Annotated in this window: 66 protein-coding genes (2 of these 66 only partly in view); 49 read left to right on the top strand and 17 right to left on the bottom strand. The window is 35.8% G+C overall.

Features of this window, described 5'->3' with window-relative positions; genetic code table 11:
* The 8 genes from B5P40_RS11160 to B5P40_RS11125 form a co-directional block, all read left to right on the top strand.
* Positions 1 to 169, top strand: partial view of a ribonuclease H-like YkuK family protein gene (locus tag B5P40_RS11160; protein ID WP_002033829.1) — the end only. Its footprint begins 350 nt before the window's first position; only the last 169 of its 519 coding nucleotides appear in the window; the start codon falls outside the window, past its left edge; the stop codon is at positions 167 to 169.
* A gap of 127 nt (positions 170 to 296) precedes the next feature.
* The gene (gene abbA / locus B5P40_RS11155) at positions 297 to 488 is read left to right on the top strand and encodes an antirepressor AbbA (RefSeq protein ID WP_033708000.1); all 192 of its coding nucleotides are present in this window, start codon (positions 297 to 299) and stop codon (positions 486 to 488) included.
* Positions 489 to 651: 163 nt separating this feature from the next.
* Entirely contained in the window at positions 652 to 1,095 is a 444-nt protein-coding gene (gene cbpB, locus B5P40_RS11150) for a cyclic-di-AMP-binding protein CbpB (RefSeq protein ID WP_002066926.1), read from the top strand.
* Between the two features lie 177 nt (positions 1,096 to 1,272).
* On the top strand, positions 1,273 to 2,157 hold the full coding sequence (locus B5P40_RS11145; protein ID WP_003191095.1) for a transcriptional regulator CcpC: 885 nt from the start codon (positions 1,273 to 1,275) through the stop codon (positions 2,155 to 2,157).
* A gap of 71 nt (positions 2,158 to 2,228) precedes the next feature.
* Positions 2,229 to 2,951, top strand: a complete 723-nt coding sequence (gene dapD / locus B5P40_RS11140) for a 2,3,4,5-tetrahydropyridine-2,6-dicarboxylate N-acetyltransferase (protein WP_002128886.1) — start codon at positions 2,229 to 2,231, stop codon at positions 2,949 to 2,951.
* Between the two features lie 61 nt (positions 2,952 to 3,012).
* A complete protein-coding gene (locus B5P40_RS11135; protein WP_002033831.1) occupies positions 3,013 to 4,143 on the top strand; it encodes an N-acetyldiaminopimelate deacetylase in 1,131 nt (376 codons plus the stop codon).
* A gap of 274 nt (positions 4,144 to 4,417) precedes the next feature.
* Positions 4,418 to 5,284 (top strand): hypothetical protein, encoded by an 867-nt coding sequence (locus B5P40_RS11130; protein ID WP_002014843.1) that lies wholly within the window; start codon positions 4,418 to 4,420, stop codon positions 5,282 to 5,284.
* A gap of 83 nt (positions 5,285 to 5,367) precedes the next feature.
* Entirely contained in the window at positions 5,368 to 6,033 is a 666-nt protein-coding gene (locus B5P40_RS11125; RefSeq protein WP_000504033.1) for a potassium channel family protein, read from the top strand.
* A gap of 38 nt (positions 6,034 to 6,071) precedes the next feature.
* On the opposite strand, the gene rnjA is transcribed toward B5P40_RS11125, so the two are convergent.
* Both rnjA and B5P40_RS11115 read right to left on the bottom strand, forming a co-directional pair.
* Positions 6,072 to 7,739, bottom strand: coding sequence for a ribonuclease J1 (gene rnjA, locus B5P40_RS11120; protein WP_002014844.1), 1,668 nt, complete (start codon positions 7,737 to 7,739; stop codon positions 6,072 to 6,074).
* 4 nt (positions 7,740 to 7,743) lie between these two features.
* Positions 7,744 to 7,956, bottom strand: coding sequence for a DNA-dependent RNA polymerase subunit epsilon (locus B5P40_RS11115; RefSeq protein ID WP_000576436.1), 213 nt, complete (start codon positions 7,954 to 7,956; stop codon positions 7,744 to 7,746).
* A gap of 547 nt (positions 7,957 to 8,503) precedes the next feature.
* Here B5P40_RS11115 and B5P40_RS11105 point away from each other — a divergent pair.
* Positions 8,504 to 9,277, top strand: a complete 774-nt coding sequence (locus B5P40_RS11105; RefSeq protein WP_002033835.1) for a Cof-type HAD-IIB family hydrolase — start codon at positions 8,504 to 8,506, stop codon at positions 9,275 to 9,277.
* A 62-nt stretch (positions 9,278 to 9,339) separates the two neighbouring features.
* Here B5P40_RS11105 and def read toward each other — a convergent pair whose 3' ends face one another.
* On the bottom strand, positions 9,340 to 9,894 hold the full coding sequence (gene def, locus B5P40_RS11100) for a peptide deformylase (protein ID WP_002014846.1): 555 nt from the start codon (positions 9,892 to 9,894) through the stop codon (positions 9,340 to 9,342).
* A gap of 167 nt (positions 9,895 to 10,061) precedes the next feature.
* Positions 10,062 to 10,211, bottom strand: coding sequence for a YjcZ family sporulation protein (locus tag B5P40_RS11095; RefSeq protein WP_002014847.1), 150 nt, complete (start codon positions 10,209 to 10,211; stop codon positions 10,062 to 10,064).
* Positions 10,212 to 10,724: 513 nt separating this feature from the next.
* Between B5P40_RS11095 and pdhA the strand changes: the two genes are divergently transcribed.
* The 5 genes from pdhA to B5P40_RS11070 all read left to right on the top strand — a co-directional run bounded on the left by pdhA (position 10,725) and on the right by B5P40_RS11070 (position 16,065).
* Positions 10,725 to 11,840 carry a pyruvate dehydrogenase E1 component subunit alpha gene (gene pdhA / locus B5P40_RS11090; protein ID WP_000536893.1) on the top strand — a complete coding sequence of 372 codons (1,116 nt, stop codon included), beginning with the start codon at positions 10,725 to 10,727 and terminating at the stop codon, positions 11,838 to 11,840.
* Between the two features lie 3 nt (positions 11,841 to 11,843).
* Positions 11,844 to 12,821: a pyruvate dehydrogenase complex E1 component subunit beta gene (pdhB, locus tag B5P40_RS11085; protein ID WP_002033837.1), complete on the top strand. Its 978-nt coding sequence runs from the start codon at positions 11,844 to 11,846 to the stop codon at positions 12,819 to 12,821.
* A gap of 93 nt (positions 12,822 to 12,914) precedes the next feature.
* Entirely contained in the window at positions 12,915 to 14,207 is a 1,293-nt protein-coding gene (gene pdhC / locus B5P40_RS11080; protein ID WP_002033838.1) for a pyruvate dehydrogenase complex dihydrolipoyllysine-residue acetyltransferase, read from the top strand.
* A 5-nt stretch (positions 14,208 to 14,212) separates the two neighbouring features.
* Positions 14,213 to 15,625: a dihydrolipoyl dehydrogenase gene (gene lpdA, locus B5P40_RS11075; RefSeq protein WP_002014851.1), complete on the top strand. Its 1,413-nt coding sequence runs from the start codon at positions 14,213 to 14,215 to the stop codon at positions 15,623 to 15,625.
* Between the two features lie 212 nt (positions 15,626 to 15,837).
* Positions 15,838 to 16,065 carry a hypothetical protein gene (locus B5P40_RS11070; protein WP_002088334.1) on the top strand — a complete coding sequence of 76 codons (228 nt, stop codon included), beginning with the start codon at positions 15,838 to 15,840 and terminating at the stop codon, positions 16,063 to 16,065.
* Between the two features lies 1 nt (position 16,066).
* Here the strand turns inward: B5P40_RS11070 and B5P40_RS11065 are convergent, their stop codons facing one another.
* Entirely contained in the window at positions 16,067 to 16,459 is a 393-nt protein-coding gene (locus tag B5P40_RS11065) for a DUF1885 family protein (RefSeq protein WP_002014853.1), read from the bottom strand.
* A 134-nt stretch (positions 16,460 to 16,593) separates the two neighbouring features.
* On the opposite strand from B5P40_RS11065, the gene B5P40_RS11060 reads away from it, so the two are divergent.
* From B5P40_RS11060 to B5P40_RS11045, 4 genes are all read left to right on the top strand, one after another.
* Positions 16,594 to 16,890 carry a DUF3055 domain-containing protein gene (locus B5P40_RS11060; RefSeq protein ID WP_113709246.1) on the top strand — a complete coding sequence of 99 codons (297 nt, stop codon included), beginning with the start codon at positions 16,594 to 16,596 and terminating at the stop codon, positions 16,888 to 16,890.
* Positions 16,891 to 17,085: 195 nt separating this feature from the next.
* Positions 17,086 to 17,214 carry a GapA-binding peptide SR1P gene (locus B5P40_RS11055; RefSeq protein WP_000536778.1) on the top strand — a complete coding sequence of 43 codons (129 nt, stop codon included), beginning with the start codon at positions 17,086 to 17,088 and terminating at the stop codon, positions 17,212 to 17,214.
* A gap of 59 nt (positions 17,215 to 17,273) precedes the next feature.
* A complete protein-coding gene (locus B5P40_RS11050; RefSeq protein WP_002146000.1) occupies positions 17,274 to 17,402 on the top strand; it encodes a GapA-binding peptide SR1P in 129 nt (42 codons plus the stop codon).
* A 44-nt stretch (positions 17,403 to 17,446) separates the two neighbouring features.
* A complete protein-coding gene (locus B5P40_RS11045; protein ID WP_002142969.1) occupies positions 17,447 to 17,575 on the top strand; it encodes a GapA-binding peptide SR1P in 129 nt (42 codons plus the stop codon).
* Between the two features lie 37 nt (positions 17,576 to 17,612).
* Here B5P40_RS11045 and B5P40_RS11040 read toward each other — a convergent pair whose 3' ends face one another.
* Both B5P40_RS11040 and speA read right to left on the bottom strand, forming a co-directional pair.
* A complete protein-coding gene (locus B5P40_RS11040; RefSeq protein WP_002066931.1) occupies positions 17,613 to 18,443 on the bottom strand; it encodes a protein-glutamine gamma-glutamyltransferase in 831 nt (276 codons plus the stop codon).
* 619 nt (positions 18,444 to 19,062) lie between these two features.
* Entirely contained in the window at positions 19,063 to 20,535 is a 1,473-nt protein-coding gene (speA, locus tag B5P40_RS11030) for an arginine decarboxylase (RefSeq protein WP_002142966.1), read from the bottom strand.
* Between the two features lie 383 nt (positions 20,536 to 20,918).
* Between speA and B5P40_RS11025 the strand changes: the two genes are divergently transcribed.
* Positions 20,919 to 21,188: a UPF0223 family protein gene (locus B5P40_RS11025; protein ID WP_002014862.1), complete on the top strand. Its 270-nt coding sequence runs from the start codon at positions 20,919 to 20,921 to the stop codon at positions 21,186 to 21,188.
* Positions 21,189 to 21,268: 80 nt separating this feature from the next.
* Here B5P40_RS11025 and B5P40_RS11020 read toward each other — a convergent pair whose 3' ends face one another.
* Positions 21,269 to 21,895, bottom strand: coding sequence for a YktB family protein (locus tag B5P40_RS11020; protein WP_002014864.1), 627 nt, complete (start codon positions 21,893 to 21,895; stop codon positions 21,269 to 21,271).
* A 205-nt stretch (positions 21,896 to 22,100) separates the two neighbouring features.
* Between B5P40_RS11020 and B5P40_RS11015 the strand changes: the two genes are divergently transcribed.
* Positions 22,101 to 22,289 (top strand): hypothetical protein, encoded by a 189-nt coding sequence (locus tag B5P40_RS11015; protein WP_002121995.1) that lies wholly within the window; start codon positions 22,101 to 22,103, stop codon positions 22,287 to 22,289.
* Between the two features lie 88 nt (positions 22,290 to 22,377).
* Positions 22,378 to 23,169 carry an inositol monophosphatase family protein gene (locus B5P40_RS11010; protein ID WP_002033721.1) on the top strand — a complete coding sequence of 264 codons (792 nt, stop codon included), beginning with the start codon at positions 22,378 to 22,380 and terminating at the stop codon, positions 23,167 to 23,169.
* Positions 23,170 to 23,213: 44 nt separating this feature from the next.
* Here the strand turns inward: B5P40_RS11010 and B5P40_RS11005 are convergent, their stop codons facing one another.
* A complete protein-coding gene (locus tag B5P40_RS11005; protein WP_000400127.1) occupies positions 23,214 to 23,393 on the bottom strand; it encodes a DUF5325 family protein in 180 nt (59 codons plus the stop codon).
* A gap of 140 nt (positions 23,394 to 23,533) precedes the next feature.
* Here B5P40_RS11005 and typA point away from each other — a divergent pair, with 140 nt between their 5' ends.
* From typA to B5P40_RS10990, 3 genes are all read left to right on the top strand, one after another.
* The gene (gene typA, locus B5P40_RS11000) at positions 23,534 to 25,378 is read left to right on the top strand and encodes a translational GTPase TypA (protein ID WP_002014867.1); all 1,845 of its coding nucleotides are present in this window, start codon (positions 23,534 to 23,536) and stop codon (positions 25,376 to 25,378) included.
* 157 nt (positions 25,379 to 25,535) lie between these two features.
* Positions 25,536 to 25,838 carry a YlaH-like family protein gene (locus B5P40_RS10995; protein ID WP_000893662.1) on the top strand — a complete coding sequence of 101 codons (303 nt, stop codon included), beginning with the start codon at positions 25,536 to 25,538 and terminating at the stop codon, positions 25,836 to 25,838.
* 14 nt (positions 25,839 to 25,852) lie between these two features.
* The gene (locus B5P40_RS10990; protein ID WP_002033723.1) at positions 25,853 to 26,128 is read left to right on the top strand and encodes a hypothetical protein; all 276 of its coding nucleotides are present in this window, start codon (positions 25,853 to 25,855) and stop codon (positions 26,126 to 26,128) included.
* A gap of 35 nt (positions 26,129 to 26,163) precedes the next feature.
* Here B5P40_RS10990 and B5P40_RS10985 read toward each other — a convergent pair whose 3' ends face one another.
* Positions 26,164 to 26,364 (bottom strand): YlaI family protein, encoded by a 201-nt coding sequence (locus B5P40_RS10985; protein WP_002094429.1) that lies wholly within the window; start codon positions 26,362 to 26,364, stop codon positions 26,164 to 26,166.
* A gap of 145 nt (positions 26,365 to 26,509) precedes the next feature.
* On the opposite strand from B5P40_RS10985, the gene B5P40_RS10980 reads away from it, so the two are divergent.
* Together B5P40_RS10980 and B5P40_RS10975 are read left to right on the top strand one after the other, a co-directional pair.
* A complete protein-coding gene (locus B5P40_RS10980; protein ID WP_002014791.1) occupies positions 26,510 to 26,965 on the top strand; it encodes a PNPOx family protein in 456 nt (151 codons plus the stop codon).
* A 246-nt stretch (positions 26,966 to 27,211) separates the two neighbouring features.
* Positions 27,212 to 28,540, top strand: coding sequence for a PhoH family protein (locus tag B5P40_RS10975; RefSeq protein WP_002088317.1), 1,329 nt, complete (start codon positions 27,212 to 27,214; stop codon positions 28,538 to 28,540).
* A gap of 49 nt (positions 28,541 to 28,589) precedes the next feature.
* Here B5P40_RS10975 and B5P40_RS10970 read toward each other — a convergent pair whose 3' ends face one another.
* Positions 28,590 to 29,087 (bottom strand): molybdopterin-binding protein, encoded by a 498-nt coding sequence (locus B5P40_RS10970; RefSeq protein ID WP_113709245.1) that lies wholly within the window; start codon positions 29,085 to 29,087, stop codon positions 28,590 to 28,592.
* A gap of 150 nt (positions 29,088 to 29,237) precedes the next feature.
* Between B5P40_RS10970 and B5P40_RS10965 the strand changes: the two genes are divergently transcribed.
* The 3 genes from B5P40_RS10965 (at position 29,238) to pyc (ending at position 34,612) form a co-directional block, all read left to right on the top strand.
* A complete protein-coding gene (locus B5P40_RS10965) occupies positions 29,238 to 29,525 on the top strand; it encodes an Fpa/YlaN family protein (RefSeq protein WP_002190534.1) in 288 nt (95 codons plus the stop codon).
* Positions 29,526 to 29,650: 125 nt separating this feature from the next.
* On the top strand, positions 29,651 to 30,832 hold the full coding sequence (locus tag B5P40_RS10960) for an FtsW/RodA/SpoVE family cell cycle protein (protein WP_002165141.1): 1,182 nt from the start codon (positions 29,651 to 29,653) through the stop codon (positions 30,830 to 30,832).
* A 333-nt stretch (positions 30,833 to 31,165) separates the two neighbouring features.
* Positions 31,166 to 34,612 (top strand): pyruvate carboxylase, encoded by a 3,447-nt coding sequence (pyc, locus tag B5P40_RS10950; RefSeq protein WP_012261618.1) that lies wholly within the window; start codon positions 31,166 to 31,168, stop codon positions 34,610 to 34,612.
* Between the two features lie 86 nt (positions 34,613 to 34,698).
* Here the strand turns inward: pyc and ctaA are convergent, their stop codons facing one another.
* Complete coding sequence (gene ctaA / locus B5P40_RS10945; RefSeq protein WP_002190532.1) at positions 34,699 to 35,634, bottom strand: heme A synthase; 936 nt, start codon at positions 35,632 to 35,634, stop codon at positions 34,699 to 34,701.
* Positions 35,635 to 36,131: 497 nt separating this feature from the next.
* Between ctaA and cyoE the strand changes: the two genes are divergently transcribed.
* The 6 genes from cyoE to ctaG all read left to right on the top strand — a co-directional run bounded on the left by cyoE (position 36,132) and on the right by ctaG (position 42,040).
* A complete protein-coding gene (gene cyoE / locus B5P40_RS10940) occupies positions 36,132 to 37,055 on the top strand; it encodes a heme o synthase (RefSeq protein WP_002033731.1) in 924 nt (307 codons plus the stop codon).
* 93 nt (positions 37,056 to 37,148) lie between these two features.
* On the top strand, positions 37,149 to 38,198 hold the full coding sequence (gene coxB, locus B5P40_RS10935; protein WP_002088304.1) for a cytochrome c oxidase subunit II: 1,050 nt from the start codon (positions 37,149 to 37,151) through the stop codon (positions 38,196 to 38,198).
* A gap of 60 nt (positions 38,199 to 38,258) precedes the next feature.
* Complete coding sequence (gene ctaD, locus B5P40_RS10930; RefSeq protein ID WP_002014777.1) at positions 38,259 to 40,094, top strand: cytochrome c oxidase subunit I; 1,836 nt, start codon at positions 38,259 to 38,261, stop codon at positions 40,092 to 40,094.
* A complete protein-coding gene (gene ctaE / locus B5P40_RS10925; RefSeq protein WP_113709244.1) occupies positions 40,094 to 40,717 on the top strand; it encodes a cytochrome c oxidase subunit III in 624 nt (207 codons plus the stop codon). The genes ctaD and ctaE overlap by 1 nt, the downstream gene beginning before the upstream one ends.
* Positions 40,718 to 40,720: 3 nt before the next feature.
* Positions 40,721 to 41,053, top strand: a complete 333-nt coding sequence (gene ctaF / locus B5P40_RS10920) for a cytochrome c oxidase subunit IVB (protein WP_002014776.1) — start codon at positions 40,721 to 40,723, stop codon at positions 41,051 to 41,053.
* 81 nt (positions 41,054 to 41,134) lie between these two features.
* Complete coding sequence (gene ctaG, locus B5P40_RS10915) at positions 41,135 to 42,040, top strand: cytochrome c oxidase assembly factor CtaG (protein WP_033708188.1); 906 nt, start codon at positions 41,135 to 41,137, stop codon at positions 42,038 to 42,040.
* 36 nt (positions 42,041 to 42,076) lie between these two features.
* Here the strand turns inward: ctaG and B5P40_RS10910 are convergent, their stop codons facing one another.
* Entirely contained in the window at positions 42,077 to 42,442 is a 366-nt protein-coding gene (locus B5P40_RS10910) for a YugN family protein (protein ID WP_002014773.1), read from the bottom strand.
* A gap of 207 nt (positions 42,443 to 42,649) precedes the next feature.
* Between B5P40_RS10910 and B5P40_RS10905 the strand changes: the two genes are divergently transcribed.
* The 6 genes from B5P40_RS10905 to B5P40_RS10880 all read left to right on the top strand — a co-directional run bounded on the left by B5P40_RS10905 (position 42,650) and on the right by B5P40_RS10880 (position 46,165).
* Positions 42,650 to 43,684 (top strand): CAP domain-containing protein, encoded by a 1,035-nt coding sequence (locus tag B5P40_RS10905; RefSeq protein ID WP_002088298.1) that lies wholly within the window; start codon positions 42,650 to 42,652, stop codon positions 43,682 to 43,684.
* 173 nt (positions 43,685 to 43,857) lie between these two features.
* A complete protein-coding gene (gene ylbD, locus B5P40_RS10900; RefSeq protein ID WP_002014771.1) occupies positions 43,858 to 44,295 on the top strand; it encodes a YlbD family protein in 438 nt (145 codons plus the stop codon).
* Between the two features lie 11 nt (positions 44,296 to 44,306).
* A complete protein-coding gene (locus tag B5P40_RS10895; protein ID WP_002014770.1) occupies positions 44,307 to 44,552 on the top strand; it encodes a YlbE-like family protein in 246 nt (81 codons plus the stop codon).
* A 77-nt stretch (positions 44,553 to 44,629) separates the two neighbouring features.
* The gene (locus B5P40_RS10890) at positions 44,630 to 45,202 is read left to right on the top strand and encodes a histidine phosphatase family protein (protein ID WP_002014767.1); all 573 of its coding nucleotides are present in this window, start codon (positions 44,630 to 44,632) and stop codon (positions 45,200 to 45,202) included.
* Between the two features lie 116 nt (positions 45,203 to 45,318).
* Positions 45,319 to 45,771: a YlbF/YmcA family competence regulator gene (locus B5P40_RS10885; RefSeq protein ID WP_002014765.1), complete on the top strand. Its 453-nt coding sequence runs from the start codon at positions 45,319 to 45,321 to the stop codon at positions 45,769 to 45,771.
* Positions 45,772 to 45,898: 127 nt separating this feature from the next.
* Positions 45,899 to 46,165 (top strand): YlbG family protein, encoded by a 267-nt coding sequence (locus B5P40_RS10880; protein ID WP_002088292.1) that lies wholly within the window; start codon positions 45,899 to 45,901, stop codon positions 46,163 to 46,165.
* 54 nt (positions 46,166 to 46,219) lie between these two features.
* On the opposite strand, the gene B5P40_RS10875 is transcribed toward B5P40_RS10880, so the two are convergent.
* Positions 46,220 to 46,609, bottom strand: a complete 390-nt coding sequence (locus B5P40_RS10875) for a DUF7147 family protein (RefSeq protein WP_002014762.1) — start codon at positions 46,607 to 46,609, stop codon at positions 46,220 to 46,222.
* 529 nt (positions 46,610 to 47,138) lie between these two features.
* Here B5P40_RS10875 and rsmD point away from each other — a divergent pair.
* Positions 47,139 to 47,705, top strand: a complete 567-nt coding sequence (gene rsmD / locus B5P40_RS10870; RefSeq protein WP_001266992.1) for a 16S rRNA (guanine(966)-N(2))-methyltransferase RsmD — start codon at positions 47,139 to 47,141, stop codon at positions 47,703 to 47,705.
* A complete protein-coding gene (gene coaD / locus B5P40_RS10865; RefSeq protein WP_002142952.1) occupies positions 47,702 to 48,193 on the top strand; it encodes a pantetheine-phosphate adenylyltransferase in 492 nt (163 codons plus the stop codon). Before rsmD ends, coaD begins: the two co-directional genes overlap by 4 nt.
* On the opposite strand, the gene ylbJ is transcribed toward coaD, so the two are convergent.
* Positions 48,185 to 49,414, bottom strand: a complete 1,230-nt coding sequence (gene ylbJ, locus B5P40_RS10860; RefSeq protein WP_002033736.1) for a sporulation integral membrane protein YlbJ — start codon at positions 49,412 to 49,414, stop codon at positions 48,185 to 48,187. The genes coaD and ylbJ overlap by 9 nt on opposite strands.
* Positions 49,415 to 49,526: 112 nt before the next feature.
* Here ylbJ and B5P40_RS10855 point away from each other — a divergent pair, with 112 nt between their 5' ends.
* Both B5P40_RS10855 and B5P40_RS10850 read left to right on the top strand, forming a co-directional pair.
* Complete coding sequence (locus tag B5P40_RS10855; RefSeq protein WP_002138096.1) at positions 49,527 to 50,318, top strand: patatin-like phospholipase family protein; 792 nt, start codon at positions 49,527 to 49,529, stop codon at positions 50,316 to 50,318.
* A complete protein-coding gene (locus B5P40_RS10850; protein WP_002088283.1) occupies positions 50,311 to 51,336 on the top strand; it encodes a SepM family pheromone-processing serine protease in 1,026 nt (341 codons plus the stop codon). Before B5P40_RS10855 ends, B5P40_RS10850 begins: the two co-directional genes overlap by 8 nt.
* A gap of 26 nt (positions 51,337 to 51,362) precedes the next feature.
* Here the strand turns inward: B5P40_RS10850 and B5P40_RS10845 are convergent, their stop codons facing one another.
* Entirely contained in the window at positions 51,363 to 52,604 is a 1,242-nt protein-coding gene (locus tag B5P40_RS10845) for a nucleotidyltransferase (protein ID WP_164081469.1), read from the bottom strand.
* A gap of 153 nt (positions 52,605 to 52,757) precedes the next feature.
* Between B5P40_RS10845 and B5P40_RS10840 the strand changes: the two genes are divergently transcribed.
* From B5P40_RS10840 to B5P40_RS10830, 3 genes are all read left to right on the top strand, one after another.
* Positions 52,758 to 53,258, top strand: coding sequence for a YceD family protein (locus B5P40_RS10840; RefSeq protein ID WP_002014753.1), 501 nt, complete (start codon positions 52,758 to 52,760; stop codon positions 53,256 to 53,258).
* A 61-nt stretch (positions 53,259 to 53,319) separates the two neighbouring features.
* Positions 53,320 to 53,493, top strand: a complete 174-nt coding sequence (gene rpmF / locus B5P40_RS10835) for a 50S ribosomal protein L32 (protein ID WP_001984764.1) — start codon at positions 53,320 to 53,322, stop codon at positions 53,491 to 53,493.
* 130 nt (positions 53,494 to 53,623) lie between these two features.
* Entirely contained in the window at positions 53,624 to 54,130 is a 507-nt protein-coding gene (locus B5P40_RS10830) for an RsfA family transcriptional regulator (protein WP_002066865.1), read from the top strand.
* 33 nt (positions 54,131 to 54,163) lie between these two features.
* Here the strand turns inward: B5P40_RS10830 and B5P40_RS10825 are convergent, their stop codons facing one another.
* Positions 54,164 to 54,637, bottom strand: coding sequence for an N-acetyltransferase (locus B5P40_RS10825; protein ID WP_002014751.1), 474 nt, complete (start codon positions 54,635 to 54,637; stop codon positions 54,164 to 54,166).
* A gap of 295 nt (positions 54,638 to 54,932) precedes the next feature.
* On the opposite strand from B5P40_RS10825, the gene panE reads away from it, so the two are divergent.
* Positions 54,933 to 55,782, top strand: the 5' portion of a protein-coding gene (panE, locus tag B5P40_RS10820; protein WP_002165143.1) for a 2-dehydropantoate 2-reductase. 38 nt of this gene lie beyond the right edge of the window; only the first 850 of its 888 coding nucleotides appear in the window; it begins with the start codon at positions 54,933 to 54,935; the stop codon falls past the right edge of the window.

The following is a 55,782-nucleotide window of genomic DNA, read 5'->3' as shown; positions in this document are numbered from 1 at the left end:
AGATGGAGCAGGATTCATAATGGAGATTCATTTAGATATCGGGAATGATGGTTTAACAAAAGAATTTATTTTAGATATGACGATGAAAATTCAAGCAATGGGATTAACAGCAAAAATTAAACCAGATGCTTATGCGGCATTTAGTTACGCAAACAGATATACAAAATAATGTGAAATGATGTCTATATATTCGCAGTCGTTAAGTATTTCTAACAAAAACTGAATATTACATCTGTTAAATAGACTGAAAAATTTATATAATGAGAGTGATGATGCGAGTGCAAGGAGAGGAGCATATGGAAAAGGAATTTGTTTTAACAAGAGAAGAAGAAAATTTATTGTTGGATATTCTGTTTCAGCAAAATTACGCGAGCGAAATTTTAGCGGTGGAGCTTACAGACATTGAGAATGGTTTAAAACAGATAGATGTGACGCAATATAAAAAAATCACAAGATTGTTTTACCGATTAAAAAATAAAGGGTATTAAGCACTACCGGAATGGTAGTCTTTTTTTTATGTTATATGCTAAAATAGTTATGTATTTTTATTAGAAGAATGTCAGGACAAAATAATAATATGAAAACGCTATCATAAAATGTGAATAGGACCGGAGAATATTAGCAGGAAAAAGGGAAAATGGGGGATGTAACATGATTAGTATTCCGAAAGACGAGTTTCAACAAATTCTTGTGAAGGATTTAATGATTTCATCAGATAAAGTAGCACATGTACAAATAGGGAATGGTCTAGAACATGCTTTACTCGTTCTTGTGAAATCTGGATATTCGGCGATTCCTGTTTTAGACCCTATGTATAAATTACATGGGTTAATTAGTACTGCTATGATTTTAGATGGTATTTTAGGATTAGAGCGCATTGAGTTTGAAAGACTTGAGAATATGAAAGTGGAACAAGTGATGAAGGAAGAGATTCCAGTTCTTATGTTAGAAGATTCTTTTGCAAAAGCTTTAGAAATGACAATTGATCATCCTTTTATTTGCGCTGTCAATGAAGAAGGTTACTTCGAGGGTATTTTAACACGGCGGGCTATTTTAAAATTGTTGAATAAAAAAGTGAGACAGCATAATCGATAACGTAGGGAAAGTGACTTCACAGAAAAGGCGAAGTCACTTTTTTTCGTGCATATCAGTTGTGTATGTATTATATTTAAAAAGACATAAAGCATAAGAAAAGTTTGAACTAACAAACCGTTCTAATGTATAAAAGTATGCAATTAAATTAAGGATGAAATACTTATTAAAATTAGGTGTATGGAAGCTAAGGAAAGAGGGAGAAAGTTGCAAATTGATGATTTTCAAATGATGGTTGTGTTAGCTCAGGAATCAAATATGAGAAAAGCGGCGGAACGTTTATTTGTTTCCCAACCTGCGCTTAGTCAACGATTACAATCTATGGAGAAACAATGGGGAATGAAATTTTTTATTCGTTCACAAAAAGGATTAACAATTACACCTGAAGGGGAAAAAGTTGCAAATTATGCAAAAGAAATGTTACAACGGGAAGAGGGTATTAAAAGTGAACTGGCTCTTTTTAGAACCGAAACATACGGTACGTTAAAAATAGCTGTTGCATCAGTCATTGGGCAATATTGGCTTCCACCTGTTTTGAAAAAATTTGTGCATAAGTATCCTTCTGTGAAGATATCTCTGTTTACTGGCTGGAGTAGTGAAGTGCAAAAGCAATTTTATGAAGGAGACGTTCATGTTGCTATACTGAGAGGATCACAAGAATACAAAGGGCAGAAACAACAATTATTTGAAGATGAATTATATTTAGTTGATAAAGAAATAAAAGATATTTCGATGTTAAAAGAGACAAATAGACCATTTATTCAATTTAAAAGTGATTCGACCTACTATGGACAAATACAAAATTGGTGGTATGGATTATTTTCAAATCCACCTAAGCGAACGATTGTAGTTGACCAAATTGAAACGTGCAAACAGCTTGTTTTAAATGGAATAGGTTATGCTCTTTTACCTTCGACTGTTTTAAAAGAAGTGCAGGAAAATATGTATAAAACACCTGTTCAATTAACGAGAGAAACATGGTTATTGACGAGTGACTCGGCAAGGCAGTTGAAGCAAGTACAAGCATTTTTAGAAATTATAGAAGAAATTCAAATGGGAAAATAAGATTATTGTCTTGCTACTCGCTCTATCGTTTGGTAGAGTAACATTATAAATGGATTTAGGAGGCAACAAGAATGAAAATGATGGACGCTAACGAAATTATTTCGTTTATTCAAAACAGTGAAAAGAAAACTCCTGTAAAGGTATACATAAAAGGGGATTTAAAAGAGGTAACATTCCCTGAAACAGTACAAGCATTTGTAAATAAAAAATCTGGTGTATTATTCGGAGAATGGTCTGAAATTAAGACAATTCTTGATGAAAATAGCAAGCACATTGTTGACTATGTAGTTGAGAATGACCGTCGTAATTCTGCAATTCCAATGCTTGATTTAAAAGGTATTAAAGCTCGTATTGAGCCAGGCGCGATTATTCGTGACCATGTAGAAATTGGTGACAACGCTGTTATCATGATGAATGCAACAATTAACATCGGTGCTGTAATTGGTGAAGGTACTATGATCGACATGAACGCAGTGCTTGGTGGACGTGCAACAGTTGGTAAGAACTGTCACGTAGGTGCAGGTGCTGTACTTGCCGGTGTTATTGAGCCACCTTCTGCAAAACCAGTTATCGTTGAAGATGATGTTGTAATTGGTGCAAATGTAGTTGTTCTAGAAGGCGTTACAGTAGGTAAAGGTGCAGTTGTAGCAGCAGGAGCTGTTGTAACAGAAGATGTGCCTCCATATACAGTTGTTGCGGGAACTCCGGCACGTGTAATTAAAGAAATTGATGAGAAGACAAAAGCAAAAACTGAAATTAAACAAGAGCTTCGTCAATTAAACCCAGAGAAATAAAAAATAAAAAGCGTAAGAGCATGAATGTGCTCTTACGCTTTTTATAGATAGAGGTGCAAAAATGACAGTAAGCAAATTTGTCCAAGTTCGTAGAGATTTACATAAAATTCCGGAGATTGGATTTAAAGAGTGGAAAACACAACAGTATATTTTAGATTATATAGGAACGCTTCCTAATGAATATTTGGAAGTGAAAACATGGAAAACAGGTGTAATTGTTAAAGTAAATGGAAAAAATCCAGAAAAAATAATAGGTTATCGTGCAGATATAGACGGTCTACCAATTACAGAGGAAACTGGATATGAATTCTCTTCTGTCCATGAAGGAATGATGCATGCATGTGGACATGATTTGCATGCAACAATCGGTTTAGGACTTCTAACAGCGGCTGTAAGCGAAAGAATAGATGATGATCTTGTGTTTATATTCCAACCAGCTGAAGAAGGTCCAGGTGGTGCACTTCCTATGTTAGAAAGCGATGAGTTAAAAGAATGGAAGCCTAATATGATTCTTGGACTTCATATTGCGCCTGAATACTCTGTGGGAACAATCGCGACAAAAGAAGGTTTATTATTTGCGAATACATCAGAGCTATACGTTGATTTAAAAGGAAAAGGTGGACATGCTGCATATCCGCATACAGCAAATGATATGATTGTTGCAGCGAGTCATCTCGTTACACAACTTCAATCAGTTATTAGTCGTAATGTGAACCCTCTTGACAGTGCGGTAATTACAATTGGGAAAATTACAGGTGGTACAGTTCAAAACATTATCGCAGAAAAGTCTCGTTTAGAAGGAACAATTCGAACGCTATCAGTGGAATCAATGAAACGTGTTAAAAGCCGAATTGAGGCAATTGTTGCGGGAATAGAAGCTTCTTTTCAATGTGAAGCTGTTATTGACTACGGAGCGATGTATCATCAAGTGTATAACCATGAGGAGCTAACGAGAGAGTTTATGCAATTTACACGTGAACAAACGACTATGGACGTAATTACGTGTACGGAGGCAATGACAGGTGAAGACTTTGGTTATATGCTTCGAGAGATACCTGGATTTATGTTTTGGCTTGGAGTAAATTCAGAATATGGTTTACATCATGCGAAATTAAAACCAGACGAAGAGGTTATTGAGAAAGCAATTGTATTTTTAAATCAATATGTGAAGTGGAAGGGAAATAGAAAGTGAACTTACTCGCTAATTGTGCAATAGTTTAGAGTGGGGACTTCTTAGTTCAGAGACGAAAACATCTTTCGTATTCGTTAGTGTTAGACATCTTCATACAAATGAGTAAAGTTAAATTTGACGTCTTAATAATGAGCAGGGGGTTTTTAGCCACTGCTCATTATTAATTATTGCTAATAGGGAAGATAATTATTTAACTACCCTATTATATGTTTACTTTTAGTATGAAAAGTGTGTAAAATCAATGTGATACATAGAAAAAAGGGTGGGGAATTACGTGCAAATTAGCAGTGCGATTTTATGTTTCGTCTTATATGCATATGTTATTATTGCGGCGGTTTATTTTGGGATAAGTTTTTACGCCTATCGTTTAGCAAATAATAGTGAATATGAAGAAACATACAAATGGGTGAAAAGATATTTGTCACCTGTACTAGAAATTATGAATGGATTTGTTCTTTTTTTATTTATTGGATTAATTGCTTTCTCAACGAGTTTAGTAGGGAATAAGACTACGTTATTTGTACTAGGTATCATTATTTTTATGCTATTAGGAATTCGGATTGGTAATACGGTGTTTTGGAACGAAAGGAAAATAGATGGTTGGACAGGGATGTTTATTCCATGTATGTTAGCTGCAATTGTGACGAATATAGAACATGAATATTATCAATTACATTTTTGGCTTATCATTGTTTTAACAATCCTCTCTGTTTTGTATATAAGTACTGTCGTGCTAACATACATCGCAAATGAAAAAGGAGATGCAAAAGGTGCGCACTTCTTTAGAGGGCGTGCATTATTATGGAGTGTGCCGACGATGGCAGTTATAGGAATTATTGCGATATTAGTAAATGGATATCAATTTACTAATTGGCAATTGTTTTTAGAAACTTGGTGGATCTTCATTGTTTCGCTTGTAGCTTTTTTAGGCGCAACACATTATTTATTCCATCAACATCATTACATATTGGCACTGTTATTCGCATTTACACAACTTTTATTTGCTTTTTTCGGACAAGAAACGCTATTGTTCGTTTTTGAAACATTTAGTTCATTTGGAAATATATTTGTATTTGGTATGTTAATTTTCGGTATCGCGTTTTATTTACAACAGTATTTTTATATGCAAAAACAAAAATAAGAAGTATATACAGGTTTTTGTAGCGAATTTAAAGTATGTTACAATAAAAGTACATAGTATTTGATGTTATTGGAGGAATTCCTGTGGGCGAAAAAGAGAAAGAATTTGCTGTTATTGGGCTTGGCCGTTTTGGTGGAAGTATTTGCCGTGAATTAGCTCAATTAGGTATGGAAGTAATGGCAATTGACTCAGATGAGGATAAAATTAATGAGTTTGCAAATATAGCTTCGCATGCTGTAATTGCAGATTCAACAGATGAGATGGTATTAAAAAGTCTTGGTATTCGTAATTTTGATCATGTAGTCGTTGCTATTGGAGATAATTTGAATTCAAGTATTTTAACAACGTTAATTTTGAAAGAATTAGGTGTGAAAAATATTACTGTAAAAGCTCAAAATGACTATCATGAAAAAGTGTTAAGTAAAATAGGGGCAGATCATATTGTGCATCCAGAACGAGATATGGGAAAAAGGATTGCTAATAATATCGCATCAAGTAATGTGTTAGATTATCTAGAGCTTTCAGATGAGCATAGTATTGTAGAGATTATCGCAAATAAAAAAATTGATGGGCACTCTTTAATTGAATTAGATATTCGTGCGAAGTTTGGTTTGAACATTGTAGCAATTAAACGTGGAAAAGAAGTTATCGTATCTCCTCGAGCTACAGAAAATGTTCAGGCGGGAGATATATTAATTGTAATTGGTCATGACGATGAAGTAGATCGTTTTAAGCATTTTTTAAGATAAGAGAAAAGGACAATGCCGAGGAGGCATTGTCCTTTTTCTTATATTTCCATAATGATTGGTAAAATCATTGGACGACGTTTCGTTTTTTCGTATAGGAATGGTGCTAATGTGTCTGTAATCTCATTTTTAATTTCAGACCATTGTGTTGTTTTTCGCTCCATTACTTTTTCTAAATGTGTTGTAATTAATGTTTGAGCATCGTTGATTAAATCGCTGCTTTCACGCATATAAACGAAACCACGCGAGATGATATCAGGTCCTGCTGCAACTTTAAATTCTTTCATATCAATGCTTACAACTACAATAACAAGTCCTTCTTCAGAAAGAATGCGACGATCACGTAATACGATATTACCGATATCTCCAATACCATTTCCATCGATATAGACAGAGCCAGATGGGATTTTCCCAGCTACGCTTGCTTCATCAGAACGTAAAGCAAGAACATCTCCATTATCCATAATGAAACAATTTTCTTCTGGAATACCACAATCATTCGCTAATTTCATATGCATACGTTGCATACGATATTCACCATGAATTGGCATGAAATATTTCGGCTTAATAAGACGTAGCATTAACTTTTGTTCTTCTTGTCCACCGTGTCCACTCGTATGAATATTTGAGAGTTTACCATGGATTACATCAGCGCCAGCGCGGTACAACATGTTAATTGTACGACTTACACTAATTGTATTGCCTGGGATTGGTGAAGAAGAGAAAACAACTGTATCGCCAGGGATAATTTGAATTTGACGATGTGTACCATTGGCAATACGTGAAAGTGCTGCCATCGGTTCCCCTTGACTACCTGTACATAACATAACAACTTTATTAGCCGGTAGGCGGTTTAGCTGAGATGTGTCTATGAATGTATCCTTTGGACACCGGATATAACCAAGGTTTTGTCCGATTTCAATAGCCGCTTCCATACTTCGACCGAATACAGCTACTTTACGATTGTTTTCAACAGCAGCCTCAACAACTTGTTGTAAGCGATGGATATTCGATGCAAAGGTTGCGAATATAATACGACCGTCTACTTTGCGGAATATATCTTGAATACTATCACCAACGCGGCGCTCAGACATCGTAAAGTTTGGCACTTCACTGTTTGTACTATCAGATAAGAGACAAAGTACACCGTCTTTTCCGATTTCGGCCATTTTTGTTAAATCTGCTGGCTCACCTACTGGTGTGAAATCAAATTTGAAATCACCTGTATGAACGACTTGTCCTTGAGGTGTTTTCACAACAACTCCGTATGAATCCGGAATACTGTGAGTTGTACGGAAGAAGGAAACAGATGTCTTTTTAAATTTAATAACATCATCTTCTTGAATTTCATAAAGTTTTGCTTTACGAAGTAATCCGTGCTCTTCTAATTTGTTTTTTATTAGGGCAATTGCTAATTTTCCGCCGTAAATTGGAATGTTTACTTGACGTAATAGATAAGGAATTCCACCGATATGATCTTCGTGACCATGTGTAATGAATAACCCTTTAATTTTATCTTCGTTTCGCACAAAATAAGTGTAATCTGGTATTACATAATCGATCCCGAGGAGTTCGTCTTCTGGAAATTTAATTCCAGCATCAATTATAATAATTTCATCTTGAAATTGAACAGCATATGTATTTTTACCGATTTCACCAAGACCACCGAGGGCAAAAACGGCAGCTTGATCATTTTTTAGGAATTTCATATGACTATACGATCTCCGCTAATATTAAATCAGCGTTTTGTTTTTCATATTCAAGATGAGCACCAGTAACAGACTGAACGAACTCGATATTATATGCGAACTTATTTAATTTTTTACGAACATCCTTTTGAGACGTAGCCTCTAAATATAAAACTTTTGTATTTTCACGTACTGGGACCTCAGTTAATTTTTCTTGATAAAATACTTTAAAAATCATTGGGAAAACCTCTCCTTGTCTATGTTTTGCATTATCTGTTACTTATTATAAAGCAAACAGTCACGATTTTCATGTTTTTTCGAATGAGAATGAAGAAAAAGCCCGAAATGGGCACAATTTAAGCGATTGTCTTCTTACGGACTAAATCGTTTAAATAACGCTTGAGCTTTTTCTTCAGCTTCTTCAGCATGATTACTCCTTCCTTTCCTTATTTAAAACATGCATATTACTAATGATAACTCTGTCTCCCATACAAGAAAGAAGATTAGAAGTGAATAGTGAATCTTGTTCTTTTTAGTATAGTGTAAGTTATCTTGTAGTAACGATTAGTAGCCGTTAGTTATAGATATAGTATGAGGAAGAATAGAAAAGAAAATTCATTCGAACAAGTATCCACATTTTTTCACTAATAGTATATGCACATTTCATAAATAAGGTCAGAAAGTGAACGCTTTCTTCACAGATGTTTAATATGTTATACTTTTTTTGAAATTTGAAAAGTGATAATCAAAATAGGAATATAGAGTGCCAGAAAGGATTTTGACAAATGAATGATAAAATTGTCTTTTTTGATATTGATGGAACATTATTAGATCATGATAAGAAAATTCCGCAATCTACAAGAGATGCAGTAAGAGATTTACAAGAAAAAGGTGTGCATGTAGCGATTGCGACAGGGCGTGCGCCATTTATGTTTGAAGATATTCGTGAGGAACTCAATATACATAATTATGTTAGTTTTAACGGGCAGTATGTTGTATTTGAGGATGAGGTATTATTTAATAATCCATTACATCCTGATGCTCTACATAAGTTTACTCAGTTTGCAAAACAAGAAGGATATCCACTTGTATATCTTGACCATCAAGAAATGAGAGCGTCAGTGGAATATCATGATTATGTAAAAGAAGGTTTTGGAAGCTTACAATTCGATCATCCGGCATATGAACCTGATTTTTATGAGAAACGCGATATTTATCAAACGCTTCTTTTTTGTGAAGTAAACGAAGAAGAAAAGTTTATTCATCATTATCCAGATTTTCATTTTATACGCTGGCATGCATATTCAATGGATATTATCCCTAATGGTGGTTCTAAGGCAAAAGGGATTGAGAAGTTTATTGAGAAAATAGGATTTAATCGTGAACAAGTATATGCATTTGGGGACGGATTAAATGATTTAGAAATGATTGAAGCAGTAGGAACGGGCATTGTGATGGGGAATGGTCATGAGGATTTGAAAAAACTTGCTAATTATGTGACAAAAGATGTTAATGAAGACGGTATTTATCACGGATTAAAGTGGGCTGGCTTGTTATAAGTAAGTGTGGAACCCATTTCATATAATAAAAAGGCGGAAGGTTAACTTCCGCCTTTTTATTATTATCGCTCGAGAGGTTTTGAATCATCGGGAGCCACAAATGGATTGTCTTTATTAATATGGTCATAGAACATAACACCGTTTAAATGGTCGATTTCATGTTGGAATACAATTGCTGGTAAACCTTTTAATCGCAGTTTTACGTCTTCACCGTTAATCGTTGTTGCCTTTACTGTAATTCTCGTGTAACGAGGGACATAACCAGGTACTTCACGGTCTACAGATAGACAGCCTTCACCATTTTGTAAATATGTACGTTCAACAGAATGACTAATGATTTTTGGGTTAAATAATGCGTAGCTATATAACGTATCGTTCGTATCAGTTACATGAACCGCAATCATTTTCTTTGAAATACCGATTTGCGGAGCCGCTAATCCGATTCCGGGGCGTAAATTATATTTTTCAGCCATTTCAGGGTCCTGGCTATTTATTACAAATTCAATCATTTCTTTAAGAGTATTTGTATCTTCCTCGCTAGCAGGTAAGGAGACCTCTTCTGCGACGTCGCGCAAAATAGGATTTCCTTCACGAATTACCTCATTCATTGTAAGCATATGTAATCTCTCCTTTCTCCTTTAGTCTACCAAAGGAGATAAAAAAAGTCATCGACAAGTAAGGAAGAGCTACTTGGAAACAAATCTTCTACAGATAAGTTATGTAATAAAAAGAAAAGACGGCAAAGCCGTCTGTTTCTTTCCATAGTTGTTTCATTTTACATTAATTAGCGAATGCAAGCAGCACCAACGATAATTAAAAGGATAAACAACACAACGATTAAGGCGAAGCCGCTTCCAGATCCGCCACAAGAACCGCCATAACCGTAGGAAGGATATGAACAAGTTGTTGGATAGCAATATGAGTATCCGTACATGAGATGACCTCCTTTATCATTTCCCGCTAATACTGCGGTTACTATAATGTATGGAGGAATGATCAGAAATGTATAGGTATTTACCTATAAAAGGAAGAAGTGTTTGTATAATTTTCTTGAGAAGAGAGAAAAACTAAGGAGAATTAAATCGTTTACATATTATTCTAAGAGAAAAAATAAGTTAAAAAGGGAATAATATAACAGCAGGTTATTGCTTACTAATACAGATGTGAAAAATAAAAACACGTTTGTGTAGAGGAAACCGGCATATTATTTATAAAAAAACGTATTCAAAGTAATTGACATCGTAATTAGAATAGTTGTAAACTAAAAAACGTGATCAAGATTGTATTAATATGTTTTTGAAAAAACATTAGTACAGATTGTTAGGTACACAAAATTATTCTCAACCGACAAACAAATTTGTTGGTTTACATTGTTGCGCTTTCAGTCTAGCTAATAGATAGTGAAAGCGTTTCAGAATATGGTTCAAGAGAGGAAGAGGTGAACGGAATGGGTACTAAAACAAAAAAGACCCTATTTAATGTTGATGAGCAAATGAAAGCTATCGCAGCTCAATTTGAAACATTACAAATTTTAAATGAAAAAGGCGAAGTTGTGAATGAAGCAGCTATGCCTGAATTATCTGATGATCAATTAAAAGAATTAATGCGCCGTATGGTGTATACTCGCGTACTAGATCAACGTTCTATTTCTTTAAACCGTCAAGGACGTTTAGGTTTCTACGCACCAACTGCTGGACAAGAGGCTTCTCAATTAGCAAGTCATTTCGCACTTGAAGCAGAAGATTTCATCTTACCAGGATATCGTGACGTTCCACAATTAGTGTGGCACGGTCTACCATTATACCAAGCATTCTTATTCTCTCGTGGACATTTCATGGGTAACCAAATGCCTGAGAATGTAAATGCACTTGCTCCACAAATCATTATCGGTGCGCAAATCATCCAAACTGCTGGTGTTGCGTTAGGTATGAAATTACGTGGTAAAAAATCTGTTGCAATTACTTACACTGGTGACGGTGGTGCTTCACAAGGTGACTTCTACGAAGGTATGAACTTTGCGGGTGCATTCAAAGCTCCAGCAATCTTCGTTGTACAAAACAACCGTTATGCAATCTCTACTCCAGTAGAAAAGCAATCTGCAGCTAAAACTGTAGCACAAAAAGCAGTAGCAGCAGGTATTTACGGAATTCAAGTAGACGGTATGGATCCATTAGCTGTATACGCAGCAACTGCTTTCGCTCGTGAGCGCGCAGTAAATGGCGAAGGTCCTACTTTAATCGAGACTTTAACATTCCGTTATGGTCCACATACAATGGCTGGTGATGACCCAACTCGTTACCGTACAAAAGATATCGAAAACGAATGGGAACAAAAAGATCCAATCGTACGCTTCCGTGCATTCTTAGAAAACAAAGGCCTATGGTCTCAAGAAGTTGAAGAGAAAGTTATCGAAGAAGCAAAAGAAGATATCAAACAAGCAATTGCTAAGGCTGACCAAGCTCCAAAACAAAAAGTTACTGATTTAATGGAAATCATGTACGAAAAAATGCCTTACAACTTAGCTGAACAATATGAAATTTACAAAGAAAAGGAGTCGAAGTAAGCCATGGCTCAAATGACAATGATTCAAGCAATCACTGATGCTTTACGCGTTGAAATGAAAAATGATCCTAACGTACTTGTGTTTGGTGAAGACGTTGGTGTAAACGGCGGAGTATTCCGTGCTACTGAAGGTTTACAAGCTGAATTCGGTGAAGATCGTGTAATGGATACTCCACTTGCAGAGTCTGGTATTGGTGGACTTGCAGTTGGACTTGCACTTGAAGGCTTCCGTCCAGTTCCAGAAATCCAATTCTTCGGTTTCATTTTTGAAGTAATGGATTCAGTTTCTGGTCAATTAGCTCGTATGCGTTACCGTTCTGGTGGACGTTGGACTGCTCCAGTAACAATTCGTTCTCCATTCGGTGGTGGTGTTCATACTCCTGAACTACATGCTGATAGCTTAGAAGGATTAGTGGCACAACAACCTGGTCTAAAAGTTGTTATTCCATCTACTCCATACGATGCAAAAGGTCTTTTAATCTCTGCGATTCGTGACAACGATCCAGTTATCTACTTAGAGCATATGAAATTGTACCGTTCATTCCGTCAAGATGTACCAGAAGGTGATTACACAATTGATTTAGGCAAAGCTGACATCAAACGTGAAGGTACAGATGTATCTGTTATCGCTTATGGTGCTATGGTTCATGCTGCATTAAAAGCTGCTGAAGAACTTGAAAAAGAAGGTATCTCTTTAGAGGTTGTTGACTTACGTACAGTTCAACCATTAGATATCGAAACAATCATCGCTTCTGTTGAAAAAACAGGCCGCGTAGTTGTAGTTCAAGAAGCTCAAAAACAAGCTGGTATTGCAGCTAACGTTGTAGCGGAAATTAACGACCGTGCAATCTTAAACTTAGAAGCTCCAGTTGTACGTGTTGCAGCTGCTGATACAGTATTCCCATTCTCTCAAGCTGAGAGCGTATGGTTACCAAACCATAAAGATATTGTTGAAGCTGTTAACAAAGTAATGAACTTCTAATTTTTAGTTTTTCATGTGCAAAAGAAATCAGCACATGCTGGTTTCTTTTGTACATATTCCATAATAATGAAATGAATCAGGGGGCTGAATTCCGTGGCATTTGAATTTAAACTACCAGATATCGGTGAAGGTATCCACGAAGGTGAAATCGTAAAATGGTTTATTAAACCAGGCGATGAAGTAAATGAAGACGATGTACTTCTTGAAGTGCAAAATGATAAAGCAGTAGTAGAAATCCCTTCTCCTGTTAAAGGTAAAGTACTTGAAGTACTTGTAGAAGAAGGAACAGTTGCAATTGTAGGAGATACATTAATTAAATTTGATGCTCCTGGATACGAAAACCTTAAATTTAAAGGTGACGATCATGATGAAGCTCCAAAAGCTGAAGAAGCAGCAGTAGAAGCTCCAGCAGCGGAAACTACTCCAGCAGCAACTGCAGAAGTAGTAAATGAGCGTGTAATCGCTATGCCATCTGTTCGTAAATATGCTCGTGAAAAAGGTGTAGATATTCATAAAGTAGCTGGTTCTGGTAAGAACGGCCGTGTTGTGAAAACTGACATCGATGCATTTGCAAATGGTGGACAAACTGTAGCAGCAACTGAGGCTCCAGCAGCAGTAGAAGCTACTCCAGCAGCAGCAGCGAAAGAAGAAGCACCAAAAGCACAACCAATCCCAGCTGGTGAATATCCAGAAACTCGTGAGAAAATGAGTGGTATCCGTAAAGCGATTGCGAAAGCAATGGTTAACTCTAAGCATACAGCTCCTCACGTAACATTAATGGATGAAGTAGATGTAACAGAACTTGTTGCTCACCGTAAGAAGTTCAAAGCTGTTGCAGCTGACAAAGGTATTAAATTAACTTACCTTCCATACGTTGTAAAAGCTTTAACATCTGCATTACGTGAATTCCCAATGTTGAATACTGCTTTAGACGATGCTTCTCAAGAAATCGTTCATAAACATTACTTCAACATCGGTATCGCAGCTGATACAGACAAAGGTCTATTAGTACCAGTTGTTAAAGATACAGATCGTAAATCTATCTTTACTATCTCTAACGAGATCAATGAACTTGCTGGTAAAGCACGTGATGGTCGTTTAGCTCCAACTGAAATGAAAGGTGCTTCTTGCACAATTACAAACATTGGTTCTGCAGGTGGACAATGGTTCACTCCAGTTATCAATCACCCAGAAGTAGCAATCCTTGGTATTGGCCGTATCGCTGAGAAACCAGTTGTGAAAAACGGTGAAATCGTTGCAGCTCCAGTATTAGCATTATCTCTAAGCTTTGACCATCGTTTAATTGACGGCGCAACTGCTCAAAAAGCATTAAACCAAATTAAACGTCTATTGAATGACCCACAATTATTAGTAATGGAGGCGTAATAACAATGGTAGTAGGAGATTTCCCAATTGAATTAGATACAGTCGTTGTTGGTGCAGGTCCTGGTGGATACGTTGCGGCAATTCGTGCAGCACAATTAGGTCAAAAGGTAGCGATTATTGAAAAATCTAACCTTGGTGGCGTATGCTTAAACGTTGGATGTATTCCTTCAAAAGCGTTAATCAATGCAGGTCATCGTTATGAGAATGCAATGCATTCTGATGACATGGGTATCACTGCAGAGAACGTAAAAGTTGACTTTACAAAAGTTCAAGAATGGAAAAACGGCGTAGTTAAGAAATTAACTGGCGGTGTTGAAGGCCTTCTTAAAGGTAACAAAGTTGAAATCATTCGCGGTGAAGCTTACTTCGTAGATGCTAACACATTACGCGTAATGACTGAAGATGCAGCACAAACTTATACGTTTAAAAATGCTGTTCTTGCAACTGGTTCTACACCAATCGAAATTCCAGGATTCAAATACTCTAAACGTGTTATCAACTCTACAGGCGCTTTAAGCTTACCTGAAATTCCTAAAAAACTTGTTGTAATCGGCGGCGGTTACATCGGTATGGAATTAGGTACTGCATATGCTAACTTCGGTACAGAAGTTACTGTAGTAGAAGCTGGCGACGAAATCTTAGCTGGTTTCGAAAAAGCTATGAGCTCTGTTGTTAAACGTGCTCTACAGAAAAAAGGTAACGTAAATATCCATACAAAAGCTATGGCTAAAGGCGTTGAAGAAACAGAAACTGGCGTAAAAGTTAGCTTTGAAGTTAACGGTGAAATCCAAACTGTAGAAGCAGATTACGTATTAGTAACTGTAGGTCGTCGTCCAAACACTCAAGAAATCGGTCTTGAGCAAGTTGGAATTAAAATGACTGACCGTGGCATTATCGAAATTGATGAGCAATGCCGTACAAATATTTCAAACATCTATGCAATCGGTGATATCGTTCCTGGACCACCATTAGCTCACAAAGCTTCTTACGAAGGTAAAGTAGCTGTTGAAGTAATTAGTGGCCATGCATCAGCAATCGATTACATCGGAATTCCTGCAGTATGCTTCACTGATCCAGAATTAGCATCTGTTGGTTACACTAAGAAACAAGCTGAAGAAGCAGGAATGACAGTAGCTGTATCTAAGTTCCCATTCGCTGCAAACGGTCGTGCGTTATCATTAAACAGCACTGACGGTTTCTTACAACTTGTAACGCGTAAAGAAGATGGTCTTCTTGTAGGTGCACAAGTTGCAGGTGCAGGTGCTTCTGATATTATCTCTGAGATTGGTTTAGCTATCGAAGCTGGAATGACAGCTGAAGATATCGCTCAAACAATCCATGCTCACCCAACATTAGGTGAAATCACAATGGAAGCAGCTGAAGTTGCTCTTGGAATGCCAATTCACATTGTAAAATAATTTAAGTAATGTAAATACCCCATCTCTTATTTAAAGAGATGGGGTATTTTTATTTTCATAAAATGACTTGCAAGGTCTTTATATGTACTTGTCGAATGAATATATAATACTTTAAATGAACCGTTAGCATATATGCCGTTATATAATATGTAATTGATTCAAACTTAATCCCATATATTAATAAAATAGAGCATGTCAAAGGAGAAGGTTCCATGAGAATATTACATGTTATATTTTATCATTTTCTATTATGGAGTGGTTTTTCCATTGTATTAACATTATCGAATGGTGATAAGTTTCATTATAAAGTAATTCTCTTTTTCGTATTTCTTTATTTGGCATATGTGATTGCATGTTTTGTATTACACGTAAGAAAGCAGGCATTATTCCTTACGTGTTCAAATTGCATACTTTTTTTAATCATATTCTCTATTTTTTAAATTAACGTTTATAGAAATACATTGTTCTTCCATTAAATAGTTGTAACTCTCCTTCTAATTTCTTCGCTAGAAAACGGCTAAATTCATTTGCTTTTCCTTTATCACCAAATGTTGCTGTAGTAGGCAAAGAAACCTGAATAAAAGATTGTTCCTTTTCTATTCCAATCCCAACATAAATAGAATCATATCGATCGTGACTCGATTGGAGTTTTAATGTTGTTGCTGATGTATCTAATATTTCATAAGGAAAAGCTGTATTTGTATAAGCATAATTAATTTGATCACCAGTCTTGGAAGTAACGGTTTTATAGTTATGAAAAAGGTGTTTAACATCTTCTATTGAAACAGATTGTTGATTGGATTTAGGTACAAGTGTGATAAAGGCGTGTTGCATACAAATTCCCCCTTAGCTTAGTAGAATAATATCATTCTACATCCTACTGAATTTTTTGACAATTAAAAGGAGTATTACTTTTTTTGTTTAATATATTAATGAGTAGGAAGTGTTATTTAGAAAGGTGGAAACTCATGTTTGAAAAATTGTATGATGAGCATGAAAGTGTGAAGGTACGATTTTTAGGATTTATGACGCATGATACATGTTATGATTTTGGAGTTATTTATACAAATATGTTTTTTGGAAAGCCACTTATTGTTTGTATGCAAACAGGGAGATCTACTTTGCTTGGGAGAGATGATGTAGAAAATGTTCCATATATACAGGAAACTTTTAAGTTAGGATCGGAAGAGGAGGCGGAGGAGTTAGCTCAGTTTTTTAAATTTCTTGTTCCGTCTACTTCTTTGCATGCGAAGTATGAAGAATAATTAACAAGAAACAGTCGTACGTATGAGATATGGCTGTTTTTTTGTGTTAATATCGCATACTAATTTAATTTTAAAATATTTAATGTGTTATACTAAAAACCTATTGACGTAAAAAGTATAACATATTAAAATAAAGACAGAAAGTTAAGCGGTTACAAAAGTTTTTGGGATTATAAACTTAGGGGGAAATGAAAAATGGGAACAATCGTATGTCAAGATTGTGAAGGTACAATTGCACACTTCGAGGATGAGAAAGTAACGGTACTTTACGGGAAATGTGGATCTTGCGGATGTGATCACACAGAACATACAAAAGCCCAATAATTGATAGGAAATTGACAGCTAAAAGTTTTTAGGACCATAAACTTAGGGGGAAATGAAAAATGGGAACAATCGTATGCCAAGTTTGTGAAGGAACAATCGGACATTTTGAAGATGAGAAAACGACAGTACTTTATGGGAAATGTGGTTCCAATTGTGACTGTGCTAGTAGAGAAAATGCGAAAGCTTAATCATATATAAGTAGATTATTCTTTAAACTCAGGGGGAAATGAAAATGGGAACAATCGTATGCCAAGTTTGTGAAGGAACAATCGCACATTTTGAAGATGAAAAATCAACAGTACTTTATGGGAAATGTGGATCTCATTGCGAATGTGACCATACAGAACATACAAAAGCTTAATAATTAAGAAAAAACGCCTACACATGTAGGCGTTTTTTTAATAGATTGTAGTTGTATGCCCGACTGTTGCAACAATTGCATCATCTCTAATAGGAATAAATCCTATTGATGTTTGTGGCGTGTTAGGAGGGGCATATTGACTCATCATACGGCTATCAATACGAGTAATAAAATCGGTTAAATAAGCTGAAATAAAAGCATAAGGGATCCTTCGTTCATTTAATGAATAAATAATTTCCTCTTTCGTTTTTACGCCTACGCCATGTCCGTAAAAAAAGAAGTTTCCTAGATAGATTGTATTTTCTCCTTGCCACTCAATCGTAGCTGGATTAACTTGTGGGTTTTTAAAGTAAACGAGGTCACCTGGAACGATATCGCCACTCGTTTTTGTTATGAGCTTTAAGTCGCGATCGTAGTCCCATGTATAAAGTAAGAGGTTTGCGAATAGACGGTTGAAAGTTTTTTCCTCATATAATGATAGTAATGCTTTGTAAAAAATGATAATCATTGCGGTGGCACATTCAGTTCCATATAGTTTTCCGTTTTTAAAAATATCTTGGATGGCAATGGAAGGGGCTATGTTTGGAAGTAGTTGAAATCCGCCAAGTGATGTTCTTTCCCAAAACTGAGGATTGCAAAAAGATTGTTGAAACGTACGAAACTGAAATCCACTTTGAAAAAGTTCTAGCGCGGAAGTAATAATATTAACTCGTAAATTAAGATCAAAGCTGAGTTCATCGGCTGTTCGGAAGGAATAAACTTCTTGATTTCCCGCCATTATGGATAAAATCTGTTGTTTTTCAGCTGCAAATGGCTCATATTCATTTGTGATATAAGGGTGTACAATAGAACGGCCTATCACAATCATAATGGTATCCCCACCTATACGTTACAGATTTCGCGATACGGGAAAGCCTATATTGGACTTTAGACATAGGATGAAAGTATCGCTTTTTCATAGAAAAACATTTATCCCGCTATTTGCGGGCAGTAAGAATTCCACCTCAAAATTCGGCTGGAGCCCTGCTACCCGTAAACGCCCGATTGGTGAAGGCTAATAATCAGTGGGGATGAACAAAACCCCACTGATTAAAGTTTCACTTTATATTTTGGTAGACTTTAACTACAGACAAGTACAAGTCTTTAAAACGCCAATGTGTTCTTTGAAAAAAGATAGCATAGGGAGTTCGATAGCCGAATTCAAGCTATCGGTAAAATGATATGTGTCGTCAAGAACAAGACGCTAAAACACCTGAACACGAATCTGTACGGTATGGTATAAGTACCGTAGCTCACGAACCTATACGATTTGTTGTGAGAGTGGTGATGGCACACCGCAATCTTGCACGTCAGCGATACCAGAAATGGACTTCGCCTTAGGTAGCAAGAATCCCACTGATGTTAGTCAGCTTGCCCCATTAGGGTGGGAATGTCAAATTCTTTAGTATCGTATGAAAAAAAGAGAAAAAAGGTGAAAGAAAAGCCTATCAACTGATAGGCTTGTACTCTTTAATAACACGTAATGTTTGTAATGTCATATCTTCAGGACCTTGTACAGGTAACCCAGCTTCTAAATTTTTAAGAATATACTCTAAGTTATCTTGTGTAATAATTTCCCCCGGAGTAAAGATTGGAATCCCTGGCGGATAAACCATAACAAAATCAGCTATAATACGACCTGCTGCGTTTTCAAATGGAATGACTTCTGTTTCTGAATAAAAAGCATCTCTAGGAGAAAGTGCTAGCACAGGTATTTCAGGTATTTCTACTTGTACTTGAACACCTTTGTCTGCTCTATTTCTATATGTTGCTGCTAAATCTTGTAATGCTGTAATAAGTGTATCTGTTTCACTTTCTGTATCTCCAAATGTGATAAGACAAAGTATGTTATATAAATCAGAGAGTTCTACTTCAATGTTGTAATGTTCTCTAAGCCATACTTCAGCCTGATGGCCTGTAATACCTAAATCTTTTACAGATACAATTATCTTTGTAGGATCATAGTTAAAAGTAGCATCTGTTCCTAGCATTTCTTTTCCAGGACAATAAAGATGCTCAATAACATTTATAGCATCACGAACATGCTCAGCTAATTGTATTGTTTGTTCTATGAGAGCTGTTCCTTCTGTAGCAAGACGTTTTCTAGCAACATCAAGGGATGCTAACAAAATGTAAGAAGTTGATGTAGTCGTAAGCATGCTAATAATGGATTGGACATGCTTTACGTTCACAAGACCTTCTTTTACATTAAGAATAGAGCTTTGGGTTAAAGACCCACCTAATTTGTGAACACTTGTTGCTGCCATATCTGCACCTGCTTGCATAGCTGATATTGGTAGTTCATCATGAAAATGGATATGAACACCGTGAGCCTCATCAACAAGTACAGGAATATCGTAAGAATGAGCTAATTCTACAATCTGCTCTAAATCTGCAGCAAACCCAAAATATGTTGGATTTATAACAAGTAAGCCTTTCGCATCTGAGTGCTCTTCAAGAGCCTTTTTGACAGATTGAATTGTGATCCCATGTGAAATACCGAGCTTCGGATCAATCTCAGGATGCATGAAAATTGGTTTTGCACCTGAGAAAATAATAGCTGACATTACTGATTTATGCACATTCCGTGGCACGAGGATTTTATCCCCAGGACCGCACACGCTCATCACCATTGTCATAATTGCACCACTTGTACCTTGAATAGAAAAGAACGTATGATCTGCACCGAAAGCAGCGGCTGCTAAATCCTGTGCTTCTTTAATCATACCTTTTGGATGATGTAAATCATCGAGCGGCGCAATATTAATTAAATCAATTGCTAATGCATTATGCCCAATAAATTCGCGAAATGTAGGATCCATGCCCTGTCCTTTTTTATGACCAGGAATATGGAATTGAACTGGATTTCGCTTACTGTGCTCAACTAAAGCGGTAAACAATGGTGTTTCGTATTGGGACAATCTATACACCCCTTCTTCTTCGTAATATTTATTAGAGTTTGTTTTATATGATTTCATCTCATTCTAAAAGGAAATTAAGATGACAAACTTTTAGAACTTGACTTGTTTTTCTGCCATTCGCAAAAGCCTTTTTGGGGATGGTAGTCTCACTTTATTCTCTATAAAACAAAAGCATTATATCACCAATAATTATAGATGTATAGAAAAATCGCATTTTCAAGGTGAGTATGTTTAATAGTTATATTTTAAATACTGCAAAGAGGAAGACAATTCCATTGAAATGGATAAATGGTGTATAATGCAGAGTGGCTATAGTGAAGAATAAAAGGTTGTCTTAAAGGTAGCATAATAGAAAAAGAAAGAATACTGAATGAGGTGCAAAAATGGAATATCAATATCCACTTGATTACAATTGGTCAAATGAAGAAATGGTAGCAGTTGTAAAGTTTTATGAAGCGATTGAAAAGGTATACGAAAAAGGAGTTTTGAGAGAAGATTTGATGGAATTATATCGTCGTTTTAAAGAGATTGTGCCATCGAAGGCAGCGGAGAAAAAAATTGATAAAGAATTTCAAGAAGTAAGTGGATATTCTATATATCGTACGATTCAAAGAGCAAAAGAAGTAGCGGAAAAAAAGATTGTAAAAATGTAAAAATATTTTGAAAATTAAAATGCAAAGTGCTATAATGTGATAACAACTAAAAACGGACAATATAAATTGTCCGTTTTCTACTATCGATTACAAAGTGCATATAAAGGAAGGAGTGGTTGCATCGTAGATTCAATCTTAGCAAGGAATTGTTCGTTGGTCATTGCTGAAAACTCCTCTGGTGATATATGAATACCGACTAATAACTCTGCTTTTTTCACAGTAGCTAAACGTTCAATCATCTTTTGTAAGTCTTCCGTTTCAAGCGTTTTATGCAGTTTTACACCTGGTTTAGTATGGTCAATGGACCAAACGAAGTCATTTGGAATATTTGTTTTTAAATCATTTAAATGTTCTAAGAAGGCGTGAGCCGTCTCCACTTTTTGTGGACACTCATAGATTAAACCAAAGTATATGAAGGCGTGAGTACCCCATAAACCAATTTGAAAGTGTGGTAACATTTTATATCCACGTTTATTTGTTGAAAAAGCAACCCAAGTATCGTTTGGTGGATTGACTTTGCGGCGTGCATGTTTTGCTACATGGTAGAAAAAGTTTTCATCAGTTTGTTGTGATAAATATTCTGCAAATTGTTCCCCTAAAGCTTCTAGCTTAGGATGAATATTCGTTTTAATTGCGCTCATTCGTTCTTCAAGACCATCAACAGTAAAGACTTCAAAATCAGTTGATGTGAATGTTTGTAGTGTCATGATTGTTCCTCCAACTCCTATTTTGTTTTAATTTTAGCATAGCTTGTACTATTCATAAAAAAAACATCACAAAAAAATTTAAATAAAAAAATATAATTTTGTTGCATAGATGATTTATCCAACATAGTATAGTATAAAACAAAAAATCAGAAAATTGAATCAATTCTAGTCCGAGGGCAGACGAATATTGGGAGGAGGCAAAAAAATGAGACAGGTGATTAATGCGTTAAAGAGAACAGATGCTGAAAAGAGAATTCCGGTGCTACGTTTGGAGCTAGATTATGAATTAGCAACTTTATATGATGCGATGATGGATAACGACAAACAGAAAAAAGAAGAGTGCGTACAAAAATTAGAAGTGTTAAGACTTGAAATGATCCGTTTAGAAGCGTAATAATAGTATATGTATAAATAATTAGTTGGTGCGAACCTTATAAAGGGTTCGTTTTTTCTGTGAACAGTATAGATCGGAGTGTTTAAACATGCAAGAAGTATGGAAAGACATCGATACACACGCGAAACAGTGGATTCGAGAAGCCGGAGAACAATTAATGGCGTCACTGAAAAAAACACTTATTATAGAAACAAAGTCAAATGCAGCTGATCTAGTAACAAATATGGACCGAGAAACGGAGCAGTTTTTAATTGGGAAAATTAAAGAAACATTCCCGGCTCATAATATTTTAGGAGAAGAAGGCTATGGAGATGAGATTACCTCTTCTAATGGGGTTGTTTGGTTAATTGATCCAATTGATGGCACGATGAACTTTGTTCATCAAAAAAGAAATTTCGCAATCTCAATCGGGATTTATGAGAACGGTATCGGAAAGATTGGTCTTATTTATGATCCAGTTCATGACGAACTATATCATGCGGTAAAGGGAGAAGGGGCTTTTTGCAATGATTTAGCTATTCCCATGTTGGAAAAAGGAACGGTAGAGCATGGAGTTATAGCTTTGAATGCGATATGGCTTACTGATAATCCATTGCTTAATATGGAAAAAATGATGATGCTCGTTAAGAAGGCAAGAGGTACGAGGTCATATGGTTGTGCAGCGTTAGAAATGGTATATGTTGCCACGGGAAGATTAGACGCATATGTAACACCGCGCTTATCGCCATGGGACTTTGGCGGGGGACAGATTATTGTAGAGGAAGTTGGCGGTAAAGTGACAACGTTCTTGGGAACGCCTCTTTCTATTGTAGAGAAAAGCAGTGTGTTAGTTGCAAAACCAGGAGTATACGAAGAATTATTACCATTTGTATCGCAATAATGAAAAAAAGTAAGAGGCATAAAGAAGCTTCTTACTTTTTAATGTTATTGCGATTTACGCATTTTTCTTTTTGTTACAAAACCGTATCCAACTGTAACAAATGTGCCGATAATGCAAATAATAATGCCGATGGGACTATTTTCAGCAATCATAATTCCGATACCAATTAAGAAGATAACACCGATAATTGCTGTTAATAAAAAGCGATATTGAATGTGTTCCATTTCTTCACCCTCCAATCTTATTTTACTTTCACAAAAGTAAGAATACAACTATATTTTCATTCTTGATTTTATTTTGATTGCCATTGTATCCCCTTCGCTCTTATAATAGAGAAGGATTAAAAAGACATTAGGAGTTGGACATGTTGAAAAAACGACAAGATTTACGAAATATAGCAATTATTGCCCACGTTGACCATGGTAAAACAACACTTGTTGACCAGTTATTACGTCAAGCGGGGACGTTCCGTGCGAATGAACATATTGAAGAACGCGCAATGGACTCAAATGATCTAGAAAGAGAACGTGGTATTACAATTTTAGCGAAGAATACTGCGATTCACTATGAAGATAAAAGAATTAACATTTTAGATACACCTGGTCACGCTGACTTCGGTGGAGAAGTAGAACGTATCATGAAAATGGTTGATGGTGTTCTACTTGTAGTTGATGCATATGAAGGTTGTATGCCACAAACACGATTTGTTTTAAAGAAAGCTCTTGAGCAAAACTTAACTCCAATCGTTGTTGTAAACAAAATTGACCGTGACTTCGCTCGCCCTGATGAAGTAGTTGATGAAGTAGTTGACTTATTCATCGAACTTGGTGCAAACGAAGATCAATTAGAGTTCCCAGTTGTATTTGCATCAGCAATGAACGGAACAGCAAGCTTAGATTCAAATCCAGCAAATCAAGAAGAGAATATGAAATCATTGTTTGACACAATCATTGAACATATTCCAGCACCAATTGATAACAGCGAAGAGCCACTTCAATTCCAAGTAGCACTTCTTGATTACAATGACTATGTTGGTCGTATTGGGGTTGGACGCGTATTCCGCGGTACAATGAAAGTAGGACAACAAGTTGCATTAATGAAAGTTGACGGAAGTGTAAAACAATTCCGTGTAACTAAATTATTTGGTTACATTGGATTAAAACGTCAAGAAATTGAAGAAGCAAAAGCTGGAGATTTAGTAGCTGTTTCAGGTATGGAAGACATTAACGTAGGTGAAACGGTATGTCCGGTTGAGCATGAAGAGGCTTTACCATTATTACGTATTGATGAGCCAACATTACAAATGACATTCCTTGTAAATAACAGCCCATTTGCAGGTCGTGAAGGTAAATTCATTACTTCTCGTAAAATTGAAGAGCGTCTTCGTTCACAATTAGAGACAGATGTAAGTTTACGTGTAGATAATACAGATTCTCCTGATGCATGGATCGTATCTGGACGCGGAGAGTTACATTTATCTATCTTAATTGAAAACATGCGTCGTGAAGGTTATGAACTACAAGTATCTAAGCCTGAAGTAATTATTAAAGATGTCGATGGCGTAAGAAGTGAGCCTGTAGAGCGCGTACAAATCGATGTTCCTGAAGAATACACTGGTTCTATTATGGAATCAATGGGCGCACGTAAAGGTGAAATGTTAGATATGGTGAATAACGGAAACGGTCAAGTTCGCCTTACTTTCATGGTTCCAGCACGTGGGTTAATTGGTTACACAACAGAATTCCTAACATTAACTCGTGGTTATGGTATTTTAAACCATACATTTGATTGCTACCAACCAGTACATGCTGGACAAGTGGGTGGACGTCGTCAAGGTGTTCTAGTTTCACTTGAAGCAGGAAAAGCATCACAATACGGTATTATGCAAGTTGAAGACCGTGGTGTAATCTTCGTTGAACCAGGTACAGAAGTATATGCTGGTATGATCGTTGGAGAACATACACGTGAGAATGATTTAACAGTTAACGTTGTAAAAATGAAACAACAAACGAACATTCGTTCTGCAACGAAAGATCAAACTTCAACAATGAAAAAACCACGCTTAATGACTTTAGAAGAGTCATTAGAGTACTTAAACGATGATGAGTTCTGTGAAGTAACTCCAGAATCAATTCGTCTACGTAAAAAGATTCTTGATAAGAGTGAGCGCGAAAGAGCTGCTAAGAAAAAGAAATCTGTAGAAGCGTAAAAATAAAAAACAACTACCTTTATAAAAGGTAGTTGTTTTTTTATTTTGTTTATTTTTAGAATATTTATTCTTTTTTGTGGACAGTATTTTTTTTGCGAGTTACTCTTGTATTAAGTACATAAAGAAAATTTGTTTTTATGAGAAGGGAGGAAAGATAGTGTTAGAAAGAATGTCATTTTTCGCGAAATTATGCAAAGTTGATGAAAATCCAGAACTAGGGATGTGGTTACTTTATGGAACAATTATTATATTGAGTGCACTTGTATATAATTTAGGATTTGCAAGGAAGCTATCAGTGCTAAAAAATATAGTAATATACATATCTTTAGCAATTGGATGCACGGTATTAACTTTCTTTGCAGTTTTTTTACCAGTTGGAGAGGGGCTCGTTGTAGCGGCGATTGTACTTGGAATTTATAGATTACGTTTACGTCAAGCGAAACAACAAAAGGCAGGGTGAAAAGGGGGAGTTTCATGCGCTCGGTACAAGATGCACTATATAATTGGTTAACAATTAAAACTGTTGCGGAAGCGCGTCCAGATGATAGCGCTGCACAAGAAACGTATGTATTATTTCGAAATATGATATATGAAGAGCATAAATTACGAAATGTAGAAGTGGAAAAGAACGAGGAAATGTATTTAATTACATATGAAATTGATGGAGAAATAAGGTGTGCAAGATTTCCAGTAGAAGCAATTGATTGTTTTTTGGATCAGATGAATCGTGAACCAGAAAAATACAAATAAGTCCTTATCTATATGATTAAGGACTTATTTACGGTTTACCAATCGTCTTCTACTTTTTTATCACGATATAATCGGAAATTACCACTTGCATGGCGTTCCATAGTACGCTCTGCAATGCGTTCCGTACATTCCATGCACATATATGTATGAATAGGGCGATTACGCAGTTTTTTTGCCATAGGATTTTCGTCATCTAACATATCTTTTTTATCACAAATCATACATCTGACTCTCATTTCGTCACCTCAATACGAATTCTATCAGTATAAGTATATCATGGAAGCATAATGTTTTTGAATAATAGCGGGAAAAAATAATATTTTCGCAATTCGAAAAATAGGTTATGATAAGGATATATAAATAATATTTGGAGGTGGAAATATGGCGAATGTAGTTGAGCCTACATTGACAGGTGATTTAGTACAATCTTTGCGTAAAGAGTGTATCGTTATGATAGCAACAACAGATTTCGAAAAACAAATTCCTAACGTAAGTGCTATTTCTTGGGTATATGCAGTGAGTGAAACTAGTATTCGATTTGCGGTAGATCAACGCTCACGTATTGTGGGGAATATACGGCATAGTGCAGGGGTTGTATTGACTATAATGGCGAATGAATCCGTATTTTCCATAAGTGGTGAAAGTGAAATTTTAACAGATAGAATGGAAGGGATTCCTCTAAAATTAACGGTAGTAGAAGTGAATGTACAAGAAGTTCGTGATGTTATGTTTTATGGTGCGAAACTTGCTACTGAACCAACATATGAAAAAACATATGATCTTCGAGCAGCTAAAAAGCTTGATAACCAAGTATTAGTAGGAATGAAAGAATTATAAAGAAGATGAATAGGAACAACGTTCATAAACTTTTACAAGTGAGTATTGTGATTTAATGTGAAAAATTATAATAAAAAGTAATATATTGAATAGAAATGAATAAAAAATAAAGAAAAGGTTTAATTTCTATGAGTTTCGATTCTACCTCGTTTTTACGGTACATATAATTATAACAATGGTTCGTCCATATTTTATGGATGAAACCCTTGTTCTACAAATTTAAAAGTGGAGTCAGGGGGTAACAGGTTGGATAAAATTTATGTGTTAGATACGAATGTACTTTTGCAGGATCCTTTATCTATTTTTTCATTTGCAACAAATGAAGTAGTGATTCCAGCAGTTGTATTAGAAGAGGTTGATTCGAAAAAACGTTATATGGATGAAGTAGGACGAAATGCTCGCTATGTATCTAAGTTAATCGACAAATTTCGCGAAATAGGAAAGCTGCATGAAAGTATTCCGTTAGAAAACGGCGGTACATTTCGTATTGAATTAAATCATCGCTCATTTGTTCAACTGCAAGATATTTTTGTAGAAAAAACAAATGATAATCGAATTTTAGCGGTAGCGAAAAACCTCTCTTTAGAAGAACAAGAAAAAGAGGACGGGAAATCAGTTATTTTAGTAAGTAAAGATGTACTCGTAAGGGTAAAAGCTGATGCAATCGGATTGCAGGCCGAAGATTATTTAAGTGACCGAGTAATCGAAGTGGAAAATATATATTCAGGATTTTTAGAAGGGTATATATCAAAAGAACAGTTAGATTATTTTTATGAAAAAGGTGAACTGCCTTTATCTGAAATCGCAAATCATCCTTTTTATCCAAATCAGTTTGTTGTAATGAAAGATGCACTAGGGGGTTCTAGTTCTGCACTTGGGATTGTGGATCATTTAGGTAAGAAGGTAAAAAAACTTATTTTTCACAATGAACAAGTGTGGGGGATACGCCCACGAAACGTGCAGCAAATTATGGGATTAGAATTGCTACTTCGGGAAGATATTCCACTTGTAACGTTAACAGGGAAAGCCGGTACAGGAAAAACGTTACTTGCATTAGCTTCGGGACTAATGCAAACGGAAGATTTAGGGTTATATAAAAAACTACTTGTCGCGAGACCAATTGTACCGGTAGGGAAAGATATAGGCTATTTACCAGGAGAGAAAGAGGAAAAATTAAGACCGTGGATGCAGCCGATTTTTGATAATCTAGAGTATTTATTCAATACGAAAAAGCCTGGGGAGCTAGATGCTATTTTAGCTGGAATGGGTTCGATTGAAGTAGAAGCGCTTACCTATATACGCGGGAGAAGTATTCCAGACCAGTTCATTATAATTGACGAGGCACAAAATTTAACGAAGCATGAAGTAAAGACGATATTAACAAGGGTAGGCGAAAAAAGTAAGATTGTATTAATGGGGGATCCTCAGCAAATTGATCATCCGTATTTAGATGAATATAATAACGGTTTAACATATGTTGTAGAGAAGTTTAAAGAACAACGTATTAGTGGTCATGTAAAGTTTGTTAAAGGAGAGCGTTCTAATTTAGCACAACTAGCAGCGGATTTATTATAAAAAGGAGTGAGCTTAAGCTCACTCCTTTTTTGCCTTTTAATTATACAATTTAAATGATTGTAAATTTACGGATGTTACGAATCGGATTTTGTCTATTAGATCCATCATGGAAATATAGATGAACAGGCCCGTCTTCTCGTAATGGTTTACCTTCTTTTGAAAAACCGAGAATAGCTTTATGGGCTGTTTCTAACGGAAGTGTAATTGTATTGTCTGTGGTTTCAATTTCGACATGAGTAGCATCTTCTAAAATTTCAGCATTTTTTAGAAATGGATGAAGTGGTATGCCAAATGTCCCGTTAATAAGCTGTTCTTTTTTATATTTCTTTACACTTTGTTGTATTGGCGGGAAGGCAGCACCATCACGGATTTCGCGATCCCAATGCTCTGAAGTATGTTTTAAGTATGTTTCTAATTCGGATGAGTCTTCTCTAGTTTCATCAAAGTAAGTTGTCAAATCTATTTTTCGATCATCGAAAATCCATACAGTTGGATCGATAGTGATTGGAAAACGAACTTTTCCATTAATAAATAAAATTTCGTTCATTGTTGTTCCCCCATTTGTGTTATACTCCCACTTTTCAGTATAATAGTATTAGGCACTGTTGTCACAAAAAATGTTTCTATTGCAATTTATTAAAACTATCGCTAATATTAATAGATATGAGAGAGTAGGACGGAAACGGAGGGAATCAATTTGGCGTCTGAGACAGTATCAAATCATCAGGAAAAGGCACTAGCCCTTCTACAAGCGGATGCAGAGAAGATTTTAAGACTTATTAAGGTACAAATGGACAATCTTACAATGCCGCAATGTCCATTATATGAAGAAGTTTTAGACACACAAATGTTTGGACTATCCCGCGAGGTCGATTTTGCGGTTCGCCTTGATCTTATTGGAGAAGAACAAGGGAAAGCAATGTTAGGAGAGCTCGAACGTGAGTTGTCTGCACTTCATGAAGCATTTACAAACAAACAACAATAACGGGTTCAAATAAGGGGGCTCAAACTGAAATAGTTTGGGCTTTTTATTTGTATAATAAAGAAGGAAGAACCTATATACATATGGAATACAACAATAATTAAATTGAAACAGAAAGAGGAAATGAAATGAAAAAAGTATGGAAATCGATGGATTATTCCTTATTACTTCCTCTTGTTATCTTATGTGTGTTGGGAGTTATAATGGTATATAGTTCTAGTTCCATTGTTGCGATTTCGTCGAGACATAACTGGCCAGCAGATTACTTTTTTAAAAAACAATTATTTGCTCTAGCTGTTGGAACGATAATGTTAGCGATTATAGTTGCCATTCCTTATAAGTTGTGGAGAAAGCGAATAGTTTTGATCGCAATGGGAATAGGGAGTATTGGTCTATTAGCAGCAGCCTTTCTTTTCGGTCAGGTCATAAATGGTGCAAAAGGATGGATATTAGGTATACAACCAGCTGAGTTTGTGAAAATAACGGTTATTATTACGCTAGCAAACTTTTTTGCTAAGAAACAAGAAACGCAAACAGCTTTTGTACAAGGGATAATTCCTCCTCTAGCTGTTGTCGGTGGAGCGATGGGATTAATTTTACTTCAAAATGACTTAGGGACCGATATACTAATAGGTGGAACTGTACTGATTATGTTCTTTTGTTCAGGAGTTAATGTTAATTTAAGTATAAAGCGATTCCTCTTAACGTCTATAATATGGATTCCAGCGTTATATTTTATTGGGAACTATAAGTTAAGTCAGTACCAAAAAGCTCGGTTTTCAGTTTTTCTTGATCCATTTAACGATCCTCAAAATGATGGGTTCCAATTAATAAATTCTTTTATTGGAATTGCTTCAGGAGGGCTAAATGGTCGAGGGTTAGGGAACAGTGTGCAAAAATATGGATACTTACCAGAACCGCAAACAGATTTTATTATGGCAATTATATCTGAAGAACTTGGATTTATAGGCGTAGCTGTCATTTTAATCTGTTTACTACTTATTATTATTCGGGCATTTAGGGTTGCACAAAAGTGCAGAGATCCGTTTGGAAGTTTAATAGCAATTGGAATTGCAAGTTTGTTTGGAGTTCAAACTTTTATAAATGTTGGTGGTATGTCTGGGTTAATACCGCTTACAGGGGTACCATTACCGTTTGTAAGTTATGGTGGTAGTTCTTTATTGGCTAATTTACTTGCAATGGGTATACTGTTAAATATTGCTAGTTATGTAAAACGACAAGAGAAACAACAAAACAAATTGACTAACGAAATAGAACAAGGTGGACCGCATCTTGTTGTTGTAAAATAAAAAACACATTGAGCTCTAGAGTTCAATGTGTTTTTTATTTTGTTAGATTTTAAATGTGATACAATATTGATTGTTTTAAAATGAAAAGTATATTACATTTAAGGGAATGTGATATACAATATTGTTGTTAGAAAAGGAAGAGGTATGCTATACTATTTTTGTGAAACAAATCGATCAGAAAACTTATCATTTGTTGAAAAATAAGGTATGATGGATAAAAATAAAGTGAAGCTTTCTAAGTATAATATAATGTAGAAAGTGAAGAACTTCACGCTCTTTAGAGTGTGTATGTATTTTATCTCTAGAGTGGTAGGAAAATAGAGGGGGAAAATCATGACAAAGCTGCAACGTATTCAAAAAGTATTGGTAGCTAACCGTGGAGAGATAGCAATTCGTGTGTTCCGAGCATGTTCAGAACTTGGATTAAACACAGTTGCGATCTATTCTAAAGAGGATAGCGGTTCTTATCATCGCTATAAAGCCGATGAGTCCTATTTAGTTGGGGAAGGGAAAAAGCCAATTGATGCTTATCTAGATATTGAAGGCATTATTGAGATTGCGAAAAGTAATCATGTAGATGCAATCCACCCTGGATATGGTTTCTTGTCAGAAAATATTCAATTTGCAAAACGTTGTGAAGAAGAAGGGATTATCTTTATCGGTCCAAAAAGTAAGCATTTAGACATGTTTGGAGATAAAGTTAAAGCAAGAACACAAGCGCAGCTAGCGCAAATTCCAATTATTCCTGGTAGTGATGGTCCAGTAAATTCAATAGAAGAAGTTGAAGAATTTGCTGAAAAGTATGATTACCCGATTATTATTAAAGCATCCCTTGGTGGCGGCGGTCGCGGTATGCGTATTGTACGTGCTAGTGAAGAATTAAGAGAATCGTATAATCGCGCGAAATCAGAAGCAAAGGCAGCCTTTGGTAATGATGAAGTGTACGTTGAAAAATTCGTTGAAAAACCTAAACATATAGAAGTACAAATTTTAGCAGATGAAGAAGGTAATGTTGTTCATTTGTATGAGCGTGATTGCTCTGTACAACGACGCCATCAAAAAGTAGTTGAAATTGCACCGAGCGTGTCGCTTTCAGATGATTTGCGTCAGCGTATTTGTGATGCTGCAGTAAAGTTAACGAAAAATGTAAATTATTTAAATGCTGGAACGGTAGAATTCCTTGTAAAAGGTGATGAGTTTTACTTCATTGAAGTAAACCCACGTGTTCAAGTTGAACATACGATTACAGAGATGATTACAGGAGTGGATATCGTTCAATCGCAAATTTTAATAGCTGATGGACATGCATTACATAGCAAAATGGTAGGTGTTCCTAAGCAAGAGGAAGTGGTTGTGCATGGATTTGCAATCCAATCTCGTGTAACGACAGAAGACCCACTTAATAACTTTATGCCTGATACAGGAAAGATTATGGCGTACCGATCAGGCGGTGGTTTTGGTGTTCGTCTTGATACAGGTAATAGTTTCCAAGGTGCAGTTATTACACCGTACTACGATTCTTTACTTGTAAAAGTTACTACTTGGGCACTTACTTTTGAACAAGCCGCTGCAAAAATGGAACGTAACTTAAAAGAATTCCGTATTCGTGGTATTAAAACAAATATTCCATTCCTAGAGAATGTAGTAAAACATAAAAACTTCTTATCAGGAGAATATGACACTTCATTTATTGACGCGTCACCTGAACTATTCTTGTTCCCGAAACGTAAAGACCGCGGAACAAAAATGTTAAATTATATTGGTACAGTAACAGTAAATGGCTTCCCTGGAGTAGGGAAAAAAGAGAAACCAATTTTCCCAGATGCTCGTATACCAAATGTGATACACTCAGAGCCAATGCAAAATGGAACGAAACAAATTTTGGATGAGCGTGGAGCGGATGGATTAGTAAAGTGGGTACAAGATCAAAAGCGTGTACTTTTAACGGATACAACATTCCGTGATGCACATCAGTCATTACTTGCAACTCGTGTTCGTACAAAAGATTTACATCACATTGCAGAGCCGACAGCGAGAATGTTACCAAACTTATTCTCAGCAGAAATGTGGGGCGGTGCAACGTTTGATGTTGCGTATCGTTTCTTGAAAGAAGATCCATGGGAACGATTACTAGATCTTCGTGAAAAAATGCCAAACGTTTTATTCCAAATGTTACTTCGCTCTTCAAACGCAGTAGGTTACAAAAACTATCCAGATAATTTAATTCAAAAATTTGTGGAATGTTCCGCGCAAGCTGGAATTGATGTGTTCCGTATTTTTGATAGCTTAAACTGGGTAGAAGGCATGAGAGTTGCAATTGATGCTGTACGAGATACTGGTAAAATTGCAGAAGCGACAATGTGTTACACAGGAGATATTCATGACCCGTTACGTAGTAAATATGATTTAAATTATTATAAAAATTTAGCAAAAGAGTTGGAAGCATCAGGAGCTCATATTTTAGGAATTAAAGATATGGCGGGCTTATTAAAACCAAACGCAGCATATGATTTAGTTTCAGCACTAAAAGAGACGGTGTCGATTCCAATTCACCTGCATACACACGATACGAGCGGAAATGGTATTTTAACGTATACGAAGGCAATTGAAGCAGGTGTTGATATTGTCGATGTAGCGGTGAGTTCAATGGCTGGTCAAACGTCACAACCAAGTGCGAATACACTATACTATGCGTTGGGTGGAAACGAAAGACAACCAGATGTTAATATAGACTCATTAGAAAAACTATCTCATTATTGGGAAGATGTACGAAAATACTATGCTCCATTTGAAAGTGGTATGAATGCTCCTCACACAGAGGTATATATGCATGAAATGCCGGGTGGACAGTATAGTAATCTTCAACAACAAGCAAAAGCGGTTGGCTTAGGAGATCGCTTTGATGAAGTTAAAGTGATGTATCGCCGTGTTAATGATATGTTTGGCGATATTGTAAAAGTAACACCATCATCTAAAGTTGTCGGTGATATGGCATTATTTATGGTTCAAAATCACCTCACAGAACAAGATATTTTAGAACGTGGACATGCTATGGACTTCCCAGGATCTGTTGTTGAAATGTTCTCTGGAGATTTAGGACAACCATATGGTGGTTTCCCGAAAGAATTACAAAAAATTATTTTAAAAGGGAAAGAGCCATTAACAGTAAGACCGGGTGAATTATTAGAACCAGTAGATTTCGATGCTTTAAAAGAAGAGTTATTCCACAAACTTGGACGCGAAGTAACAATTTTTGATGTAGTCGCATATGCATTGTATCCAAAAGTATTTATGGACTACGAAAAAGTTGCTGGGATTTATGGAAATGTATCTGTGCTTGATACACCGACATTCTTCTATGGTATGAGACTTGGTGAAGAAATTGATGTGGAAATCGAGCAAGGTAAAACATTGATGGTTAAACTAGTTTCCATTGGGGAGCCACAGCCAGATGGAAATCGTGTGCTTTACCTGGAGTTTAATGGACAACCGCGTGAAATCGTAGTGAAAGATGAAAACGTGAAATCAACTGTTGCACAGCGTGTGAAGGGGAATCGTGAAAATCCAAATCATATTAGCGCAACGATGCCGGGAACTGTTATTAAAGTAGTTGTAAAAGAAGGCGATGAAGTGAAAAAAGGTGATTCCATGGCAATTACAGAAGCTATGAAAATGGAAACGACGGTTCAAGCGCCATTTAGTGGTAAAGTGAAAAAAGTATATGTAAATGATGGGGATGCAATTCAAACGGGAGATTTACTCATTGAATTAGATCATTAAAATAAAGAAAAAGAGCTGTGCGAAAGCAGCTCTTTTTTGTGTGTAAATAATACCTTGCCGAATTGGCAAGGTATTAAAGTTTTACTTTATTTTGTTTGCTTAGAAGTTGATTCAGTTTCTTTTGCATTGACTGTACTTCTTGTACCTATCATAACTAAATAGCATAGTACAGCAAACAGGCAAGAAATGAAGAGCGAATGTAATAATGCCATTGCTAAACTAGCATTTGTAAATACGACTAAAATCCCTACTATAGCTTGAAGTGTAACAAGGATAAATGAAATAATCCATCCCCAGTATACTACACGCTGCTGCTTGTAATGGCGAATAGCGATAATCATCGCATATAGTATCCAAGCGAAAATTAACATCGCTGCAACTCTATGTCCCATTTGAACCCACTCATGTAGTTGAGTTGGCATAGGTCTATTTTTGCTACATAAAGGGAAGTCTGGACAGGCTAAGGTAGCTCGCTCGTGACGTACTAAAGCTCCTGTGTAGACAACGATATAACTGTAAATTGTTACACCATAAATATGAAATTTCATTTTTTTGTCCATAATAAGTGAACGTGCATCAAATTTCTTATCAATTTCAAAAATAAGACACGTTAACAAGATGACAGAAGCAAATGAAATTAAGGAAATACCGAAATGAATAGCTAATACAGCAGGCATTTGACCCCAAACAACCGCCGCCGCCCCCATTAATGCTTGTGCAACTAAAAATACGAAGGATAAAATTGCTAACGTCTTTGTTTCGCGCACATGTTTATAATATTTCCAGGACAAGATACAAAGAAGAGTAACAAGGATTCCTGCTGATCCAGATGTTAAGCGGTGACTTAGCTCAATAATAGTCTCCATTGATAAATTAGATGGAACAAATTCACCGTTACAAAGAGGCCATGATTTGCCACATCCTTGGCCTGAACCCGTTTTTGTAACTAAAGCGCCTCCTAGTAAAACTACTAATAAATCGAGACTTGTAATGACTGCTAACCATTTAATAAAGCGTTGCAATCTCTTTCACCATCTTTCTGCTATGAAGTTATTGCGAAATATTTTCATTCCATTATGTATAGAATAAAACGTGCTACAGTCCTATGATATATAAAAAATAATAAAATAGCAAAGAAATGGAGGGCGAGGACAACGTACGTATTATAAAGAAAAAAATGGGATTTAAAATACATATTTTAGGAGGAATTCAGGCTATTTTGAAAAGAAATGGGGAGAATACATGCTAAATATGACAAAATAGTTTATTATAGAAGATAACATCATGTTATGATAAGGATAAATTAGAATAAAGTTTTTTAATGTTTGACACAAAAAGTTCATGTTTTCTTCACAAAATGTTCGGGAAATGTGATTTAATATATTGGAGTATGGGCGTAGATTAGTAGTAGAATGGGTTAACAATATTTCTACTGTAATAATATTGCTATATAGAAGCGAAATATTTCACATGAAATATATGCTTAGAAAGATGATAGGTTTAAGAGGGGGTTAAAGTGATGAACCATGCAACAAGTGAGCTGCATGATGAGTCAGCTGTTTCAATTGTACCGGAAACAACTCGGTTACAAGATTTATCAGCGCTCGTTAAAATGGGGATTGTAAACTCAAATACACTTACTGTATTTACAGGATTTTGGTTGGCTTTACATTTTAATGGATTGAGTGTTATGGACAATCTAGATAAGTTATTTTTCACAATCGTTGGTTCGGCATTAATTATGGCAGGGGTATGTTGTTTAAATAACTACATTGACCGAGATATCGATCCATTAATGGAAAGAACAAAAAACCGTCCAACGGTAACAGGTAAATATAAACCTGGCTTTGCACTTGCATTTGGACTTGTAATTTTACTTCTTGGCTTTGCATTTTTATTACTTACTACACCGATGGCAGTGTTAATCTCATTTATTGGTGCCTTCACATATGTTGTTTTATATACGTTATGGACGAAGAGAAAATATACGTTAAATACTGTTGTAGGTAGTATATCAGGAGCAGTTCCACCTTTAATTGGATGGGCGGCAATTGATCCGTCTTTAAATCATCCAATTGCTTGGATGTTATTTTTAATTATGTTTATTTGGCAAATCCCACATTTCCTCGCATTAGCGATGAAGCGTGTTGATGAATATCGAAATGCAGGAATCCCAATGCTTCCTGTTGTACAGGGATTTGATATTACGAAACGTCAGATTATGATTTGGACAGTATGTTTATTACCACTACCATTTTATATGAGTGGACTTGGAATAACATTCATGGTAATTGCAACATTGCTTAACATCGGATGGATCGCATTAGGGCTTTATGGCTTCCGTCAGCAAGATGACATCAAGTGGTCCGTAAAAATGTTTGTTTATTCCCTGAATTACTTAACAATCTTATTTGTGTCAATGATTGTAGTTACATTCTTCTAAGACAACGACATGATTGGATTTCTTTACGTTGAGATTTACTTTACTTAACTATAAAGTACAATCTAATTCACAAAGAAAGTGGGGGTTGTTAGTATGAAGAAACAGTGGCGACTGCTTTCGTTCGTTTCACTGCTGGCTTTACTGTTAGGGGGATGCGGTAAAGCTTTTCAGTCTACTTTAATTCCGCAAGGGGAAGTAGCAAAAATGCAATATGATTTGCTCTTGCTAGCGAGTGCAATCATGGTAGGAGTAGTACTTGTAGTTACTATTATTTTCTTATATGTAATTGTGCGTTTCCGACAAAAAAAGGGTGAGGAAGATTATATTCCAGAGCAAGTTGAAGGAAATCACAAACTAGAAATTATATGGACAGTCATTCCGATTATTCTTTTGTTAATCTTGGCTGTTCCGACTGTTACATATACATTCAAGCTTGCTGATGTAAGTGCGATGGAGAAAAAGAATATTGATAAAGATACTATCGTTGTTGATGTAACAGCGAATCTTTATTGGTGGGAATTTTCTTATAAATCAGAAAAAATAGTAACTTCTCAAGATTTAGTTATCCCCACAGGTAAGAAAGTGTATTTGAATTTGAAGGGTGCCGATATTAAACATTCGTTTTGGGTTCCATCTTTAGCTGGGAAAATGGATACAAATACAGATAATGTAAACAAAATGTGGTTAAAGGCAGATAAATCGGGCACTTATAATGGTTTTTGTACAGAATTTTGTGGCCCATCACATTCTTTAATGCAGTTCAAAGTGAAAGCTCTGGATGAAAGCGAGTACAAAAAGTGGCTTGCTGACATGAAGAAGATTGATGGAAAAAAAGAAGTAGCTTCTACAAAGGCGCAAGAGGGTCAAGAAATATTTAATAAAAGCTGTATTGGTTGTCATGCAGTTGGATCAAATGATAGTAGACCACCTTCTGCTCGTATCGCACCGAACTTAGCAAACTTCGCAGATCGCGATATGGTTGCTGGTATTGCCGAAAATAATGAAGAGAACTTAAAAAAATGGCTCAAAGATCCTGAAAATATGAAACCAGGTAATAAAATGACTGGTAAATATGGCAACTTAACGGATGATCAAATTAATGCATTAAATGCATATTTACAAACGTTAAAGATTGAAAAATAAAGAGGGATCATTTGCGAAGGGGAGGTTGAAAACGTGAGTTCTGTAGCAAAAAAACAGGGGATGGGTGCTGTCATATGGGATTATTTAACGACAGTAGACCATAAAAAGATTGCCATTCTCTATTTAATTGCAGGTGGATTGTTTTTTGTAATAGGTGGAATAGAAGCACTATTTATTCGCCTGCAGTTAGCGATTCCTAACAATGCTTTTCTTGTTGGGGATGCTTATAATCAAGTATTAACGATGCACGGTACAACAATGATTTTCCTCGCAGCTATGCCACTCGTGTTTGCATTTATGAACGCCGCTGTACCACTTCAAATTGGAGCACGTGATGTGGCGTTCCCGTTTTTGAATTCGCTCGGATTTTGGTTATTTTTCTTTGGTGGATTATTTTTAAATTTAAGTTGGTTTTTAGGAGGAGCGCCTGATGCAGGGTGGACATCGTATGCATCTTTAGCTTTAGCCTCTAAAGGACATGGTGTTGATTTTTATGTACTCGGCTTGCAAATATCAGGTATTGGTACATTAATTGGAGGTATTAACTTCCTTGTTACAATTATTAATATGCGCGCGCCAGGGATGACGTACATGCGCATGCCGATGTTTACATGGACAACATTTGTAACATCTTCACTTATTTTATTTGCATTTCCACCATTAACTGTAGGATTAGGACTTTTAATGTTAGATCGTTTATTTGGCACAAGTTTCTTTAATCCGGCACTAGGTGGGAACACGATTATATGGGAGCATTTATTCTGGATCTTCGGTCATCCGGAAGTATACATTCTTATACTCCCAGCTTTCGGAATATTCTCAGAAATCTTCGCCACATTTTCGAAAAAACGATTATTCGGTTATTCCTCTATGGTGTTCGCGACAGTATTAATAGGGTTTTTAGGATTTATGGTATGGGCGCATCATATGTTTACTGTTGGTCTTGGGCCTGTTGCAAATGCTATCTTCTCGGTTGCAACAATGGCGATTGCAGTTCCAACGGGTATTAAAATATTTAACTGGCTCTTTACAATGTGGGGTGGAAGTATTAGGTTTACAACACCAATGATGTGGGCGGTAGCTTTTATTCCATCCTTCGTTATGGGTGGAGTTACAGGTGTTATGCTTGCTTCTGCACCAGCTGATTATCAGTTTCATGATAATTATTTCGTAGTAGCACACTTTCATTATGTAATTGTTGGTGGTGTTGTATTTGGTTTACTTGCAGGTGCGCATTATTATTGGCCACTTATGTTTAATAAAGTATTAAATGAAACATTAGGTAAGATAACATTTTGGTTATTCTTTATCGGTTTCCATTTAACATTCTTTATTCAGCATTTCCTAGGTCTAATCGGTATGCCACGTCGTTACTACACATATCTTGAGGGCCAAGGGTTGGAAATGGGGAATATGATTAGTTCTATCGGAGCTGTGTTTATGGCTCTTGGAACGATTGTTCTTTTATTCAATGTAATAAAAACAACGGTATCAAAAGAGAAGGCTGGCCGTGATCCATGGGATGGACGTACATTAGAATGGACAATGCCAGCACCTACACCGGAATACAATTTTAAACAATTGCCATTTGTTCGCGGGTTAGATCCGTTTTGGATTGAAAAACGTGAAGGTAATAAAGAGATGACAGCAGCGGAACCAGTTGGTGATATTCATATGCCAAATGCTTCATTTTCACCATTTATCATTTCTCTAGGCTTATTCATAGCAGCATTCGGTGCGATGTATATGCAGGGTGGCAAAGATAAATTTTGGTTATTAGTAGCGATTATCGGTTTAATCATTACGTTTGGTACAATGTTCCTTCGTTCAGTAATTGATGATCATGGATATCATATTCATAAGGAAGATTTAGATGATAAGGGGGGCAAGGCGTAATGCATGTAGATGAGAAATTAACGAATGAAACATTTCCAGCAGAGCCTGAAAAAGCAACCCTTGAGGGGAAAAATAAGTTTGTTGGTTTTTGGTTATTTCTTGGAGGCGAAACAGTGTTGTTCGCTTCCTTATTTGGCACATATTTAGCGTTAAAGAACTCTACAAATGGTGGACCAACATCTCAAGAGATGTTTCAAATGCCACTCGTTTTCATTATGACGATGCTTTTGTTAACAAGTAGTTTAACGAGTGTATACGCAATGTATCATATGAAAAATTTTAACTTTAAGAAAATGCTACTTTGGTTACTTGTAACAGTGTTGCTTGGCTTAGGATTTTTGGGGTTTGAAATATATGAGTTTTATCATTATACGCATGAATTTAAGCATACTATGAGAAGTAGTGCATTTGGTTCTGCATTTTATGCTCTTGTTGGTACACACGGGCTCCACGTGTTGTTTGGATTATGTTGGATTTTAACATTAATCTTTAGAAACGCGAAGAGAGGCTTAAATTTATACAACGCACCAAAGTTTTATGTTGCATCAATTTATTGGCACTTTATTGACGTAGTTTGGGTGTTTATTTTCACTGTAGTATATTTGATGGGAATGGTGGGATAAACAATGGCGGTTAAGCAAACGAATAATCCTAAGGTGGATCTTGTTTATCGGAAGAGAAAAAGTGCAGAGGAAATGAAGCACCAAGTTGTTACATTTTCACTAATGATTTTTTTAACATTAGTTGCATTTGCAGCGGTGGCATATCCGAAAACATTTAGCCCGATTTTTTCGGTTCCATTTATATTATTGTTAGCAGTCATTCAAGTTATATTTCAGTTATATTATTTCATGCATATGAGTCATAAAGGGCATGAAGCGGCGAGTTTCTTCTTGTACTCTGGATTGTTAATTGGTTTATTAACAATATTAGCCTTTATGACAATTGTGTGGATTTAAACAGTGATAGTAGGGGGCTGTGATATATCAAAGCCCTCTTTTTATATGAAATATAAGAATTTTGAAAAGGTAGGTGTGGAAATGGAAAACTTATGGGTATTTGGTTTTCAAGCTTTATGGAGTCCAATTTTTTTATTATTTATGATCTCGATTCTTATTAGTTATTTTTTAATTATTGGACCGTATAGAACGCGATTTGAAAATGCGACGAAGGTAAGTAAGAAGCAAATTTTTTATTTTACGACCGGGATTGTTCTTTTGTATGTTGTAAAGGGAGGACCTATTGATTTAATTGGTCATATCATATTTAGTGCACATATGTTTGAGATGGCAGTAATGTATATTGCGGTGCCTCCGTTATTACTGCTTGGTATACCTGTTTGGTTATATCGTTATATTACTTCTTTTAAGTTCGTTCAAATTGTGATAAAGTTTTTTGCTAAGCCGCTTATTGCATTGTTTGTATTTAATGGCCTGTTTTCCTTTTATCATTTGCCAATTGTTTTTGATGCAGTAAAACAAAGTCAAATAGCGCATCCTATTTGCCTTGCTATATTGTTTTTTGCAGCAATGATGATGTGGTGGCCGATGTTAAATCCACTGCCAGAATATCAAACTTTAAGTGATATTAAGAAGCTTGGTTACATGTTTGCTAATGGTATTTTATTAACGCCAGCTTGTGCGTTAATAATTTTTGCGACTGCACCATTATTTGCAACATATACAGATCCGGCCGCTTGGATGAAGGCAATGGAACTCTGTGTACCGGCGGGTACTTTATCAGATTTAAATATAACTGGACCAGAATTTTTACATTGGATGCCGGTAGTACAAGACCAGCAAACAGGTGGTATTATTATGAAAATTGTCCAGGAAATAGTGTACGGTACGATTATCGGTTATGTGTTCTTTAAATGGGCACGTAGAGAGCGTGAAAAGGATAAAGAGCAGCTGCAAGAGTTACCTCCTTATTTACAGACGAAATAAAAACTAGCGCATCGTGTTAATGCGCTAGTTTTTTTGTTATTCAATAATTTGAAATTCTTTTAACTCTTTTTCAATATTTTGTAGGAGTTGTTCGCTTTTTTGAAGTACATTCGTTGGAAAAATCTCATCATCTCCATATTCAACGCCATGAGGATAATAATGTTTTCCTAATAAGGGTGGCAATAGTTTTACTTGAGCGTGTCTGCCGCCGATGTCACCTTCAACAGCAAATCCTTGTACACGTAAATAATAAATATCCTTTAATATTTCAAATTTATAATCATATGTAACGCGTTCGTAATCCCATTGTCCAGCAAGTACAAAATGATTGTTTTCCATAATCTCAGTTAAAAGAGTTAGATCAACGACTGCATCAGTAAAGTTTGTATTTGTAAATTGCATAGAATACCTCCTTATTTTAATGTTAGTTCATTATTTTTATAATAGTACGAATAATAAGAAAGTGCAATTCGTATTGCGAGAAAAGGGATAATCCAGACTTTTTTCGTGAAAATATGATATAGTGAAAAGAGTACGGTACACACAAAAAAGGAAATAAAAGGATTTGTGTATATCTCGATTTTATGCTTTGTTCAGGAGGTATATCGTTTGAAGAAATTATTGCGTATCGTAATGATTACATTTTTAATTTTAGCTGTTGATTTATACGGGAAGTTACTCGTGTCACAATATATATTAACCCCATCTCACTCTAAGCAAGAAAATAAAATTGTGAAAAAGAAGAAGCAAGTAAATGAAGAATCCACAGACACTGTTTTAAATATGATTGGCGGGGACTCTGAGAATTTATTAGCGAAGTGGGGCGAACCATCTCGAATAGAGCCGTCTGCTTATGGATATGAATGGTGGGTGTATAATCAAGATTTAGCTCAGTATGTTCAATTTGGAGTTGCTGAACGTAAAGTTGTAACGGCGTATGTTGCTGGTGAGCAAGTTAAGGTGGCTCCCTATTATATAAATGAAAAGTATGAAGAGGTATATAAAAAGAATCCACTTTCACATGAGATTTCATTAAAAAGAGGAAAAAATAGTTATCAATTTGAGTTATCTGATACGGAAGTAATGGAACAACCGCTAGTGCCTGTAGAAGATGGATGGGCACAATTATACTTTGATCACTTTACACATGAGCTTGTTGGTCTTCGTTATATGGATGATGAAACGTTATTACGACAAAGACCATATCAACTTGTTTATTCTGGTGAATTAATAGCGGAACAGCCGCTGACGCCAGAAAAAATGAAGCAAGTAGAAAATGGAAATATGCAACAAATTCTCGATTTAACAAATATTATTCGGAGTCGTCATCAATTACCGTTGTTAACATTGGATCAACAAACTGCAGATGTTGCATTTGGCCATAGTAAAGATATGAAGGATAATAATTATTTTTCGCACGATTCACCTACTTTTGGTACGTTAGGAGATCGCTTGCAACGTGGGCAAGTGGCTTTTCAACTTGCTGGTGAGAATATAGCGGCGCAACATAGTGATGGAATTGCGGCGGTACAGGGTTGGTTAAATAGTGAGGGGCATAGAAAGAATTTATTAAACGAACAATTTACTGGATTAGGTGTTGGGGTATATGATAAATTTTATACTCAAAACTTTATCCGAAAATAAAATGAAACTTTAATCAGTCGGGGCATCCTTCATTGATTATTAGTCTTCACCAATCGGGCTTTAATTGTCCACAAATAGGAAGATAAAAAGGTGCATGAATCGTCTAAAAATAGGCGAACCATGTGCCTTTTTTTTCTTACAATATAGTAGATATACATGAAGAGGTGAGGATTATGCCAACAACAAAAGGGCCGTTACATCCATCGGTTCAACAGTTTAAAGAGTTTGTAAACCATCACCCTAAAATGGTTCATGAGGTTAGAGGTGGTCAAAAAACTTGGCAGCAATTTTATGAAGAATGGTACTTACTTGGTGAAGAAGATCAAATATGGACAGCATATAGACCTGATGGAGCACCTGCTTTTTCTTCGGTAAAAGAAAATAAAGAAGAAAAAGAAAATCGAACAGAAGAGGAAAAAACTGCTGATGTGATGGGGCAAATGCTTTCTTTCTTTAAAAAGCTAGACGTAGAACAAATGCAACATCATTTAGCAAATGTAACGAGTGCGATTGGTAGCGTGCAACAAGTTATTCAACAATTTCAAGGAAACCGTGCGCAGCAAGAACAAAGTACTTCTGAAAATAATCCTTTTTTCTTTCAAAAGGATTAGGGGGAAAGAGAATGAGAGCAGAGCTTATGGAGTTTATAAAAGCTGATGAGGATTTAGCTCGCTATATTCGGGAACAGCCATACTGGTACCGGAAATTGACGCGTAACCCAGAAGAAAAAGAAGCTTTTGAGTTAGCTGCCATGCAGCATTTCAAAAAAACGATACCAGATAAAGTGGAAAAATTTCAAAATCAATTGGCCGTTGCTTCAATTATGATTGATATGTTCCAGTATATGAAGCAGCAAAATACGACGTAATTGGAAGGGAAAACTATGTCCGTTATGCAAAACTTTTGTTACAATAGAATCGGATTATTTAAAAAAGGAGTTGCAGCATGACGGAAATTTGTTTAGTACGACATGGACAAACTGATTGGAACTTTCAAGAGATTATTCAAGGGCGCGAAGATATTCCACTCAATGAAGTTGGGAAGAAGCAAGCGAGTCAAAGTGCAGCTGCCTTGCAAGCGGAATCGTGGGATATAATTATAAGTAGCCCGTTAATTAGAGCGCAAGAAACTGCTAAGGAAATTGCTGGGGCTATTGGATTACCATCTATTTTATTAGATGAGCGATTTATGGAACGTAATTTTGGGGAAGCTTCTGGGAAACCAGTTGCGGCCGTTAGAGAGTTAATTACAGAAGGTAATGTAGAAGGAATGGAACAGGATGAAGAAATCGTAGAGCGCTGTTTTACGGCTTTACAACAGGTTGCAGCAGCACATGGAGATAAACGTATTATCATTGTTGCGCATTCACATGCAATAAAAGCTATTTTACACGCAATTGCACCAAATGAAATTACATTTAAAACGCCGTTAAAAAACGCATGTATTAGCTACGTGAAAGAGAATAGCGGGAAATGGGATGTTCTTAAATATAATATTGCGGAGCATATTAGTGTATAAGAGTGCAAGGAGATTGTATGAAAAGTAATTAGAATCATATCTTTCTTTTAGGTGAGACACTTCAATTAGTAGTTCTGTTCCAAATGTGTTATGATGAATACTCGGAGGTGTCTCTCATGATTGTAGCGACGCTGGAAAGCGTATTGATTTTAGATAAGGCAGAGCAGCTTGCAAAAGCGATCATCTGTTCAGATATAGCAGAAGATTACCGTAAGTATTATAAGGATTTACAAGAAGATATAGAAGTCCAGACGCTAATTCAGCAATTTACAGCGATGAAAGAGCGATACGAAGAAGTGCAACGTTTTGGTAAATATCATCCTGATTATACTTTCGTTTCGACGAAAATGAGGGAATTAAAGCGTTCTGTAGATATGCATGATAAGGTTGCAACTTTTAAAAGAGCAGAAACAGCTTTACAGAAGTTATTAGATGAAGTTAGTGTAGCAATTGGTTCTGAGGTATCTTCTTCCGTTAAAGTTCCAACAGGAAATCCGTTTTTTGATGCGGGTGGCTGTGGCGGTGGTTGTGGTACCGGAGGCGGTTGTGGTTGTAAAAAAACGGGGTAATTTACCCCGTTTTTTAGAATATAGAAGAAAACGTATACAGAGTTTGTTCTTTAATGTCATAAATTTATGATTGGTTTTCATAAAATATAAGAATATAAGTTTTTAAAAGGAGAAGATGGAGAAGATTATGTTCGGGCAACGACAAAGTATGATTGTTTATTTACATTCATTGAAACATGCCAAGATTTTAAGGAAATATGGTAACATTCATTACATATCAAAACGTTTGAAATATGCCGTTGTATATTGTGATATGGAACAAATTGAGCATATGATGCAAAAATTGAATAAACTTCCTTTTGTAAAAAAAGTAGAACAGTCGTATCGCCCATTTTTAAAAACGGAATTCGAAAATTCGCGTCCTGATCGGGCAAAAGAATACGATTATAGCTAAGTAAAAAAATCCCCTGCTAAATTTAGCAGGGGATTTTTCACTTGAAATAACGTGTTATTTCATTGGAGGAATGAAATTGTTCATTCGTAAAATACCAATTAGATGATTAAAAAATAGTTCTTTTTCAGGGAAAGTTGTTGATGGTTTTACAGTAAAGGGAGTAACTTTTTTCCCTATTTGTTCCGCCATTTCTTCAAATAAAACGACACGTTTACTTTTTTTATTTTCAAGTACAGGAATGCCTTCACGACATATGTATAATGGTTGGAAATCACCAGTAGTTGTCGGTTTTAGTATTACAACAAGTGAACACACTTTTTTTTCGTTTTTTACAGTTTCGAATTGTAACATATGTGTTACACGTTCTTGGTTTGTTTTGGCAATTTCAAGTAATTCATATAAGTCAGAGTAGCCTTCTCCGAGTTCTATAAAGCGTTGAATCATATTTTTTCCTCCTCTTTCTTTTACTGTACCACCTCACTTTTTAAATGAAAAGTAGACAAATAAAAAAACCCTGCAAAGCAGGGCCCTTCTAATACTAGTATGTACTACTAGTAAGAAGGCAAAGGGAGAGGAGAAACCGGAGGAAGAACTTATGGGGAAACGTAAGTCTTCTCCGCGGTTGGCAACAACATCGAAAATGATGTTGTTATATTTATTTATGTCCAATCTAAAATGAAGATATACATAATGAAATTAAAATTTATGTTAGGCTTTTTATTTTTCTTTTTTTTATTTTATGATAGGATAAAAAAGGTAAAGTGGAACTGATGTACATAGAGGGTTGTTGCTTGCAAATAGTGAAATGGATATGAAAGAAATAGCGAGCGATTATTTTAACTGAGGTTTTCAATTAGTTAAATAACAGATTAATGAAAAAATGTATGAAATAGTATGAATCGGTAGCGGTTACCGAATTGAAATGAATTTGCTGTAATCGCTCTATAGATTGAAATAAAGGTAGTGACAACAGATGAGAGTAGTTTCAGGGAAATGTAAAGGGCACCCACTTAAAGCGGTACCTGGTAATACAACGCGTCCAACGACAGATAAAGTGAAAGAATCTATTTTTAATATGATAGGTCCTTATTATGATGGTGGTATCGCTCTTGATTTATTTGGTGGTAGCGGTGGTCTTGGAATTGAGGCCATAAGTAGAGGGATTGATAAAGCGATTTTTGTTGACCGAGATAGTAAAGCGATAAAAGTCATTCATCAAAATTTAGAAAGCTGTAGACTACAAGAACAAGCTGAAGTGTACCGAAATGATGCAGAGCGTGCGGTAAAGGCGCTTATAAAGCGTGAAATCTCATTCGATCTTATACTAATAGACCCTCCATATAAAGCTCAAAAAATTGTGTCTTTAGTTAGTGTAATGGATCAACATGGATTGTTAAATAAAGATGGCATCATTATGGCAGAGCATGGGGATGACGTGGTTTTACCTGATTCTATAGGAGAACTTGTAAAAGTACGGGCAGAAAACTACGGGATTACAGCAATTTCGATTTATAAGTATGAAGGTGAGGGGACAGAATGACAAGTATAGCTATTTCTTCAGGGAGTTTTGATCCAATTACCCTTGGACATTTGGATATTATTAAAAGGGGAGCAAAAGTATTTGATGAAGTATATGTAGTTGTTTTAAACAATTCATCAAAAAAACCATTCTTTTCGGTAGAAGAACGCCTAGAGTTAATTCGAGAGGCGACAAAGGATATTCCGAATGTAAAAGTTGATTCACATAGTGGATTATTGGTGGAATATGCAAAAATGCGTAATGCAAATGCAATATTACGTGGTTTACGAGCAGTTTCTGATTTTGAATATGAGATGCAAATTACTTCAATGAATCGAAAACTAGACGAAAGTATCGAAACCTTCTTCATTATGACAAATAATCAATATTCATTTTTAAGTTCAAGTATTGTGAAAGAAGTTGCGAGATATGGTGGGAGTGTAGTAGACCTTGTTCCTCCGATTGTAGAGCGTGCTTTAAAAGAAAAGTTTAAAACCCCGTTAAAGTGAACGGGGTTTTTCTTTATGAATGCGTAAAAACAATAAGATGACATACAAATATAAACAAAATAAGGTGAAGATTGGTCCGTAGTGTATAAATGATGTCCAAATATCAGTTAGTGTATAAGAATGATTCAATAAAAATACGGGAAGATCTTCTTGCGTAGGCGAGAAAGAATGAACTTTTTCATAAAATGGTCCCCAAAATATAAAAGTGAAAATAGGAGCGAGAATACTTTGGATAATTCGAGCTAAAAAATATGGTTTAAAGCGGATATCTGTCTCCGCTAATATGCTTGCTACTTGTGCCTGAATAGAAAGACCGCTAAATGCTAAAATGAAGCTTGTTACCATCGCTTGTTGAAGAAGTGTTGATTCATTAATTTGACTAATCATTTGGCTTCCAAGCGTCATTTCAAAAATACCGGATAATATCGGAATACTAAATTGGGATGTAAGTTGGAAGAATGATAAAATATGTTGCATAATAAAAGAAAGCGCTTCTGTAATTTTGAAAACAGTAATCATTTTATTTAAAACAGAGAATAAAATAATAAACCCACCAATCATGAGCAATGTTTGAATAGAAGAAACGATAGCGTCACCGAGTAGTTTTCCGATTGGTCTTTTTTCTTGCATACGTGTTTGGTGGAGGATGGAAAAAGGGTTTTGAAAGGCACGCTTTTGATTCGTATGTTTGTCTTTTATGTAAGTATCGTTATTACCATAAAAGCGCATAAGTAATCCGACGATAAAGTTACTTATATAATGTGCTGCTGCTAATACGAGTCCTAATTTCGGATTATTGAAAAAACCAATAGAAACCGCTCCGAAAATAAAAAGTGGATTAGAAGAATTTGTGAAAGATACGAGTCGTTCCGCTTCAATTTGTGTTAGTTGATTGCTCTTGCGTAGTCTAGCGCTTAATTTGGCGCCAGCGGGGAATCCTGAAGCCATTCCCATTGCCCAAACAAATCCGCCTACCCCTGGAACACGAAACAGTGGACGCATTAGTGGTTCTAATATAACACCGATAAATTTTACAATACCAATACTGATTAGAAGTTCCGCAATGATGAAAAACGGTAGTAGTGAAGGGAATACAACTTCCCACCATATATTTAACCCGCGAATTGAAGCTTGCAAAGCATCTTGGGGGTGAAGTACAAGAGAAAAGGTTAAAAACAACATTGATATGGTAAGAAAAGCAGTTTTCCATTTTTCGTACATGTAAGAAAATCCCCCTTTGTCCCAAAAACGTTCATTTCAGTATACGTGGATATGTGGTGAATTTAGACCATAAGTATGAAAAAGGAATGAAAAAAATTAAAGGGTGAGAAAAATGAAGGAACCAAAAATCGGTTTAGCGCTTGGATCCGGAGGTGCAAAAGGTTTTGCTCACATAGGGGTAATAAAAGTGTTAAGGGAAGCTGGCATCCCTATTCACATGATAGCAGGTAGTAGTATAGGAGCGTTAATTGGTACATTTTATGCAGCGAGTTGTGACGTTGAAAGACTGTATAGATTGGCCGCTGTTTTTAAAAGGAAATATTATTTGGATTTTACAGTTCCTAAAATGGGATTTATTGCTGGAAAACGTATTAAAGATATGATTAAAATGTTTACATATAATAAAAATTTAGAAGAGTTAGATATCCCGACAGCTGTTGTGGCTACTGACATTTTGAAGGGGGAGAAAGTTGTTTTTACAAGTGGTCCGATTGCGGAGGCGGTTCGAGCTAGTATATCTGTACCAGGGGTGTTTGTTCCAGAAAAAATAGATGGCCGCTTATTAGTGGATGGAGGGGTAATTGACCGTATTCCCGTATCGGTTGTAAAAGATTTAGGTGCTGATATTGTTATTGCTGTTGATGTATCTCCAATTAAGGTGAATGGAGAGGTTACATCGATTTATGATGTAATTATGCAAAGTATTGAAATTATGCAACATGAACTTGTGATGAATCGGCAAATAGCATCAGATTTAATGATGCGGCCAGCAGTGGAACAATTTAGTTCGCGTGCTTTTACACATATTGAAGACATTATTAGGGTCGGAGAAGTGGAAGCGGAACAACATATTTCAAACATTTATTTACTAATTGAGCAGTGGAAGGAGAAACATAATGTTTAAGCGTTTTCGGTTTATATATGCAATTTTAATAGGGGTTATATTGGCGATGCTACTTGTTTATGTGCGCTTGCCGTATTATGTGACAAAACCAGGTATGGCCGCGAAATTAGCGCCGTACGTGCAAGTTGACGGTGGAACTAAAGAGTCTGGTGATTTCATGCTTGTCACTGTCTCAATGGGACCTGCTAATGTGGTGAACTTAATAGCCGCGCAATTTAATAAATATACACACGTTTCGAAGGCGGAAGAAATATTGCAAAAAGGCGAGAGTGATGAAGAATATCAATTTCGCCAAAATTATGCAATGAAAGATTCGCAAAATGCAGCAATCTATAATGCTTATAAACGTGCAAATCGCTCTGTTTCTTTTGAAAATAAAGGTGTACTAGTTGCTGGTGTAGCAAAGGGTATGCCGTCAGAGGGAAAGCTTAAGCTTGGAGATGTTATTATAGCTGTCGATGGAAAAATATTCGACAAGACGGAACAATTTATTGAGTATATGACAGGGAAAAAAGAAGGGGACACAGTAAATATTGAATACAAGCGGGGCGGAAAACAGTTTAAAGAAAATTTAAATGTAAAGACGATCCCTAATGGGAATGGACGCGTCGGTATAGGGGTCTCTATCGTTACGGAAAGAGAGTTAGTAGTAGACCCGAAAGTGAAAATCGATTCCCATGAAATCGGCGGTCCATCAGCGGGGTTAATGTTTACACTAGAAATTTATAATCAGCTCGTTGAAGAAGATTTAACAAACGGACATGAAATAGCTGGAACAGGTACAATCAATGATAAAGGAGAAATTGGTCCAATTGGTGGTATTCAGCAAAAAGTAGTAGCTGCTAGTGATGCGGGAGCTGAAGTGTTTTTTGCGCCAAATGAAAAAGGTGTAGAGAAATCGAATTATAAAGATGCTCTTGAAGCTGCGAAAGATATTAAAACGAAGATGAAAATTGTACCAGTGGACACACTGGATGATGCATTAACTTATTTGGAAAAAATGGGTAAAACAAAGTGAACCTCTCTGAAGAAGAGAGGTTTTTCTTATAGGAATTTTTTCGTTATTTCATCATAACGAATTGGATGATGCGTTGCGTCTTGTTTTAGCAGTTGTGTCCGCAAAGGTTCTTGCATTATGGAGAAATATACAGCATTTGATTTTCGTTCTATGTCTAAAGTTGGATGTTCGAATGTTTTTGTATGAGTAAGGATTGGGAGTTCTATTTTTTTCTTATTTCTAGAAAGATAAGTTTGTCCTTTTTGTGACATTCCGAGAAGACGGATATACGGCGCATGTTGCTCTATATTTGCTTTGTGTATTTCTTCCTTCGTTGTATTTGTTAAAATATGTGTACAAGCTCTTTGCAATCTAGTCCATGTATAACGTTTTGTTTTTAATGCTTCCATGAATGAATAGAAAGATGAACTGTTTTGTATTTTTGATAAAATACGATGCTCTAAACCTTCTTCCATTTCATATATATGTTGTAAGTCCTCTGAAGACATCGTCATAAGTTTGTATTTAAAAAATGAAAAGTATTTTTCCCAGTTATGTAACGTCCCGTAGTTTTGCTTGTAGTTTTCTAAAAGAGAAGCAGTCATTTTCGGGATAAAAGGCTCAATAGTTGTAGAGGAACTGTTTTCATTAAATAGCTGTTTGCGAATACTTGTTGCACTTGCAATATGTTGATCGTGAAATGTTTCATCATGATAATGAGAGGCGAATCTTTTTATAGTTTGTGCTTGCATCGAACTGTTTTGTAAGAGAATTGCTTTAATGTACTGTAAGCCTAAAATGTTATTTGGTTGTGACATATCTACGTTTTTTTCGGGTGGTAAGATGTGTAGAAAGGCTTCAGATGTAGCTTTCGCATAACTATTACCTGCATTCATAAATTGCTTCACAAGACGATTAAAAGTCTCTTCTTCATTTTTTTGTATAGCGATGGTATTGTAGAAATTTTCAGCTTGTCCATCTTCACTACCGAAACAAATTTCAGAAACACCAAGGGCGTTTAAAATCGAAATTGCGCCATTTGCGAAAGTTTCGGCCTTTTGTGTTGCGAATGCATATGGAAGCTCTACAACGAGGTCTACGCCGTTTGTTAAGGCCATTTTGGTACGATACCATTTGGAGATGAGTGCGGGCTCACCACGCTGCAAAAAAGGACCACTCATAACGGCGATAATAATATCAGACTGTGTTAACTTTTTTGTTTGTTGCACATGATAAGCATGACCGTTATGAAAAGGGTTATATTCAACAACAATACCACTGGATTTTATGGTAATCTCTCCTTTCGATGTAGCATCTTTTTGGAAAACGTGATAGTCTATATATTATTTCCTATGATGACTTCATTATAGTGTAAAGAAAAAACATTGACAAATATAAAATGGCTAGCTATAATTTTGTTTGTTGCCTTGAGGTGATATGATATGAAATGGTCCATCCATCAATTGAATAAATTGAGAAATAAAGGATTGACATTAAATGAAATGGTAGATGTAAGTGAGCTAAAAGAGGTCGAGAAAGATATTCGTGAAATTAATCCTGCTCATGTAACAGGAAGAGTTGATTTTGGCTCCGGTAAGTTTACGTTTCATCTACATATAACTGGAAGCATGGTTTTACCATGTTCTCGCTCTTTAGTAGATGTGACATTACCATTTGACATTAAAACAACTGAGGTGTTCCAAACTTCGGAAGAAGAATTTGAAACAGAAGCTGAAATTCATTGTTTAGAAGGAGAAGTACTTGACTTACTGCCCGTAATCAAGGAAAATATACTTTTGGAGATTCCAATGCAAATTTTCAGTGATGATGTTTCTGGTGGAGCACCGATGCAAGGTCAAGACTGGCAAGTGATTTCGGAAGAAAACAAAGAAAAGACTGTTGATCCACGATTAGCAGGACTTGCAAAGTTTTTTGACAAATAATCGGAAGACTGGTTTAGGCCTTCATATGAAAATAACTATTTCTTTTAAGGAGGTGGGAAGAATGGCTGTACCTTTTAGAAGAACTTCTAAAACAGTAAAAAGAAAGCGTCGTACGCATTTCAAATTATCAGTACCTGGTATGGTAGAGTGCCCAAGCTGTGGTGAAGCGAAATTAGCTCACCGTGTATGTAAAGCATGCGGTACTTACAAAGGTAAAGAAGTAATCAGCAAGTAATTGCGGGAAAATAAACGTAGAAGATATCTTCTACGTTTATTTTTTTTTGTCTTATTCTTTATTTGTTGTATTCTATCTTTTCTAGTAACTGCATATGCTTAATAAAAAATGCATAGGGAGGACTAGAGAGATGGCGACAACAAGACAAGATGCTTGGACTGATGATGAAGATTTGCTTCTGGCAGAAGTAGTACTCCGGCATATTCAAGAAGGTGGAACACAACTTTCTGCCTTTAAAGAAGTGGGGAGACATTTGTCTCGCACACCAGCAGCATGTGGATTTAGGTGGAATTCTTATGTTAGAAAGCAATACAAAGAACGTATTGAAGAAGCAAAGCAACTTCGTAAAGTAGAAAATTATGAAGTGAAAGAGACAAAGGTATTAGAGCCTACATCAATTACATTGAATGATGTTATTGAATTCTTGCGAAATTATAAAGATGAAAGCTCTTTAATGGTGTTGCAACAACAAATTGAATCGTTACAAACAGAGAAAGAACGTCTTCTGGAGCGATTATCAGTATATGAGGAAGAATATAGAACATTACTTGATTATATCGATCAAAAAAGAAGTGTAATGGTAGCGGAAAGAAATGGCGCTCGCTCGAATGGAGAATTAGAAAAATTAAAGAAATAAAAACAGCTGCGTAACAGCTGTTTTTTTTGTTTCTTATGCAGATTCTTCGTTTGTAATCGCATTCGAATTTGTTTCTGGATGCCAAATATAAAAATCACCATCAGTTACTGATACTGGCTGGAAACTTAATTTATCCCAAAAACCAGATGACTGGATACGTGCTATCGTTTTAATTGGGAATTGTAGTTGTTTCGCATAATTAACAAGCATTTGTCCGAATCCTTGTTTTTGAAAAGTCGGCAATACTTCAAGTTTATAAAGTTCTAGGTAAGTACCTGTAATTTCAAATGGTTCTCCACCGTTCCTTTTCATATATAGACTCATACGTGCGATTAGCGATCCACCATAATAAATACCGTAAAATGGAGACTCACTATCATTTTCAATAATGTTTGCTTGTAATTCTTCCAACATGGATAGTTCTTGAGCTCCGCACCCTTTAAATTTTTTAAATTCATCTAATGTTTTATAATTGATGAGCAAGCGTTCAACTTTTGGGAATCCCATTACATCACGTCCTTTTCTTATCTTGTTGAATGCAGAAAAGTTAAAATATTTATAATAATATTATAACTCATTTTTAAATTTTTATGAAGAAGATAGAATATTTCTTTCATTATTTTTTTGAGGATTTGCTAAACTAAGAATAGAACTATGTATATAGGTAGTATATACGTAGTGAAAGAAGAGGTTGCATTTGTTAAAAGGTAATTGAATCCTCAACTATATAATTGTAATTTAATAAGATATAAAGGGGGAAAGGCAAGGGAACTTATATCACTTGTTAATATGAGTTCTTTGTGTGAAGATGAAAATTGGAATTGTTGGACCGGGAGCTATTGGTCTCCTATATACATTTTATTTACAAAAAAGTAATCAAGATGTTACGTTGTTTACAAGAAACGATAAGCAAGCAGAAGAATTAAACTTAACGGGTGTAACTTGTATTAGGAATGGAGAACGTGAAACGGTATTTCCATCTATTTTACCGATAGAAAGTATGCTGGATAAACAGTTAGATTATATATTTATTGCTGTAAAGCAATATCATGTAACTGATATATTACCTTTTGTGCAGGGAGAATCGTCATTAATCTTTTTGCAAAATGGAATGTCACATCTTCACGTTATGCGAAAAATAGGAAATGAACGTATAGCAGTCGGGATTGTGGAGCATGGTGCAAAAAAAGAGGATGGACATACAGTTCGTCATACTGGAATAGGTGTTACAAAGTTTGGTGTAGTGCGTGGTCAATCTAGTTGTTTTAAAAAGGTATTTAATTGTTTTCCTTTTGATTATTTTCCGATTCAGATAGAAGATGATTGGAAGGGGATTATGCGTAATAAATTAGTAGTCAATGTATGTATTAATCCGTTGACGGCATTATTGCGGGTTGAGAACGGGGAGTTAATTTCAAACCCGCTTTTTTATCAAATGATGGAGCAAGTATTTCAGGAAGTTGCATTTCTTGTTAAAGAAGAAGATAAGGAAATGCTATGGAAAATGGTATGCCAAGTATGTGAAAAAACATCCCATAATACTTCATCTATGTTAGCGGACGTAAGAGCGAATAGACAAACGGAAGTTAACGCGATTGTTGGATATGTATTAGAAGAAGCTAAGGAACAACAACAATCTGTTCCGACACTTC

The organism is Bacillus sp. SRB_8 (assembly GCF_003264205.1).
GTDB classification, from domain to species: domain Bacteria; phylum Bacillota; class Bacilli; order Bacillales; family Bacillaceae_G; genus Bacillus_A; species Bacillus_A mycoides.
The sequence above is the reverse complement of the archived record's forward strand: the minus strand, read 5'-3'. Positions and strand labels throughout refer to the sequence as shown.

Excerpts from the sequence above, each read along its gene's own strand:
- B5P40_RS11045 (WP_002142969.1), top strand. The coding sequence starts at position 17,447 with ATGGGAACAATCGTATGCCAAGTTTGTGAAGGAACAATCGCACATTTT.
- B5P40_RS11145 (WP_003191095.1), top strand. The coding sequence starts at position 1,273 with ATGGAAGCTAAGGAAAGAGGGAGAAAGTTGCAAATTGATGATTTTCAA.
- B5P40_RS11105 (WP_002033835.1), top strand. The coding sequence starts at position 8,504 with ATGAATGATAAAATTGTCTTTTTTGATATTGATGGAACATTATTAGAT.
- B5P40_RS11115 (WP_000576436.1), bottom strand. The coding sequence starts at position 7,956 with ATGATTTTTAAAGTATTTTATCAAGAAAAATTAACTGAGGTCCCAGTA.
- cbpB (WP_002066926.1), top strand. The coding sequence starts at position 652 with ATGATTAGTATTCCGAAAGACGAGTTTCAACAAATTCTTGTGAAGGAT.
- B5P40_RS10850 (WP_002088283.1), top strand. The coding sequence starts at position 50,311 with ATGTTTAAGCGTTTTCGGTTTATATATGCAATTTTAATAGGGGTTATA.
- B5P40_RS11135 (WP_002033831.1), top strand. The coding sequence starts at position 3,013 with ATGACAGTAAGCAAATTTGTCCAAGTTCGTAGAGATTTACATAAAATT.
- B5P40_RS11050 (WP_002146000.1), top strand. The coding sequence starts at position 17,274 with ATGGGAACAATCGTATGCCAAGTTTGTGAAGGAACAATCGGACATTTT.
- B5P40_RS11040 (WP_002066931.1), bottom strand. The coding sequence starts at position 18,443 with ATGATTGTGATAGGCCGTTCTATTGTACACCCTTATATCACAAATGAA.
- dapD (WP_002128886.1), top strand. The coding sequence starts at position 2,229 with ATGAAAATGATGGACGCTAACGAAATTATTTCGTTTATTCAAAACAGT.
- B5P40_RS11015 (WP_002121995.1), top strand. The coding sequence starts at position 22,101 with ATGAGACAGGTGATTAATGCGTTAAAGAGAACAGATGCTGAAAAGAGA.
- B5P40_RS10825 (WP_002014751.1), bottom strand. The coding sequence starts at position 54,637 with ATGGGATTCCCAAAAGTTGAACGCTTGCTCATCAATTATAAAACATTA.
- B5P40_RS10985 (WP_002094429.1), bottom strand. The coding sequence starts at position 26,364 with ATGAGAGTCAGATGTATGATTTGTGATAAAAAAGATATGTTAGATGAC.
- B5P40_RS10875 (WP_002014762.1), bottom strand. The coding sequence starts at position 46,609 with ATGATTCAACGCTTTATAGAACTCGGAGAAGGCTACTCTGACTTATAT.
- coxB (WP_002088304.1), top strand. The coding sequence starts at position 37,149 with ATGAAGAAACAGTGGCGACTGCTTTCGTTCGTTTCACTGCTGGCTTTA.
- B5P40_RS11025 (WP_002014862.1), top strand. The coding sequence starts at position 20,919 with ATGGAATATCAATATCCACTTGATTACAATTGGTCAAATGAAGAAATG.
- B5P40_RS11060 (WP_113709246.1), top strand. The coding sequence starts at position 16,594 with ATGTTTGAAAAATTGTATGATGAGCATGAAAGTGTGAAGGTACGATTT.
- pdhA (WP_000536893.1), top strand. The coding sequence starts at position 10,725 with ATGGGTACTAAAACAAAAAAGACCCTATTTAATGTTGATGAGCAAATG.
- B5P40_RS11070 (WP_002088334.1), top strand. The coding sequence starts at position 15,838 with ATGAGAATATTACATGTTATATTTTATCATTTTCTATTATGGAGTGGT.
- B5P40_RS10980 (WP_002014791.1), top strand. The coding sequence starts at position 26,510 with ATGGCGAATGTAGTTGAGCCTACATTGACAGGTGATTTAGTACAATCT.
- abbA (WP_033708000.1), top strand. The coding sequence starts at position 297 with ATGGAAAAGGAATTTGTTTTAACAAGAGAAGAAGAAAATTTATTGTTG.
- B5P40_RS10830 (WP_002066865.1), top strand. The coding sequence starts at position 53,624 with ATGGCGACAACAAGACAAGATGCTTGGACTGATGATGAAGATTTGCTT.
- B5P40_RS10890 (WP_002014767.1), top strand. The coding sequence starts at position 44,630 with ATGACGGAAATTTGTTTAGTACGACATGGACAAACTGATTGGAACTTT.
- pdhB (WP_002033837.1), top strand. The coding sequence starts at position 11,844 with ATGGCTCAAATGACAATGATTCAAGCAATCACTGATGCTTTACGCGTT.
- cyoE (WP_002033731.1), top strand. The coding sequence starts at position 36,132 with ATGAACCATGCAACAAGTGAGCTGCATGATGAGTCAGCTGTTTCAATT.
- rnjA (WP_002014844.1), bottom strand. The coding sequence starts at position 7,739 with ATGAAATTCCTAAAAAATGATCAAGCTGCCGTTTTTGCCCTCGGTGGT.
- B5P40_RS11005 (WP_000400127.1), bottom strand. The coding sequence starts at position 23,393 with ATGGAACACATTCAATATCGCTTTTTATTAACAGCAATTATCGGTGTT.
- B5P40_RS11020 (WP_002014864.1), bottom strand. The coding sequence starts at position 21,895 with ATGACACTACAAACATTCACATCAACTGATTTTGAAGTCTTTACTGTT.
- B5P40_RS10990 (WP_002033723.1), top strand. The coding sequence starts at position 25,853 with ATGCGCTCGGTACAAGATGCACTATATAATTGGTTAACAATTAAAACT.
- B5P40_RS10895 (WP_002014770.1), top strand. The coding sequence starts at position 44,307 with ATGAGAGCAGAGCTTATGGAGTTTATAAAAGCTGATGAGGATTTAGCT.
- rsmD (WP_001266992.1), top strand. The coding sequence starts at position 47,139 with ATGAGAGTAGTTTCAGGGAAATGTAAAGGGCACCCACTTAAAGCGGTA.
- B5P40_RS11065 (WP_002014853.1), bottom strand. The coding sequence starts at position 16,459 with ATGCAACACGCCTTTATCACACTTGTACCTAAATCCAATCAACAATCT.
- B5P40_RS10960 (WP_002165141.1), top strand. The coding sequence starts at position 29,651 with ATGAAAAAAGTATGGAAATCGATGGATTATTCCTTATTACTTCCTCTT.
- B5P40_RS11095 (WP_002014847.1), bottom strand. The coding sequence starts at position 10,211 with ATGTACGGATACTCATATTGCTATCCAACAACTTGTTCATATCCTTCC.
- B5P40_RS10840 (WP_002014753.1), top strand. The coding sequence starts at position 52,758 with ATGAAATGGTCCATCCATCAATTGAATAAATTGAGAAATAAAGGATTG.
- ylbJ (WP_002033736.1), bottom strand. The coding sequence starts at position 49,414 with ATGTACGAAAAATGGAAAACTGCTTTTCTTACCATATCAATGTTGTTT.
- ylbD (WP_002014771.1), top strand. The coding sequence starts at position 43,858 with ATGCCAACAACAAAAGGGCCGTTACATCCATCGGTTCAACAGTTTAAA.
- coaD (WP_002142952.1), top strand. The coding sequence starts at position 47,702 with ATGACAAGTATAGCTATTTCTTCAGGGAGTTTTGATCCAATTACCCTT.
- ctaG (WP_033708188.1), top strand. The coding sequence starts at position 41,135 with ATGGAAAACTTATGGGTATTTGGTTTTCAAGCTTTATGGAGTCCAATT.
- B5P40_RS11010 (WP_002033721.1), top strand. The coding sequence starts at position 22,378 with ATGCAAGAAGTATGGAAAGACATCGATACACACGCGAAACAGTGGATT.
- B5P40_RS10885 (WP_002014765.1), top strand. The coding sequence starts at position 45,319 with ATGATTGTAGCGACGCTGGAAAGCGTATTGATTTTAGATAAGGCAGAG.
- B5P40_RS10970 (WP_113709245.1), bottom strand. The coding sequence starts at position 29,087 with ATGAACGAAATTTTATTTATTAATGGAAAAGTTCGTTTTCCAATCACT.
- rpmF (WP_001984764.1), top strand. The coding sequence starts at position 53,320 with ATGGCTGTACCTTTTAGAAGAACTTCTAAAACAGTAAAAAGAAAGCGT.
- ctaD (WP_002014777.1), top strand. The coding sequence starts at position 38,259 with ATGGGTGCTGTCATATGGGATTATTTAACGACAGTAGACCATAAAAAG.
- typA (WP_002014867.1), top strand. The coding sequence starts at position 23,534 with ATGTTGAAAAAACGACAAGATTTACGAAATATAGCAATTATTGCCCAC.
- B5P40_RS10910 (WP_002014773.1), bottom strand. The coding sequence starts at position 42,442 with ATGCAATTTACAAATACAAACTTTACTGATGCAGTCGTTGATCTAACT.
- def (WP_002014846.1), bottom strand. The coding sequence starts at position 9,894 with ATGCTTACAATGAATGAGGTAATTCGTGAAGGAAATCCTATTTTGCGC.
- B5P40_RS11055 (WP_000536778.1), top strand. The coding sequence starts at position 17,086 with ATGGGAACAATCGTATGTCAAGATTGTGAAGGTACAATTGCACACTTC.
- B5P40_RS10855 (WP_002138096.1), top strand. The coding sequence starts at position 49,527 with ATGAAGGAACCAAAAATCGGTTTAGCGCTTGGATCCGGAGGTGCAAAA.
- pyc (WP_012261618.1), top strand. The coding sequence starts at position 31,166 with ATGACAAAGCTGCAACGTATTCAAAAAGTATTGGTAGCTAACCGTGGA.
- lpdA (WP_002014851.1), top strand. The coding sequence starts at position 14,213 with ATGGTAGTAGGAGATTTCCCAATTGAATTAGATACAGTCGTTGTTGGT.
- ctaE (WP_113709244.1), top strand. The coding sequence starts at position 40,094 with ATGCATGTAGATGAGAAATTAACGAATGAAACATTTCCAGCAGAGCCT.
- B5P40_RS10880 (WP_002088292.1), top strand. The coding sequence starts at position 45,899 with ATGTTCGGGCAACGACAAAGTATGATTGTTTATTTACATTCATTGAAA.
- ctaF (WP_002014776.1), top strand. The coding sequence starts at position 40,721 with ATGGCGGTTAAGCAAACGAATAATCCTAAGGTGGATCTTGTTTATCGG.